At 41.4% G+C, this 57,671-nt stretch carries 46 protein-coding genes and 1 pseudogene (2 of these 47 cut by a window edge); 24 read left to right on the top strand and 23 right to left on the bottom strand.

The features are described from left to right. The 4 genes from ORI98_RS10715 to ORI98_RS10700 all read right to left on the bottom strand — a co-directional run. A protein-coding gene (locus ORI98_RS10715; protein ID WP_261298680.1) for a M13 family metallopeptidase crosses the window boundary here: on the bottom strand, nt 1-950 show its 5' portion. The gene continues 1,120 nt to the left of window position 1, outside the view; the window shows 950 of its 2,070 coding nt (coding positions 1-950); its start codon is at nt 948-950; its stop codon lies beyond the left edge, outside the window. A gap of 232 nt (nt 951-1,182) precedes the next feature. Next, nucleotides 1,183-1,776, bottom strand: a complete 594-nt coding sequence (locus ORI98_RS10710) for a hypothetical protein (RefSeq protein ID WP_306135204.1) — start codon at nt 1,774-1,776, stop codon at nt 1,183-1,185. 527 nt (nt 1,777-2,303) lie between these two features. Further along, on the bottom strand, nt 2,304-3,029 hold the full coding sequence (locus ORI98_RS10705) for a hypothetical protein (RefSeq protein ID WP_306135203.1): 726 nt from the start codon (nt 3,027-3,029) through the stop codon (nt 2,304-2,306). Nucleotides 3,030-3,136: 107 nt separating this feature from the next. Then, entirely contained in the window at nt 3,137-4,168 is a 1,032-nt protein-coding gene (locus ORI98_RS10700; protein ID WP_306135202.1) for a hypothetical protein, read from the bottom strand. A 531-nt stretch (nt 4,169-4,699) separates the two neighbouring features. On the opposite strand from ORI98_RS10700, the pseudogene ORI98_RS10695 reads away from it, so the two are divergent. Continuing rightward, a pseudogene (locus ORI98_RS10695) lies at nt 4,700-4,909 on the top strand (DUF885 family protein); the annotation flags it as partial. Nucleotides 4,910-4,995: 86 nt separating this feature from the next. Continuing rightward, the gene (locus ORI98_RS10690) at nt 4,996-5,946 is read left to right on the top strand and encodes a LysR family transcriptional regulator (protein ID WP_306135201.1); all 951 of its coding nucleotides are present in this window, start codon (nt 4,996-4,998) and stop codon (nt 5,944-5,946) included. 239 nt (nt 5,947-6,185) lie between these two features. On the opposite strand, the gene ORI98_RS10685 is transcribed toward ORI98_RS10690, so the two are convergent. Beyond that, nucleotides 6,186-7,118 carry a dihydroorotate oxidase gene (locus ORI98_RS10685; protein WP_306135200.1) on the bottom strand — a complete coding sequence of 311 codons (933 nt, stop codon included), beginning with the start codon at nt 7,116-7,118 and terminating at the stop codon, nt 6,186-6,188. Between the two features lie 271 nt (nt 7,119-7,389). On the opposite strand from ORI98_RS10685, the gene ORI98_RS10680 reads away from it, so the two are divergent. Further along, nucleotides 7,390-8,601, top strand: coding sequence for a dicarboxylate/amino acid:cation symporter (locus ORI98_RS10680; RefSeq protein WP_261299038.1), 1,212 nt, complete (start codon nt 7,390-7,392; stop codon nt 8,599-8,601). Nucleotides 8,602-8,606: 5 nt separating this feature from the next. After that, nucleotides 8,607-8,933 (top strand): hypothetical protein, encoded by a 327-nt coding sequence (locus ORI98_RS10675; RefSeq protein ID WP_261299039.1) that lies wholly within the window; start codon nt 8,607-8,609, stop codon nt 8,931-8,933. Nucleotides 8,934-9,114: 181 nt separating this feature from the next. Here ORI98_RS10675 and ORI98_RS10670 read toward each other — a convergent pair whose 3' ends face one another. After that, nucleotides 9,115-11,925, bottom strand: a complete 2,811-nt coding sequence (locus tag ORI98_RS10670) for a hypothetical protein (protein WP_306135199.1) — start codon at nt 11,923-11,925, stop codon at nt 9,115-9,117. A gap of 864 nt (nt 11,926-12,789) precedes the next feature. Here ORI98_RS10670 and ORI98_RS10665 point away from each other — a divergent pair. From ORI98_RS10665 to ORI98_RS10650, 4 genes are all read left to right on the top strand, one after another. Further along, nucleotides 12,790-14,889, top strand: a complete 2,100-nt coding sequence (locus ORI98_RS10665) for a winged helix-turn-helix domain-containing protein (RefSeq protein ID WP_306135198.1) — start codon at nt 12,790-12,792, stop codon at nt 14,887-14,889. A 173-nt stretch (nt 14,890-15,062) separates the two neighbouring features. Next, nucleotides 15,063-18,842: a S8 family serine peptidase gene (locus tag ORI98_RS10660; protein ID WP_306135197.1), complete on the top strand. Its 3,780-nt coding sequence runs from the start codon at nt 15,063-15,065 to the stop codon at nt 18,840-18,842. 78 nt (nt 18,843-18,920) lie between these two features. Next, entirely contained in the window at nt 18,921-22,514 is a 3,594-nt protein-coding gene (locus tag ORI98_RS10655) for a S8 family serine peptidase (protein WP_306135196.1), read from the top strand. Between the two features lie 164 nt (nt 22,515-22,678). Continuing rightward, nucleotides 22,679-23,053 carry a hypothetical protein gene (locus tag ORI98_RS10650; protein ID WP_306135195.1) on the top strand — a complete coding sequence of 125 codons (375 nt, stop codon included), beginning with the start codon at nt 22,679-22,681 and terminating at the stop codon, nt 23,051-23,053. Nucleotides 23,054-23,199: 146 nt separating this feature from the next. Here the strand turns inward: ORI98_RS10650 and ORI98_RS10645 are convergent, their stop codons facing one another. Further along, complete coding sequence (locus ORI98_RS10645) at nt 23,200-24,732, bottom strand: DEAD/DEAH box helicase (RefSeq protein WP_306135194.1); 1,533 nt, start codon at nt 24,730-24,732, stop codon at nt 23,200-23,202. A 282-nt stretch (nt 24,733-25,014) separates the two neighbouring features. Between ORI98_RS10645 and ORI98_RS10640 the strand changes: the two genes are divergently transcribed. The 9 genes from ORI98_RS10640 to nqrF all read left to right on the top strand — a co-directional run bounded on the left by ORI98_RS10640 (nt 25,015) and on the right by nqrF (nt 35,843). Then, on the top strand, nt 25,015-26,079 hold the full coding sequence (locus ORI98_RS10640) for a DUF3626 domain-containing protein (protein ID WP_306135193.1): 1,065 nt from the start codon (nt 25,015-25,017) through the stop codon (nt 26,077-26,079). Between the two features lie 183 nt (nt 26,080-26,262). Continuing rightward, on the top strand, nt 26,263-28,029 hold the full coding sequence (gene cydD / locus ORI98_RS10635) for a cysteine/glutathione ABC transporter permease/ATP-binding protein CydD (RefSeq protein WP_306135192.1): 1,767 nt from the start codon (nt 26,263-26,265) through the stop codon (nt 28,027-28,029). Then, entirely contained in the window at nt 28,026-29,726 is a 1,701-nt protein-coding gene (gene cydC, locus ORI98_RS10630; RefSeq protein WP_306135191.1) for a cysteine/glutathione ABC transporter ATP-binding protein/permease CydC, read from the top strand. Before cydD ends, cydC begins: the two co-directional genes overlap by 4 nt. A 251-nt stretch (nt 29,727-29,977) precedes the next feature. Further along, a complete protein-coding gene (locus ORI98_RS10625; protein WP_261299047.1) occupies nt 29,978-31,354 on the top strand; it encodes a Na(+)-translocating NADH-quinone reductase subunit A in 1,377 nt (458 codons plus the stop codon). Then, nucleotides 31,354-32,568 carry an NADH:ubiquinone reductase (Na(+)-transporting) subunit B gene (locus ORI98_RS10620; protein ID WP_261299048.1) on the top strand — a complete coding sequence of 405 codons (1,215 nt, stop codon included), beginning with the start codon at nt 31,354-31,356 and terminating at the stop codon, nt 32,566-32,568. Before ORI98_RS10625 ends, ORI98_RS10620 begins: the two co-directional genes overlap by 1 nt. Beyond that, nucleotides 32,558-33,328 (top strand): Na(+)-translocating NADH-quinone reductase subunit C, encoded by a 771-nt coding sequence (locus ORI98_RS10615; protein WP_306135190.1) that lies wholly within the window; start codon nt 32,558-32,560, stop codon nt 33,326-33,328. Before ORI98_RS10620 ends, ORI98_RS10615 begins: the two co-directional genes overlap by 11 nt. Beyond that, entirely contained in the window at nt 33,329-33,949 is a 621-nt protein-coding gene (locus tag ORI98_RS10610; protein WP_261299050.1) for an NADH:ubiquinone reductase (Na(+)-transporting) subunit D, read from the top strand. It abuts the gene before it with no gap. Between the two features lie 2 nt (nt 33,950-33,951). After that, nucleotides 33,952-34,560 (top strand): NADH:ubiquinone reductase (Na(+)-transporting) subunit E, encoded by a 609-nt coding sequence (nqrE, locus tag ORI98_RS10605; RefSeq protein ID WP_188840797.1) that lies wholly within the window; start codon nt 33,952-33,954, stop codon nt 34,558-34,560. A gap of 65 nt (nt 34,561-34,625) precedes the next feature. Then, nucleotides 34,626-35,843: an NADH:ubiquinone reductase (Na(+)-transporting) subunit F gene (nqrF, locus tag ORI98_RS10600; RefSeq protein WP_306135189.1), complete on the top strand. Its 1,218-nt coding sequence runs from the start codon at nt 34,626-34,628 to the stop codon at nt 35,841-35,843. 102 nt (nt 35,844-35,945) lie between these two features. Here the strand turns inward: nqrF and ORI98_RS10595 are convergent, their stop codons facing one another. Then, nucleotides 35,946-36,122 carry a helix-turn-helix domain-containing protein gene (locus tag ORI98_RS10595; protein ID WP_188840795.1) on the bottom strand — a complete coding sequence of 59 codons (177 nt, stop codon included), beginning with the start codon at nt 36,120-36,122 and terminating at the stop codon, nt 35,946-35,948. Between the two features lie 356 nt (nt 36,123-36,478). Continuing rightward, on the bottom strand, nt 36,479-37,144 hold the full coding sequence (locus tag ORI98_RS10585; RefSeq protein WP_306135188.1) for a nucleoside-diphosphate sugar epimerase: 666 nt from the start codon (nt 37,142-37,144) through the stop codon (nt 36,479-36,481). A 154-nt stretch (nt 37,145-37,298) separates the two neighbouring features. Between ORI98_RS10585 and ORI98_RS10580 the strand changes: the two genes are divergently transcribed. Next, nucleotides 37,299-37,970, top strand: a complete 672-nt coding sequence (locus tag ORI98_RS10580; protein WP_306135187.1) for a nitroreductase family protein — start codon at nt 37,299-37,301, stop codon at nt 37,968-37,970. A gap of 67 nt (nt 37,971-38,037) precedes the next feature. On the opposite strand, the gene ORI98_RS10575 is transcribed toward ORI98_RS10580, so the two are convergent. The 3 genes from ORI98_RS10575 to ORI98_RS10565 all read right to left on the bottom strand — a co-directional run bounded on the left by ORI98_RS10575 (nt 38,038) and on the right by ORI98_RS10565 (nt 40,672). Further along, on the bottom strand, nt 38,038-38,634 hold the full coding sequence (locus ORI98_RS10575; RefSeq protein WP_306135186.1) for an HAD family hydrolase: 597 nt from the start codon (nt 38,632-38,634) through the stop codon (nt 38,038-38,040). Nucleotides 38,635-38,648: 14 nt separating this feature from the next. Continuing rightward, on the bottom strand, nt 38,649-39,215 hold the full coding sequence (locus ORI98_RS10570) for a CIA30 family protein (protein WP_306135185.1): 567 nt from the start codon (nt 39,213-39,215) through the stop codon (nt 38,649-38,651). 83 nt (nt 39,216-39,298) lie between these two features. Beyond that, nucleotides 39,299-40,672, bottom strand: a complete 1,374-nt coding sequence (locus ORI98_RS10565) for a DUF4397 domain-containing protein (protein WP_261299056.1) — start codon at nt 40,670-40,672, stop codon at nt 39,299-39,301. A gap of 217 nt (nt 40,673-40,889) precedes the next feature. Between ORI98_RS10565 and ORI98_RS10560 the strand changes: the two genes are divergently transcribed. Continuing rightward, nucleotides 40,890-42,002, top strand: a complete 1,113-nt coding sequence (locus ORI98_RS10560) for an endonuclease/exonuclease/phosphatase family protein (protein ID WP_306135184.1) — start codon at nt 40,890-40,892, stop codon at nt 42,000-42,002. A gap of 192 nt (nt 42,003-42,194) precedes the next feature. Here the strand turns inward: ORI98_RS10560 and ORI98_RS10555 are convergent, their stop codons facing one another. From ORI98_RS10555 to ORI98_RS10525, 7 genes are all read right to left on the bottom strand, one after another. Further along, nucleotides 42,195-42,755 (bottom strand): type II secretion system protein, encoded by a 561-nt coding sequence (locus ORI98_RS10555; protein ID WP_261299058.1) that lies wholly within the window; start codon nt 42,753-42,755, stop codon nt 42,195-42,197. A gap of 458 nt (nt 42,756-43,213) precedes the next feature. After that, nucleotides 43,214-45,865, bottom strand: a complete 2,652-nt coding sequence (pepN, locus tag ORI98_RS10550; RefSeq protein ID WP_371931151.1) for an aminopeptidase N — start codon at nt 45,863-45,865, stop codon at nt 43,214-43,216. A gap of 87 nt (nt 45,866-45,952) precedes the next feature. Then, nucleotides 45,953-46,546, bottom strand: coding sequence for a penicillin-binding protein activator LpoB (gene lpoB / locus ORI98_RS10545; RefSeq protein ID WP_306135183.1), 594 nt, complete (start codon nt 46,544-46,546; stop codon nt 45,953-45,955). Nucleotides 46,547-46,573: 27 nt separating this feature from the next. Next, a complete protein-coding gene (locus ORI98_RS10540; protein ID WP_306135182.1) occupies nt 46,574-47,965 on the bottom strand; it encodes a COG3014 family protein in 1,392 nt (463 codons plus the stop codon). A 49-nt stretch (nt 47,966-48,014) separates the two neighbouring features. Next, complete coding sequence (gene def, locus ORI98_RS10535) at nt 48,015-48,548, bottom strand: peptide deformylase (RefSeq protein ID WP_371931150.1); 534 nt, start codon at nt 48,546-48,548, stop codon at nt 48,015-48,017. Nucleotides 48,549-48,564: 16 nt separating this feature from the next. Continuing rightward, nucleotides 48,565-48,777 carry a SlyX family protein gene (locus tag ORI98_RS10530; RefSeq protein ID WP_188840786.1) on the bottom strand — a complete coding sequence of 71 codons (213 nt, stop codon included), beginning with the start codon at nt 48,775-48,777 and terminating at the stop codon, nt 48,565-48,567. Nucleotides 48,778-48,797: 20 nt separating this feature from the next. Continuing rightward, nucleotides 48,798-49,751 (bottom strand): WD40 repeat domain-containing protein, encoded by a 954-nt coding sequence (locus ORI98_RS10525; RefSeq protein WP_306135181.1) that lies wholly within the window; start codon nt 49,749-49,751, stop codon nt 48,798-48,800. Between the two features lie 154 nt (nt 49,752-49,905). Here ORI98_RS10525 and fkpA point away from each other — a divergent pair, with 154 nt between their 5' ends. Next, nucleotides 49,906-50,658 (top strand): FKBP-type peptidyl-prolyl cis-trans isomerase, encoded by a 753-nt coding sequence (fkpA, locus tag ORI98_RS10520; protein ID WP_261299063.1) that lies wholly within the window; start codon nt 49,906-49,908, stop codon nt 50,656-50,658. 65 nt (nt 50,659-50,723) lie between these two features. Here the strand turns inward: fkpA and ORI98_RS10515 are convergent, their stop codons facing one another. Then, entirely contained in the window at nt 50,724-51,689 is a 966-nt protein-coding gene (locus ORI98_RS10515; protein ID WP_261299064.1) for a zinc transporter ZntB, read from the bottom strand. 177 nt (nt 51,690-51,866) lie between these two features. Between ORI98_RS10515 and ORI98_RS10510 the strand changes: the two genes are divergently transcribed. Next, the gene (locus ORI98_RS10510; protein WP_261299065.1) at nt 51,867-52,235 is read left to right on the top strand and encodes a YacL family protein; all 369 of its coding nucleotides are present in this window, start codon (nt 51,867-51,869) and stop codon (nt 52,233-52,235) included. Nucleotides 52,236-52,272: 37 nt separating this feature from the next. Here the strand turns inward: ORI98_RS10510 and ORI98_RS10505 are convergent, their stop codons facing one another. From ORI98_RS10505 to narQ, 3 genes are read right to left on the bottom strand one after another with little or no spacing between them, the layout of a single operon-like run. Further along, a complete protein-coding gene (locus ORI98_RS10505; RefSeq protein WP_306135180.1) occupies nt 52,273-52,401 on the bottom strand; it encodes a hypothetical protein in 129 nt (42 codons plus the stop codon). Nucleotides 52,402-52,410: 9 nt separating this feature from the next. Then, the gene (locus ORI98_RS10500; RefSeq protein WP_261299067.1) at nt 52,411-53,040 is read right to left on the bottom strand and encodes a response regulator; all 630 of its coding nucleotides are present in this window, start codon (nt 53,038-53,040) and stop codon (nt 52,411-52,413) included. Then, a complete protein-coding gene (gene narQ / locus ORI98_RS10495) occupies nt 53,033-54,745 on the bottom strand; it encodes a nitrate/nitrite two-component system sensor histidine kinase NarQ (protein ID WP_306135179.1) in 1,713 nt (570 codons plus the stop codon). The genes ORI98_RS10500 and narQ overlap by 8 nt, the downstream gene beginning before the upstream one ends. Nucleotides 54,746-55,032: 287 nt before the next feature. Here narQ and nrfA point away from each other — a divergent pair, with 287 nt between their 5' ends. The 3 genes from nrfA to ORI98_RS10480 all read left to right on the top strand — a co-directional run. Further along, nucleotides 55,033-56,433 (top strand): ammonia-forming nitrite reductase cytochrome c552 subunit, encoded by a 1,401-nt coding sequence (nrfA, locus tag ORI98_RS10490; protein ID WP_371931154.1) that lies wholly within the window; start codon nt 55,033-55,035, stop codon nt 56,431-56,433. 339 nt (nt 56,434-56,772) lie between these two features. After that, on the top strand, nt 56,773-57,111 hold the full coding sequence (glnK, locus tag ORI98_RS10485; RefSeq protein WP_188840778.1) for a P-II family nitrogen regulator: 339 nt from the start codon (nt 56,773-56,775) through the stop codon (nt 57,109-57,111). Between the two features lie 12 nt (nt 57,112-57,123). After that, nucleotides 57,124-57,671, top strand: the 5' portion of a protein-coding gene (locus ORI98_RS10480) for an ammonium transporter (protein ID WP_261299070.1). It continues 703 nt past the right edge of the window; 548 of the gene's 1,251 nt are visible here — the first part of the coding sequence; it begins with the start codon at nt 57,124-57,126; its stop codon lies beyond the right edge, outside the window.

Here is a 57,671-nt window from a genome sequence, read left to right as displayed (position 1 = left end):
TCTTGCCATACATTTAATGGTTGCTCATTCACTAATGCAATCATTGCCTTAATCGGCTCAGGCTGCGACATGTTAAGTTGCGGGACCTTGTAACCGGTTTGTTCAAAGTAAAGATCCCAATTAAAATGAGGATAAGCTTTCGCTAAATCTTCACGCTTGATCTGATTTAACGTTAAGTCGCGATCTCGGCGCTTTTCTCGTGGCCAATGACCTTCAGCAATTTTTGTCTCAAGCGCTAAAATGGCTTCAGCGCGGGCCTTACCCTCAGCGATGCCTGCAAATGTAAGCATTTTGGCAATGTGGTCAACGTAAGCGCTACGGATATTTATAAAGCGTTCATCGTCTTCTAAATAGTAAGAGCGATCAGGTAAGCCTAATCCGCCAGCACCCACAGATAATTCATATTGGTTTGGATCAAGGCGATTGAACCACATGCCACCATAAATGGGTGATTGGGCATTGGTTAACCAAGATTGGCCAAATACCTTGGTTAAATCATCAGTATTTTTTATCGCGTTAATTTGATCTAAGGTAGGTTTTATTGCCGTTACACCAAGTTTATTGATGGTGTCGGTGTCCATGTAAGCATGGTAAAAATCAGCAATTAATTGCTCTTCGGCATTTAAATTTTGACGGCTAGTAATGTCATCTATGATGGCTTTGACTTGAACCTCACTGCGCTCGGCTAACGCGGTAAATGCACCATAACGCGTTTTATCCGCGGGCATTTCAAAGTTGTCATACCAGGTGCCGCTGGCATACATAAAGAAATCATCACCTGGCTTAACGGCTTCATTTCTGGCGGTTAAATCAATACCAAACTCACCTAATTCAGCTTTGTTAACAGCAGTAGTCTTGACTACTGGGCTGTCGGTTTTGGCGATTTCTGAGGTGCCACATGCACTAAGAAAGGTGCTTGCTAATGCGATGGCAATTAAGGATTTTTTCATTGTTATCTGTTTCCTTACTGGCTTTTTAGGGCTAAAAATTCACCCTCATCTTCTAAGAATGAGTTTAAAAGTCAAACAATGAATTGTTAGCAAATTTTAAATTACAGCCTAAAGGGTATAGATTAATCTGAGCTTAATAAGATGGTAAAAGGAAGTATGAGTATAAATAGGCAATGAGAATGTTGATTATGTGGTGTTGTAATAAGGCCGATTATGTTATTAAAACAAAGCGCTAATATTGAATGTTGAAGCGCGCAAAACGGGTAAATGCACGGATTATGGGGGCTTTACTACGTTGCTCAATCAACAACTGTTTTTGAGTCGAGAATTTTTTGAAATGACGAATATCATCGACTATGTGAACAGGACGACATTCAAATTGCGTGGACAGATTAAGTAACGTTTCCGCATCAAACGAAAAAGACTGTAGCATCTTATTTGAAATATCATTCTTTCTTGCTGCGGTTAAGGCTGACTTACGCAAAAGCTGCTGATTAATCTTATCTTTTAAGCGGACTTTATGTTGTTTCCAGGTACTTTTGTTAGTTAGCGTGTGCATGTCTTCGATGATCTGATGTGGATCACAGTCAAACTTGTAAGCAATTTTCGCAATCATTTCTTGGGATGTAATATCAATCCCTTTAATGGTTAGGTAGACAATAAAATCGAGGCGATCGTTGGCTTTTTCGATTGCTTCTTGGGTTTTATTTAACACCTCATCGGCAGGTGATTCTGATTTTTCAACAGAATCAAGCAACTCTGCTAAGGATAGCGTTTCCGCTTCCGCATCAGCATAGGATTGTTGATATACAGGCTGTTTCTTCATTCACAATTACCGGTCAATATTTAAGTGTCAGGCTAAGGTTTTTTGGTTAAGCGTTTTAATCTTACTCAGTCTCTTTGCTGTGTACGTTAGAGCAAACTAAATTCTACGTGAAATGGTTAGCGGGTGGAAATGTAAAGTTGATGATAATCTAAAATGTGTGCGCTGAACACTGGCTTGTAAGCCAGTTGTTTCTTGGTTGTTATCTTACTGTTATGTAATGTTTTTTATTAATACATTGATTATATATTCCAATGTTGAATGCCAGATAAAGAAGGCATGTCTACTTGCTATTATTATACAACTTGTCGGAGGACATTAAAGTTTGTAACTTTTCTACTTCCGAAGCTCGTTTCCATTGGCTACCATAGGCCAAATGTGACAATAAAGATTGAAACTTAGACTCAATCAACGTGGCTATCCAGAGAAAGAGTGACAACAAAGTTTGAAACTCACTTTTGGACAGAAATGATTTAGAAAAGCCAGTGTTTCAATTTACTTTTTATAAAAGTTTACCCTTCCCCACTAAATTAAGAGCCTTTCCACCCTCGATGCCTTAAAACATAGTTTTCTTGGGTCATTTTAACCTCGGTACATTGCGGACAATAATCTTGAGTCCTAACCCGGTTTCCCATGTAAATTCGCCGGTTACCAAGTTCGACTTTTATGCCATCGATTAGTCCTTGATCACCCATGATGCGGATTTTCAAGTCAGGCTTACATAGCGATAATATGTGCAGTAACATATCTACCTTAGATTTTTCAGCTCTACTTCCAAATGTCACCGACTTGATGTGAATAGGCAGAAATGTGTTATTTCCCCCAAGTAGACAGCGGCTCTCTGACTCATACTTCCAAGGCTTCTCTTTATATACGAGGATTTCTTCAGCCTTTACTCTAGTAATATGGCGCTCAGTTAAGATTGGCTTTTTGAGGTATGAGACTTTATGTACTTGCTGGTCATCCATTACTTGAAACTCAATGACGCACCCTCTAGCTCCACCGGCATAGTGAGACCACATCAGAGGATGATCTTTATCCCGACTAAAACAGACTATACGGAAAGTTTTAATCAGATCATCCCACTCTTGTTCTTTATCCTTTGGGATTGTTCCATCAATTTTAACAACTCCCTCCATTGGATCATTTAACTCGTGATGAAGAGCCGCATATAATCTTTCCCTGAGAATCAAGTCGAGTAAAAATTCAAAATTATCAAGAGACTTATACTTATAGAAAACTTGTTGCTTACCCATACGGCAATCCATCCAAAGGCTCTTAACGCCGCTAGCACGCGCAGCTTTGTAATGAAGGGCAGTCGCAACGAAAAAGACGTCGCAGTGTCTGGCCTTGTTAACCATTTTTACCAATCTGTAAACTCTGTAATTCTGTCCAATCTTGTCACTGACACCGCCTGCCCAAGTGTATTTTGCCAGAATCTTTCACGCGCGCCTTGTTCGCCAGCCCCACTCCACTCGACTATTCTCAATGACTTTGATGTCAGATAGGGGCGTAACAGAACATTTAGGTGTGTATCAAGCCCTGAGTAACCAAACAAAATGATTTCCTTTGACTCAAATAGCGTGAACTGCAAATAATCCCAGTATGTTGTGAGAACGTTTGATGCTGCTATAACTGAGGGTTTTCTTTTAATATGGGTTAAAACAATATGTTCGCTTGGTACATCCCTTTCAACGGTCAATTGATGACGAGAGAGCTTTACTACATCTTCATTGGAATTGACAAATAATGGAGACCCATGCAAATGCAGATAGTAACCAAATTTATTACCATATTTTCGTTCGAGAGCATCTGAAGAAAAACCTTGATCTAACATCCCGTCAACCAAATACCCCCTATAACCATTAAATACATCATTATCGATGAACGAGTTATATAGAAGCTTGTCGTAGTTTAAAGTTGCTACATGGGATCGCGTAGTCTTGATAAAGTCAACAAGGCTATCTTCAAATCCTTCCGGCAATTCATTCTCGTAGTTATGCAATTCGGTGGCAACTTTATGAAGGTAAGTTGCAGTAATTTCTGGAAAACTTAGCCCATCTTGAGTTAACCAATGAACATCTCCATCTCCAATATGTGAAAGAGCTTTACAGTATGTAATCGCTTGGTGAAGAGTATCTAGTTCATGTTCACCTACTGGGGCGCCTTGACGGCCCAAGCATCGCTCGACCAGCTGGCGCTGAACGTCTGTTAAAAAGTTTGGACGATTCCAAATTTCAGCTAGGGCACGATCTAAGGAAAAATGAGTATGATCTAAAGCCATGCCGAGACCATTCCCAAATATTAATAGTTTTCTATCCATCACTGATGCCTTTTGTCCAAATAATTTAGGATAGCGCAATTTAAGACGTTCAAGTGAGGATGACATGCCCATGGTAATTCGCTAGCGCTGATCGCTGGTTAACGTTTTAGTATTTATGCTTTACGCGGTTTGCAAGGCATAAATCGCTTGTTGGACTTGGCCGATGCCACATCCAAATTAATCGGTATGATTTATGCTATAGGAATTTGCTTTTTAACGGTAGTGGTATTTTGTACAACCTTTCGGCTAATCGTCTGTTCTGATTAAACCTTTTAAGGTGGGATTGATGATGTTTAATCTTTTTCATTGATCGATTATTGCCTTGCGCCTGATATACCTTACTGACACGTTTTGGGGCAAAAATATGCTAGAGAAGTTTTGCCGTTGTGAGTTTTACCAGCTTAAACTCCTCATAAAATTTCGAACTTTGTTGTCTTAGTTTCAATCTTTATTGTCCAGTTTCAGACTTTAATGTACATCGACACAACTGGCGGCATAAAACTGCGGCCAGAAACATCACAGATAAACCGAATGACAAACAGGGGTGCTTGTTACCGGCCTGAGTTTTCAAATCGCTATTCGCCTAGATTTAACCAATAAGAGTTCATTGTTATGCCTGGGCAAGCGACATCTTACAAAGTGGGTATGATGAAAATTTTGTCCCTACGCCAAAAAGCCAAAGACAGTTTAGGTGATAAGTTTGACTTGCGTGAGTTCCATGATGCGGTATTGAAAAATGGCGCTATGCCGTTAGATTTACTGGAACGTGTTATCGACAGTTATATTGCCGCTAAACAAAAGGCGTCTACTTAGCTTCAAATAACTCACAGACTTAACTTGAAATAAACCGATAAAACCGGTTGAATGACAACTGGTTTTCTTTTTTATGGCTGGGATGTATGTCGACATTAACCAAAGGGCTTGGGTTATTTTTAGATGTGGTTCAACAAGGATCTTTTAGCAAAGCTGCAGCCTTGCATGATATGGATAACTCGTTACTGTCAAAGCAAATAAAGAAGTTAGAAGCCGATTTAGGTGTGCAATTGCTTAATCGTTCAACTCGTACCTTTGCCTTAACCTCAGCCGGTAAAGATATTTTTGAGCAAACCAAAGTGTTGATGGAAACCTTAACTCAAATTCAAAATATTGCCGACGCCCATCAAACTGAACCTAGAGGGAATATCCGTATTACCTCATCGATTAACTTTGGCCAGCAATACTTACAGCCCGTCATCAGCCAGTTTATGAAGCAATATCCGAATGTTAATATAGCCTTGCTATTAGACGATAAGCGGGTTGATATTATTTCTGAGCACTTTGATGTGGCATTCAGATTGGGAAAGTTAACTGAGTCTAATTTGATTGCCAGAAAAATAGCCAAAACCCATTTTGCGATTGTTGCCTCAGAAGACTTTATTGCCCAACATGGTAAACCGACCACCCCAGAAGAGTTAGTACGATTACCAGCGGTGGTGTATAGCAATGGCAATGTTCGTTTAGATCAAATGTCGATCAGCTCGCCACCTGACTTTGATGGGTATAAGACCTATAAAATGCAGAGCAATTTTTGCGTCAGCGATATGCGCACATTAATCAAGGCAGTTACAGATGGATTAGGCTATGCCATGATCGATTTGTTCAATTTAGATAAACCACTTAGTGAGGCTAAGTTAGCGCTTTTACTCACCGGCTATGGCTTATCTACCGTCGATACTGGTATTTATGCCATTTACCCACATCGAAAGCCGACTAAACTTGTGAGTGAGTTTATTAATGCGGTGCAAAACTACATAGGCACACCTCCATTTTGGGTTGATTATGTTCCTGATTATAAAAATAGCTATAAATAACCTCAGGCCTTTTTAGTAATGAAAAGCAGCGTTATCTATTACTGTATTGCGGTTGAATAGCTAACCCAAACAGCACGAATGATAAAAACAAAAATAACAAACAGGGCACGACTTTGGCTTAACATTAAGACCCATGTTGCTCAGTCTTTGAGGCAAAACGCCCAACCACTTGAAATACCGATATGCGTTAATTATATCGGTATCTGTTGGCTAATACCTGTCAGGCCAGCAAACCTTAACTACAGTGGTTTTAGCTTACCTTTCGCATCACTTAATTGCGTGTAGCCTTTTGTGGCCATAAACGCTTTAAGCTCATGTTCAATTCTGGCGAAGCATCCAAGCCCTTCTTTCTTTAAGCAGGTGGCAATCTGCACGGCATCGGCCCCAGCCAGTAAGTATTCAAATGCATCTGTGCCACTTTTAATCCCGCCGACACCAATAATACTGACTTCATTTCCCAATAATTCCTTAAAGGCCCTGACATTGGCCAGTCCAATCGGTTTGACATAATCACCACATAAGCCGCCAAAACCCCCTTTGGGTTTGATGATAGGTTGCTCGGTATAAGGGTCAATCACTAAGGTATTACCGATAGAGTTAATGCAGGTAATAAACTTCACTGGGTACTTTTTAATGATTTTAGCGACAGCAATAAAATGCGCCATATCAAAATAGGGCGCAAGTTTGATGCCGATGGGTTTGTTTCCCAGCGCTGTAATGGCGGCTAACGCTTGATCTGTTTGTTCAAAATCATAAGCAATCTGGGCTTTGCCTGGAATGTTCGGGCAAGAGAAATTGACTTCTATTAAATCAACGGCACTATTTTGAAAGGCGCTAATCATTTCAATATTGTCACTAATGCTAAATCCAGCAATGCTGACAACCACCGGCTTATTCAATGCTTTTAGTGCAGGAACCATATCAAGGTATGCTTGATATCCTAAGTTAGGTAATCCCATTGATTGAATGGCGCCTAATGGCAAGTTTTGATACCTAGGTTCAGGGTTACCCTCACGTGGCATCAGGGTACATGATTTAGTCACAATGGCCGTTGAGCTTGAATCAGCAATACGTTTAAGTTCATCAAATGTCGTGCATTGTGGTCCTGAGGCGTTCATTAGGTAGCTTTGCAGTTTGACCCCTGCAATTTGGGTAGATAGGTCGATAGGCATATGGTTTTTATTGATTTGTAGGGTGGGGTGAATAGTATTTTTGCATTGCGTCCTAGGTATTGATTCAGAGCAATGAATTGATCAATTTTTTAGGACGATATCTGAAACTGTTAACTGGTGCTCTTTTTTGCTAAAGAGCATCTTTCGCTCCACTATTGGTTGAGTTTAATCATCCAATTACCTCAATTTCATCTTGTTCACTAATACAATTGTACTATGGGTAAATTTCACTTAAGTTAGTCTTGATATTCACTTTTATTCTGGACACGTCATGTGGAACACGCTTCGCGCTTATCAATCATCAATTATATTACTGTCGGCTTTGATGTTCGGTGGCGCATTAGGGTTATGGCAGCCTGAATTTGCTCTCGGACTAAAACCCATAGGGCAGATTTTCCTTAATTTACTCTTTATGATCATTGTGCCATTAGTGGCTGTTAGTGTGATGTCTTCTATTGCCAGAATGACAGATTTAAAAAAGTTAGGTGCGATTTTGATTTCGATTATGGCGGTATCAATCATAATGGCGATTATTCCCGCCGTCGGCATTATCTTGCTGGCATCGGCATTTGATCCCGCTCAAGGTGTCACGTTGGAATTGGCTGAAACCCTTGATAACGCTGGTGGTACGATGGATTTTGTCAGTTTACTGACCACTAATGACTTTGTGGGTTTGCTATCAAAATCAAACATTCTGGCGTTAATTATTATGTCGGTGATCAGCGGGATTGCTATAGGACAATCTGGTGATGATGGGCGTAAAGTTGCTGATTTACTCGATAGCTTGAACACGGTCATTATGAAGATTATAGCTATTCTAATGTATGCCGCCCCCATTGGTTTAGGTGCTTATTTTGCCTCGACAATGGCGAGCCAGGATGCAGAGTTAATGGGCACATTTGCACGCGCAGTGGGTTTATTCTTGTTGGCAACGGCATTATATTTAACGATTGGATCAACCTTTTATGCCTGGCTGGGTGGTGGTGTTGATGGTGTAAAACGCTTTTGGCAAAATATGTTAGAACCCGCAGTGACTGCTTTGGGTACCAGTTCATCATTAGCCACGTTACCTATCACCATTCGCAGCGCCAATAAAATGGGTCTTAATGAACAAATCAGTGAAATTAGCTTGCCCTTGTTGGTTAATTTGAATAAAGGCGGTGCGGCGATGATCACCGCATTAAAAATTGTCTTCATTTATTCTTTACTCGGTTTAGATTTCAGTGCCGATATATTTATGATTACTGTGCTTATTTCGGTGTTATCGGCGTTCATTATTGGCGGTGTACCCGGTGGGGCATTTTTGGGCGAGATTTTTATTGTGACAACACTCGGTTTGCCTTTGGAAGTCATCCCTATTTTAGTTGTGCTCGGGGCTATTACCGATGCCGCTTCTACCGTCATTAATGTGGTACATGATTTAACGGCGACACAAATTATTGAGCGACTTAACGGTAAACATTATTTAAACCAAGCAGAATGAGCTTTATGAATACAGATATCCATAAAACCAACAACTTGCCGGCTATTATTTTTGTCGTTGTTTTACTTTTGAGTGCATCAATTGCTGTGTACAACATAAACCAAAGCCATCAACAAACGTCGCCAGAAACCTGGACCGCATTCATTTATAAGAATGGCTATGAATCGGCAAAGTATGAGATGGAAGATGGATTTGAGGATTATTCATCCTGCAAATTATTTGCGACTAGCTTATCGGATAAATTTGATCAGGCACCATGGCAATGTGGCTTGCGCTGCCGTTTTGACTCAATGCGTCAAGGTTATCAATGTGAAAGCATGGAAAATCATTAGTTGATCACGCGCTAAGGTCTGCGGGAGGGGGAATCGTCAATTTAGGTGCGTGTTATTTAGTCTTAAATACTCAGCTAAATTTATTCAAAAATAAAGGCATAAGCGCAAGCTTATGCCTTTGCTATTTTTAGCTTGTTATTTTTAGCTTGGTATTTACAGCTTGGTATTTACAGCTTGGTATTTACAGCTTGGTATTTACTGCAGGTAAAGCTGCACTTTTGCTTAATTGGCAAGGCGACTCTCCAGGACCTGTGAGTAATGTTGGGTCGATATTGGCATTACACTCCCAGTTAATAAATTTACCATCACTGGCTATGCTAGGCGTAAAAGTCAGTTGCGAGCCTTCTCCATAATATTTTGCCAGTTTTACAACCACATCACTTTGTTCTGACAAGAAAATATCACTAATTAAGGGATGCGCTTTAAGATCATTAATCGGTAAATCAATTTTGTCAGCCGGTTTAGGTAACCTTGCTTGGTAAGAATAAAAATCTGCAACCGACATTTTTGCCAATTGTGATAAATCGACAATAGAATTGAGCTGTAACTTAAGATTTAAACCATTATAGCTAGCGCCTTTTGCTGGCGTAGGAGCATTAATTTTAGTCGCAGTTTGAGCCGTTTGAGCCGTTTGGGTTGATGCGGCGGGTTTTGATGCTGCTACAACGAACGCTGAATTAATGTTGTCATCTGCTGTGCTACTGCTTTGTGGCGCTTGTTGGGCGGCGATAATCTTTTCGGTCACTTCATCTATAGCATCATCTGAACCGAGTGTCACACGCAATACTTGTGTGCCACTTTGAGGTTGTTTGCTTCTCGCGGTTTCAGTTATTGTTATAGTTGTTTTTTCTGCGGCAACCATAGGTGTTTTTTCGGCAGCACTTGTGGCTGATGAATCTGCGAATACTTCGGGTTCAGTCGAAATGGGCCTAGCTGCAATCGTTGTTTCTGGAGAATATATGTCAGCCTTTGTGGTTACTTTGCCATTCGATGGTAATTCTTGAGTATTTACCTCTGATAAGGCTGGTGTTTCTGTTATCCATTGTTCCATCGGCGCAGTTGAAATTGGCCGAGAGTTACCCACTGTAGCAATGCTTGCTTCTTCTACTACTTGAGGCTCTACCAATGCCACGGTTTGTGCCGCCGATGGCGACTCTGAAAGCGTGGCAGTGTCGGTAACCTCTAGCAAGCTAATGTTAGCCACTTCTATATTCTCAGCCACGTTAGCTATTTCAGCCTTTTTAACAATCTCTTCATCCACCTGAACCTGAACGTCAACCACTTTAGCTGTAACAATGTCCACAGGCGTCACTGCTTCTGGGTCAATGTTTATCACGTCACTATTTATCACGTCACTAGTTATCACGTCACTAGTTATCACGTCACTATTTATCGCGTTGTGATTCATGACGTCTTCTGAAGACATGTTACTAGCGGCGATAGAGGTCTCGATAATCTCAGCTACTTCAGTTATTTCAGTTTCGTCTGCTGAAGTCTTTTCGATGACAGAGTCGTTAGCCAATACAGTATGTGATGATGGCAAATCTTTTATATTCGCTAATTGCCCAAAAGCGTGTTTTAGCGCTGTTAATAAGCCGGTTTCAGGTATCATTCTCGATGTTAAATATTCTTCAGAGACTTCAGATATATCTGAATCTGATGCTGTCGAAGCGATTTCAGATGCTTGTTTCTCGATGGGGGTACTGGAGTCATTGTCCAGATTTTTAGCTGATTGAATTTGGGCAGCGACCAGGGTGGTTGACTCAATAACAGGTTCAGCGGAAGTGATTTTAATTGGCTCAGTTCCGTTAGTCTGAATAGAAACCGACTCTAAAGTTTCAGGTTGAATCGTTTTCGAATCGTCAGAATGAACTTGAGTTGTTTGAGCTATTTGATTCGAAACATTGTCAGATACAAGGGGTTGTATTTCATCTGGTTTTACCTCCAATTTGCTTTGAACAAAGGTATCAGCATGTTTGGTAGTAATCATCAAGCTTTCTGCTAATTCAACATTTTCTGTTAATTCGATACTGTTTGTTGATCCGAGATTGGCTATAACCTTGGCATATTCTTGAGTATCGATTAAGTCGACTTTTTCCAACTCTTCGGCAATGGTTGTGCCTTTGGTCATTGAATTTTCAATTGCTTTGTTTGCAGCTTCTAATGTGGCAACGTCAATTTCAGCTGGTTGAGTATTCTCAAGTGCAACAACCTGTTGAGCATCAGCAGTTGGCCCAATCTCATCTGAATCTGCGGGGCTATTGCTAAGTGCTAAGGCGTCGGTCGCCGTGATAACGTCTGTTAAAGTGGTTATTGTAGAAACAGACTCTTGTATAGCAGGCCCTTCTAAAGAGGATACTTCTACAGCAATTAGTTGGTTTGCGCTAACCTCTGCCGACTCGCTTGATGCTCTTTCATCATCTAGGAATAAATCTTGGGTCGATTGCACTATTGAGGAAAAGGTCGATGCTGCTGAGTCTTGCATATCATCTAAAGTGAAAGGTAAGTCTGGAATTGCATCTAGGCTAGGGGTTAACGTCTCGACAGCGTGGGCGACATCACTAAATACATCGCTTGCATCCTGTTGTAATGCATTGAAATCGGTCGAGGCTATTCTCGTGGCGAAGGATTTTTCATTAGGGTCTTTAGGGCTGCCGTCATCGAGAAATAACACTTTAACTGCCACACTGACAATCAATAACAGCGAGATATTAATTAGCCATTGGTTCATGTCGCGCTGTTTATTTTTCTGCCTTTTTTGCGGAATAATACGGCTAATATTTTTATGTTTGGCAATCACATCGCGAGCGATATCTTCAATTTCTTCACGTTCAATAGTCGTGATTTCATCTAATGCCGCAATATAATCAAGCGGTAATTCAATTTCTTCAGGGTGCTTAGTGCCATTTCGAAGGGCGTCAACTTCTAATACGCGATGTTTAATTTCTTCGATAATCGTATTTTGTTGGCTAGGTTGACTAGCTTCGTTCATTGTTATTCACCCTTGAAAAATCTGTGGCCGATAAATTTTATTTATTGTTTTTTATCGCTATTAACACCTATGTCAGTGTTACTAACGCTAAGGCCTTGCTAGTTAAATTAGTAATTGCTAATACCTTGTTCTGCAGAAATAAATATTCAGAAATTATGTCCTGATGCCTTTGAAGCTTTATGACGTAAGAGGAAAAACTCAAAAATTCAGAAGGGTATTATTTACAAATTGTTACTCTGCTTTACATCTTCCATGACCACTTTTTCTGATTATTTTTATTAACCAGCGTAAAAAACTGATTACGCACTTCCTTCGCAGGGCACAAGATAACCAATTGTGACAATTTGTTCAAATTTTTTAACAAGTCATTATCATTTTTGTGGTTGTAAAAACCACAAAAATGTCTGTATAAATTTACATCTATTGAATCATTAGGGCGGTTGTGGATTACAAAATGAACAGCCCTAATCAAATAACCGTCATGTCGATGAGCTTGGTTAAATTAACAAGATTCACCGCTTTTAACATAGCCAATGACTTTTTAAGTGTGAGCCGTTAACGAAAAGTAACCAGGTTATTCGTCATTCGGCGCAATTAAAACCCTGTTTAATGTTAAAGAAGTGTAAACGTCAATATTCGGTGTTACTCTAAATGATAGGCTGCTACCACGATACAAACACAACTGAATAAATATGCGCAAATACAGAATACTATTTACTGATACAAAGTGTTACGACATCTAAAGTGTAATTTTTCAGCAGCTTACGGTAATTGTAATTTATGTGGAATTTGTTCGCTTATGCTTTCAAGTATTTTTATTTAAGATGCTTCTAAAACAATAATGAAATTTTCAGGTGAAGGTGGATGGACGTCATTCAGTATCAAATAGGGCCATGTACATTAGATTGCAGTATTATGACCTTAAGTTGTGGTAGTCAGTCGGTAAAATTGTCGGCAAAAGTATATGAATTGCTGAAATTATTTATTGAAAGTCCCGATCATATCGTTTCACGTCAAACGGCAATAGATGTTATTTGGGATGGAAATCAAGGTGTTGGTGAGAAAGGTTTTACTAACTCGGTGTGGCTTATTCGTAAGTCTTTTAAAGACCTTAATATAGAAGATGATCTACTGCTGACTTTGCCTAAATTAGGCTACCAACTTATTTTACCTATAGAGCCCATTGCAGTCGCCAGCAATCAAGCAATTAACTTCGAAGAAGCTAAACCTATTCGTGTCAGACCTAAATGGATAGCTACTACTTTTGGATTCATTTTTTTACTGCTTTTAGGTTATTCGGGTTATCAATTTAACCTATCTTTGCAACATCAGGCGGCTAATTCACCCGTTTCAGTTACCCCCATAAAAAACAAAGTGACTAACTTTGAAGGGGTAGAAGAACATATTGCCGTTTCTAATCGTGGTCACTATTTGGCAATGCAGTGGCGAAGTGGCGATTTACTTGGCAAGATTTATATTAAAGACCTGCATAATACTGACTCACCTTTAAAACTGATTTCATTTGGAGAATATGAGGAGGCATCACCTACCTGGTCTCCATCAGATGAAAAACTGGCCTACGTGCGCTTATCTACATCGGGTGCTTGTGAAGTGCGTGTCAGAGATTTACTGCAAAATACCGATAGTTTAATTGCTGAAGGATGTTTTTATCTGCCGTATAAGCGGGTACTCAGCTGGTCAAATTCTGACGAAAATACGCTGGTGTTCGCAAAACAACTGAACGATAGAGTGGCGCTTTTTTCATACTCGTTTATTACTCAACAATCGACGCCATTAACGCAACCGGGCAAAAATGAAATTGATTTTGCCCCCCATTTACTTGATATAAATGATGGTGTGGCTTTTATACGAGAAAAAAGCTCATCAATGCAAATGAGTTTAATGGTACAAAATAATGAAAAACAACTCATTAATATATTGGCGAGTAAAGTGACCATTGTTGATTTTGACTACAGTATTAAAAAGAAAGTTTTTTATGTAAATCATGTTGATGCTGGAGGGCTAGCAATATCTGAAATTGATTTAGCCGCAAACCTTGTATCAACCATTACCCACGAGGGATTACCCAGTAGTATTAGTTTTTCCGATAGCGCAAATACCTTGTATGTTACTGAACATATTTCAAAAGAATACATCGCTCAGATTGCTTACCAAGATCAAAAAGTCCTACGTACTATTTCTTCATCGTCGCGTGATATGTATGCCCGATATTTGAAAACCTCCGATGATGTATTGTTTTTATCTAACCGTTCTCCATTATGGTCTATCTGGAAAAATAATCAGGTAAACAGTAAAAATTTAACCAAAAACATGGGTAATGCGGGGGTGGTTGCAACATCGCCAACGAGTCAGTCATTTGCTGTTACGATAAATTCGGATGACAAGCAAACACTCTATATCGGTAATACTGATTCTGAGTTGTTTGAAAGTGTCGATATTGGTGATCTAGCTGCTGAAAATATTAGTTGGTCGCAAGATGGTCAGGCACTGTATTTTAAAGGCAGTCAAGATGATCAAAGCGCGATTTATCGATACTCGTTAAATCATCATATTGAGCCAATAAAATTTGGTCAGGGAAATTATGCTGTTGAAGGTGAAACCCCGGATATTCTTTATATGTCACGTTTTAATGTGAATGGTATTTGGCGTTTTGATGCGAGAACAAATCAAAGCATCCAAATTACCGACCGTTTAGCTAAGTATGATTTTGGTTCATTTTATTTTGAGAATGGCTATGTCTATTTTGTTGAACGCAGTAAGCTTGAGGATAAAGTACAACGCATTAATTCAGACAATCAAGTTCACACTGTCATGACATTTCCAGCGAATAGTATTCGTAAATTTTTTGGGATTTCGAGTGCTGATGAAGCGTCTTTATTGTTAACTTTGAAGGTGGCAAATGAAGCGGATATCACTAGCTATGAATTGCCAAGTAAAGAGTAAGCATATGTTTTAATTTGTTTTAGATGTTTTTTAGATATACGAAAGAGATCCGAAGATATAAATTTGAGTATAAAGTGATTTGCAGTTGATTGTGACTTTCTCTCCATCACGTTATTAATTGGTTAAGGCCTTGTAACAGAGGTTAATTAGAAAAATAACATGAAGGAATGGAAATGAAATTTAAAAAATGCACACTCGCATTATGCGTCTCCACTGCCATTTTGTCTGGTGCCCTACAGGCAGATATTCAAACGGATTCAGTATCAGCATTTAGTGGCGCTCAGCAACAAGAACGCACAACTTATGCATTGTATTTAAACTCTGCAGCCGCCATTGAGCTTCAAGGCAACAAGCTAAACTATAAGCAACGTTTAGCCGAAGTTGCTAAATTCCAAGATCAAGTCTTCAATAAAATCAAAGCGATTGACCCGCAGGCTAAACTGGTTGCTCGTTCTAGCTTGGTTGCTAGCATGATCAACGTAGAGCTACAAACTAGCGCTATCGGTCAAGTCAACGCATTAGAAGCTGTGCAGCAAGTATTTAATGCTAATAGTACTTCAAGCGTTAAACTTACTCAGAACGTTAAAGCGGTTGAACAAAACTTTTCGGTAATGGCCGATGAAGAAGTCGCCTTACTGACTCCTTATACTGGCAATGAGTCTGCAGGTACGGGTGTTAGCGTGGCTATCATTTCTACCGGTATTGATTACACCTTGCCATTATTTGGCGGTTCAGGTGTTTATGGTGAAGATAACGATCCTGAAACCCCGCCTCCTGCTGGAAGTTATCTAGACGCACTTGAAAACGGCGCGATTGAATATAGCGGCTTTCCTACCGATGTTGTTGCTGGTGGTTGGGATTTCTCAAGTGAAAATGGGGGTAATGATGCAAACCCAATTGATCAAAATCTTAGCTATGTAAACGATTGGACTGGTTGGGCATACCCAACAGGCATGGGCACCGAGCTTGCCAGTATTGTGCATCAATTAGCCCCAGGGGCAAAGCTGCACGCTTATAAAGTATCAAACGTATCAGGTGCTAGCTGGGATCCAACATATATTATTGCATCAGGCCCTTCACTTTCTAAAATTATCAGTGCCTTTGAACACGCCCTTGATCCAAACCAAGATGGCGATATCAGTGACCGTCTCGATATAGCCTTATTAGAGGCATCAGGTGCTGGCGCATTCTTTGATATTGATGGCAATGCCTCAGTTAATCTTCTGCAATTACTTATCGAGCGCGTTTCTGCTCAAGGAATTACCGTTATCACTCATGCGGGTGATCTTGCCGAGTATTCGCTTTATGGCGAGGCTGAAGCTAAGCACCGTAGCTGGATTTCAGCTGAAGGTAGTGCTACTTCAGCAATTACGGTTGGGGCGGTTAATTTTGCCGACGATGGTGAAACGTTAGTCGTGCCTGAGTGGGCTGCTATGGGGCCTGTGCGTGGTTCACAAACCTTAAAACCTGAAATTGTCACCTTCACTGACAATCAGCCTGTGGCAAAAATCTCTAATGCTGATGAAACCGCGGCTAAATTTGGTATGCGTTCAGATTCTATGGCTGGTGTTGCTAGAATCGCAGCCGCAGCTGCAGTGATTAAGAGTCGGTTCCCTAGTTTTGGTCCTGCAGAAATCAAAGCATTATTGGCTAACACTGCTGATATTAATAGCATTCTAGAAAGTGATGGTATTACACCTGCTGAAATTTATTCTATCGGTCATGGTGTTGAAAACATCGATGCAGCCATTAGTTCACCTGTTGTTGCTTGGGAATCAACAAGTAATCAGCCTTATGTTCAGTTTGGTATGCACGAAGTGGCTGATAGCGTAACTGTGCAAAAAAATATTACTTTACGTAACGTTTCAGATACGGCGCAAACTTACAGTTTATCGTTCAAAATGGTGGGTGATAAAACGGCTCATGCAGCGTTAGCGCTCAGCCTACCTGAGTCTGTCAGCATTCCTGCTAATTCAAGCGTGGTAATCCCTGTCACCATGATGGTTGACGGTAGTAAGTTGCCTCAGTGGCCATTAGTGATGACCACAGACCATGTTGATGGAAAACTTAAAGCAACTGAGCTAAATGGCTATATCAGCCTTGTCTCTGAAGGTAACCCTGAACTTAATTTAGGTTGGATGATCAAAGCGCGTAATAACACCACGATTACTAAGCGCCCAAACGCCATTGAATTTCCAACTTATGTAGGTTGGAACCCTGATACCTTTCAAACTGATTACAATCACCTAGCTTGGGGCCGTGAGCTTTATGCTGATGACCAGTTTGGTAATGGTGGATATCAAGCGTATGTAGCTTCATTTGTGAATGATTCAAAGACAGCAACGACCTTTCAGGCTTACCCGCTAATATTGCAAAATCGTTCGGTTCGTCCTGATCTTGAAAATGTAAAAGGCCACAAAATTAGAGCCGTCGGTGGCGCTATTTTTGATGAGCCTATGTGTGATAGTGGTAAAAAGTTGAACATAGCGGTGAGTTTGTTTGACCGTGCTGATGTCGCACTTGCTAATTATGATGAAGGTAGAGGGCCGCAACTATTTGCTTATGATTTGTTTTATGAATCAGTGGTTTTAGATAATGGTTGGAATGAGAGTTTTTCAGACGGTTATATTTGGGATGAGGCGCAGCAAGTAAACCAGCCGCGTGTGGCCTTGAATGCTAAGGGCCAGCCAGTTACTTATGTGATTGATTTCAATGTTCCATATGACGGTAGCAACGGTCGTTTGAAAGAGTCAAAACTGCCGACTTATTTTGCTAACAATGGCAAAAACGTGATTTCGCAAGTTTGTTTAGATGAAATGTACCATCACGAGCTTGATAGTGTGGAAGATTTTGACCAAAACTTTGGTTTCCACATCCAAACAGATCGCCACACGGGTAAAGAAAAATTTGAACCGATTGCGCAGTTTAACCCAATCCGAGGTGGTGCTTATTCAGTTGAAGAGTCTTGCGATTTTGATGAATGGATTGGTGATTACATATGCAATGTTGCAGTAAATGACCGTACGATCCACGTGGGTTTTGCTGCGAAGTCAGAAGATCAAGCCGTAGGTGATCTGGCATTTTCACAAACCTATACCGCACAACCTGGTGAAGAAGTTTACATTGCTTCGGTTGGCGCCGTTAATCAAGGTGGCCTAGGTGAAACCCCTGCACCAATCGAGTTCATGGTGATGAGCGTCAATGATGACTTCATGCAAGTGGGTAATAACTCGCTACTTGATGAAGATGGTAATGTGGTTGCCAAAGCTCAAGCTGGCCAAGTTTTCCATGTTGAAGAAAATGCGGAAGTGGGCACCATTGTCGGTAAAGTAGAGCTTGATACTCAAGGCTTCTTTAGCTACGGCTCAACTGAATGGGAAGCGTTCTTACTGCATATTACCAATACCCTTGTGGGAACACCGTTTGCTATTAATCAACAGACTCATGAGTTGTATGTGGTTAATCCTGCTGCGATTGATTATGAGAATAATCATGAGTTTTCGATTAAGTTGACAGCTCAGCTAGGTAATAGTGTTGGTGAAACAGAAACCATTAAAGTGATGGTTAAAGATGTCAATGACATTGCCCCTGTGGTTAATGAAGAAGTAGCAGCATCACTACCGACTCCGCAATTAACCTTCAAGCAAGGTGAAACTGCAGGCTTTACTATCAATATCGGTGGTTTATTCACGGATGCTGAAAACAATTCTCTTAGCTACACAGTGACGGGTTCTGGTTTCTCTGCGTTATCGATTACGGGTACTGAAGTATCAGGTCAACTAGACACAGAGGGAAGTCATCAATTGACTGTGACAGCTTCGGATGGTGAGCATGAGGTTAGCCATAGCCTAATGGTTGAGTCTTCATTTGAACCAGAAAGTGACAGTGGCGGTAGCTTAGGTATGTTCTCACTGCTGTTTGCTGGGTTAGTTGCATTCCGTCGTCGTTTCTAATCGGATTAATTCGTTAATCCCTTCTAAGGGAAAGCCTGATTGGGCTTTCCCTTTGTATAGCAATAGATAGGTAATCAAATGAAAAATAGTCGTAAATATTTGGTTCTTAGTGCAGTGAGTACAGTGTTAGCATTTTCAAGTTATGCTGATTCGGGTAAGCCACTTAACACCATTAATCCTGGCCAAGAAAAACTAAAACTAGAAAGAGCCAATAAAGTTCGTAATGACGGCATGTATTTTGTCCGTTTTAAAGACAGCGCATTAGCAAGCTACGATGGTTCGATTACAGGCTATTCAGCAACCAGTATTAATGCTAATCAAGCCAATAAAACCACCACAGGTGTGTTAAATATCAATTCCCAAGCTAGCGTTACTTATAAACGTTATCTTGAACGTAAACAAAGTCAAATTACTCAAAGATTAAGCCGTAAAATTAATCGTACACTTAAGCCTACCCAGCAATACCAAATCGTTGCTAACGCCTTAGCGGTAAAGCTAAGTGAAACGGAAGCCAACAGCATTTTAAAAGATGCGGATGTATTAAGTGTTGAACCCGTAGGATTACATTATATTCATACGTCTACAGGCCCTGAGTTTATTGGAGCCAAAAAAGTGTGGGCTGGTGTAAATGACATTCCTGGCACTAAAGGTGAAAACGTGGTTGTGGGTATTATGGATACCGGCATCAACGCCCTTCACCCATCATTTAAAGCGATTGGTGACGATGGTTACGAGCATACTAACCCATTAGGCGAAAACCAATATTATGGTGACTGTGTTCAATACCCTAAATTCTGTAATAACAAGTTGATTGGTATTATAAGTTATCCAGAACTTGTTGATTATCGTGCAAGTGTTGCAGATAACCTAGATGACCCAAGTTATGATGACCTAGCGGATAAAGCAAAAGTGGGTTATGACTTCCACGGGCATGGTTCTCACGTAGCTTCTACTACAGCGGGTAATGTTGTTAAAAACGCCAATTATTATCTAGAAGTTGAAGAAGAAGACGGCACGATTATTTCTGAAGAAAGTGCTTTTGAGTTTGATGCTATTAGTGGTGTAGCGCCTCACGCAAACATAGTTTCGTATCAGGTTTGTGATGATAGTGGTTCATGTTACCCCGAGTTTACTATTCAAGCTCTGGAGCATGCTATTGCTAATAATGTTCAAGTGCTTAACTACTCTGTAGGTGGTGCGGCAGCAGATCCTTGGACGTCTGTTAGCGCTGAGGCATTTCTTAATGCTCGTGCAGCAGGTATTCATGTCGCCACTGCGGCAGGTAATGCTGGCCCAACAGCAAGTACAATTGGTGCGCCAGGCAATACGCCATGGGTGACAACTGTTGCTGCTTATAGCCATAATCTTAGCTTCGATGAAAAGAGCATTAGTTTTACAGGTGGTGAAACCACTTTAGCTGCGCTTACGGGGCGCAGCATAACCAAAGGCTTTACAGGTAACCTGGTTCAGGCTAAAGATTATGACGAAGCCAACGCTATGTGTACTGAGCCTTTTGCTGAAAACACCTTCACAGCAGATCAAATTGTTGTGTGTGAGCGTGGCCTGAACGCACGTGTTCGTAAGGGTATTATTGTCAGAGATGCTGGTGCGGGTGGCATGATTTTGATTAACTTGGAAGGGGAGGCTGATACAGTAAATAATGATAACCACGTCATTCCAGCTATTCATTTGAATGATATTGACGGCAAAGCACTGACTGACTGGCTAGCCAGTGGTAGCGGGCATCAAGCGACAATAGAAGCAAGTGTCGCTGGTACCGATGATGAACTTGGCGATATTGCTGGGTCATTTACCTCGCGCGGGCCTAATCTACCGTATCCGAATGTATTCTCGCCAGATATCGCCGCACCAGGTGTAAATATTTACGCAGCCAATGCAGAAGATCGCGTGTTTACCGGTCAGGTTGGCCATATTAAATATGTGAACTTTTCTGGTACTTCTATGGCTAGCCCACATGTGGCTGGTGCCTTAGCTTTGATTGCAGCATCACACCCTGAGTGGTCGCCAGCACAGGCCCAGTCAGCGATGATGTCTACCGCACAAAGAATGACTTATCAGGATGATGATTTTGATGGCGTAAAAGAACGTTCAGACTTCTTCATTCAAGGTGCGGGTAGCTTACGTATTAATGATGCGCTAAAAGCTGGCTTGTTACTGGATATCACTAAAGAAGAATACCTTGCCGCTGACCCTTCTATGGGGGGCAATCCTGGCGACTTAAATACCTCTTCGATGGTCAATAATGAGTGTATTTCAAATTGTAGTTGGACAAGAACTGTCACAGCAACCAAAGGCAGTAGTTGGACTGCGGATTATGAGTATTTAAATGAGGGCTTCAGTTTTCAAGTCACCCCATCTCAATTTTCATTAAATGCTGGCGAATCTATCGAGTTAACCATTAAAGCGACTGCAAACGTTAACCTAGTTGACGAATGGGTGCATGGTTATATTAACTTGAAAAATGCTGACAGCAGCATGAGTGATAGCCACTTACAGGCGACCATTGGCTTCAAAGCGGGACAAATTGTTGATAGCGTGTCAGCGAAATTAAATAACCTTGATAATACCATTGTAATTAATGACGTTGTTACTTCAGGCAGTAACCAACTTCAAGCAAGAGGCTTTGGTTTATTCAAGTCACAAAGCTATAGCGGTACGGCGATTGGTGCTTCTAATGATGCAGAACGTAACAGTCCTGCTACTAATCAAGATGTGTTATTTACCACCACAACGGTTGTTAAGCCTTATACCAAACGATTAGTGGTTGAAATTACCGACTCAACGTCACCAGATATGGATTTGTATGTGGGGATTGATGAAGATAACGACGGTAAAGCAAACGCTTATGAAATGTTTTACTCATTAGTTTGTGCTAGTGGCGAAGAAGATTCGGCAGAAAAATGTATTATTGAAACACCTGTTTCTGGTAACTATTGGATATTAGCGCATAACTATCGTGGCACGGTGGAAAATGAGGCCGATGATGTCACAGTACGTTTGACTCATGTGAATTATAGCAGCCAAGCTAGCTTTGATATCGAAGCGCCAACCAGTGTTGCACAAGATGAAGCTTTTGATGTGACTCTGAAGGTTAATGGCTATTTTGATGCAAGCCAAACATTGTTGCCTTTAGAAGAAGGTGAGGTGTATTACGGGCTATTTGAGCTTGGGACAACCACAAATCTTGTGCGAAATGTCGGTGGCACATTGATTAAAGTTGAGGGCTTAGCACCAGTTGAAGTACCTGTTAATACCGCTCCAACAGTCGCTAATCCACTTATCGATGTTGAAACTCAGCTAACTGAAGCAGGCAGCGTTGCTTTCAGTGCTGATTTAACGGGTGTATTTGCTGATGCCGAAAATGACGCTTTGACTTATAGCGTGTCTGGCTTAGATACATTAAGCATTGATGGCATGACGTTAGCAGGCACCTTAACCCAAGCGGGTACGTTTGAAGTGGTTGTTACAGCTAGCGATGCTGAATACTCGGTATCAAGTACATTTACATTAACGGTCGCAGCTGCGCCAGTAGTGCTACCTCCCGTTGTTGCCCCAGATAATAGCAGTGGTGGCGGAGCTATGGGGATAGGATGGTTACTCATCATGCTTGCTGCAGCGGTACGTCAGCGTGGTGCAGTACGTTTTAAATAAGCAATTACCTAATATAATTATAAGTTCCATCAACGATTAAGTGTTTAGCGAGGCTTGGTTGTTTTAGGCTGACAGGATTGTCGGCCTTTTTTTATGTCTGTAGCGGTCACAGTATTGTGATGATTTTTATGTACAATAGGACTTCTTATAAGAAGGAGTTGTTTGTGCTAACCAAAATTTTAGTAACACTATTGGTGATTATTGGGGCGTTATTTTATTTACGTCGCGGCAGGAAACCTCCCAGTAAAACACAGCAAGTTATTGCCAGTGAGGCACGACATCCTCTATTTAACAAAGTGGTTATATATGGGGTAATTGCGTTCTCTATGTTGGCTACGGCAGCATTGTGGGGATGGAATTGGTACGACGACAATCGTATTGTGACGGTGCAAATTAGCTCGCCGATTGAGGCCATGTCGACCCAATATCAAGTGCGTAAAAAAGATATTCAACTGAGAAAAATAACCACAGTTGATGGCGTTGAAATACGTTTATCTAATCAAGAACGAGTGACCATCTCAGCTCATAGCGATAAATAGGTTTGAGGTTTATCCGTCAGTTCACGCATAAAGGTCATTTTAGGCGGTTAAGCGAGTAAAAATAATAATGCTTGATCACAAAATGGAGGCCTAGAGCCTCCATTTTTAATTCATTTTTTGCGATTCAATGCATCAACTAACTTAGCTTACTCTTTCGACTTTAGCTTTAATCTTGCATTAGCATAAGGATCAACTTTTTGCTTTGAAGTCACAGCTTCACCAGTTTGCGCTTTTTGTGGCTTCGGGCTTCTTGTTTTACTCGCTTTATTATCAGTTGCTGGCTCACTTGATTTGGGTGTTTGCGCTCTGTTAGCAAACTTAGGTCCTAAATCTACCAATGGTTTTTGGCGTCTTGGAGGACGATTGTTTGTTGCAGCACTTTCAGAGGTTGAATGACTCCCCTGGCTTTTTTGCTCACCATTATTGCTTCTTCTTTGGTGGATTTTATTATCCTGTCCAGAGGCAGAGCTTTTTGTGCGTGAATTCGTTGAACGACCAGTCGACTTTTTAGCTGCGCCACTAGTTAGTTGGGTGTCAGCAAGATTAAAGTTGACTTCAAAACCTGGTAAAACATTACGGGAAATTTGACGTTTAATCAGTTTTTCAATTTCACGTAATAATTTGCCTTCTTCTTCGCTGACTAACGAAACCGCCTGACCTGATGCTCCAGCACGACCAGTACGGCCAATACGGTGTACATAGTCTTCAGGCACTTGAGGCAGATCGAAGTTAACTACAAACGGTAGTTGGTCAATATCAATACCGCGCGCTGCGATATCGGTGGCAACCATCACTTGTGCCGCGCCACGTTTAAAATCAGCTAACGCTTTAGTACGTGCTGTTTGACTTTTATTACCGTGGATCGCAACGGCTGAAATGCCTGCAGTTTCTAAACTTTTGGCTAAACGATTAGCGCCATGTTTGGTGCGAGAAAACACCAATACCTGATGCCAATCATTGATCTTAATCAGTTCGATTAATGCCGCTGATTTACGGGTTTTATCTATAGCATAAATGCTTTGCTCAACACTGTTGGCTGTGCTGTTTCTTGGCGTGACCGATATTTCAACTGGGTTGTTTACCAGACCTTTGGCTAATTCGCGGATGTCATCCGAAAATGTCGCTGAAAACATCAAGTTTTGTCTCTTCGCCGGTAAAAAAGACAAAATTTTACGAATGTCACGAATAAAGCCCATATCTAACATGCGATCGGCTTCATCAAGTACTAAGATCTCAAGGTGATCAAAGTTAATTGCACGCTGTTGGTATAAATCCAATAAGCGGCCAGGCGTGGCAACCAGAATATCCACACCGTTTTTTAATGCAGCAAGCTGAGGCTGAATAGAAACGCCGCCGAATACCACGGCCGACTTAAGCGGTAAATGTTTACCGTAAGTTGCTACACTTTCTTGTACTTGCGCCGCAAGTTCACGGGTGGGTGTTAATACTAAAGTACGCACATACCCGCGTTTAGCTGGAGTACCTTGAGATAATAATTCGAGGATTGGTAGTGTAAATCCCGCGGTTTTACCTGTGCCAGTTTGAGCTGCAGCCATAACGTCTTGACGCTTTAACACTGCTGGAATGGCTTGGGCTTGAATAGGGGATGGGGTGTCGTAACCTTGTTTGGCAACTGCTTTTAAAATTGCAGCACTTAGTCCTAGGTTTTCAAAACTCATAGATTACATCTCAATTAACAACCTAAGCTGTTAAATATATTAAAGGTGGCCAATATCGGCGGGCGTGCATCTTACCTGAAAAGCCCTACTAGTGCTATCAAAACACATTGAAGTAGAGGGTGAAAAAGTGTTAATCATCAGTGCGAAATGGCGCAATATTGCATACAATGAATTACTTGGTGCATTTTAAAACCTATTTGCTGTGATGTGATTTTTGATTATTGTGCATTCACTGTGGTTTATTTCACGTTTATTTTAATCTTATTTTTTATTAAGGCATCAATGACTTCAAAATTAGCGGCACTCACACATATTGAAAAGATCGCCTTAGGACTTCGCGATCCTGCCCATGCGCTAATTAAAAATGTGCTGTTAATGTCTAATATTTCTACCCAAACCTTACAAGTGGCCATGCGGCAATTAACGCAGTATGGGCGCGTGGCATTGCATTTTCACCCTGATAGATTAGACAGTCGCGGCTTAAAAGTGGTTGATGGCTTGATTAAAGATGGCCACTACAAAAGTCAGTTTGAGACACATATTTCCAACGGCCAACTTTCACCAGAGTTAGGCGGCCCACGAGACCATTGGGAAAACCAGCTTTTTGGCCAATGTTATTCAGGAATTAAACATCGCCCTAAATATGGCGCTTTAGATTTAGGGTTATGTGCATTGGGCCCAGCGCCTCGCTTTGGCAGTTGCTATTTTGTCACCCGCCCACAAATATTGTCTCGTTGTACTTTTAGCTATATGGATTCTTATCGTCTACCTAAAGAGAAAGGTACTATTAATTGTTTTGACGCCGTGCTGGCGGCGTTATTAAGTGAAAGCTTTGAGCGCCATTATGCTTTGGGGATCACAGGGTTGAAACCAAGCTTATTGATCGATCATTTAGTGACTGAATTAGCTGACTCTTTAGAAGGTCGCTTCAAGCGACAGCCTAGCTGTAACCTTGACCATTATATTGAAGCTCAAATTCATGGTGAAGTATCGTTAGATGATGATATTGATATGCTAGTGGCAGATCCCAGTTTTAAACAAACTCAAGTTGGTGAATCGTTACAAGCTTTATGCGATGAGTATGATATCCAATTAGCTTGGCATGGGGGGTATGAATTATCGCTTGATGCCGTGCCGAGTGATTTTCGTGGCGCAAACATGCCGAATGTGGCACATGCTGTGGCGCAAGAACAGCTTATCAATGCTGCGATAATTGGTGAGGCGGCTTATGCCTTATGCAAACAGCCTACCAGTTGGAGCGAGCGCTCCAGTCATGCTAAAAAAATCCAAGATTTAAAATTGCTATGGCATGTATTGGTAAAATACGGTGCAATCCCCTTAGATTGATTAAGGGTACTTATCATAAACTGTGCGGCAGTTAACATTATTAATTGCTCAACTGTATTAGATAGGCTACTACTGCGATACTGCTTGCTAACACGCTACTTTCTCTTGTTAATAATCTGTTTTCATTGATGTCATCTATTGCCCCTTTTATGGTTTGGCATCAAGAAATGTTGTTGGAGTTTCATGGATAAGTCGTTAGAAAAGTCATTAGCTAAATGGCTTAAGTCTCAGCAATTTGCATGTGGTATTTATCTTAAGCTCGCCATCCTATGTGGTTTACTTAACGGTGCAGCCATCATTGCTCAAGCCTATTGCATAGCCCAAATTTTACAGGGCGTGATTATGGCCGAGCTACCCGTTAATCAATTAATGCCTTATTTTATCGGCTTAGCTACCTTGCTAATTATTCGAGCCGGTTTAGCTTATGGGCGAGAACGATTTAGCTTTGAGGCGGGTAAGCGATTACGACAAGATATAAGACAAGCCGTGCTAAATAAGTTAGTTGCATTAGGCCCCGCTTTTATTAAAGGTAAACCTGCAGGTGCCTGGGCCAGCATTGTGCTTGAACAAGTTGAAGATTTACATGATTTTTACAGTAAGTATGTGCCGCAAATGATGTTAGCTGCATTCATCCCTCTGTGTATTTTAGTGGTGGTATTTCCGTTAAATTGGGCTGCGGGTTTAGTGTTATTAGGCACGGCGCCGTTAATCCCAATGTTTATGATTTTAGTGGGAATGGGCGCTGCGGATGCCAACCGTAAAAACTTTACCGCATTAAGCCGTTTAAGTGGTCACTTTATGGATCGCTTACAAGGGATAAGTACCATCAAGTTATTTCATCGTGGCGAAGCGGAAGTAACCCAAATTCATCAAGCATCAGAAGATTTTAGAAGTCGCACTATGTCGGTTTTACGTTTAGCTTTTTTAAGCTCAGCCGTATTAGAGTTTTTTGCCGCGTTATCCATTGCCGTACTAGCAGTTTATTTTGGTTTCAGTTATCTAGACCATTTAGATTTTGGCCATTATGGCTTAGGAATTAGTTTATTTACCGGTATGTTCGTGTTGATTTTAGCTCCCGAATTTTACCAGCCGCTGAGAGATTTAGGCACCCACTACCATGCTAAAGCACAAGCTATTGGTGCGGCAGAGTCATTAGTGGAATTACTTGATTACCCGCTAACCCATACCGCGGCTCAATCCGGCAATGAGATGATTGATCTTAATAACGTCGACATAGTGGCCAATAATTTACATGTAATGAGTTTAGATGGTCAGTGTTTGCTAGGACCCTTGTCATTTAGTATTAAGGCTGGGCAGCATGTTGCAGTTGTTGGGGCTAGCGGTGCAGGTAAAACCAGTCTGTTACAGGCACTGTTGGGTTTTTTACCCTACAAGGGCGAATTGCTGATTAATGGTCAACCATTTAACGCTATCAGCATGGCGCATTGGCGTAAGCATCTTGCTTGGCTTGGTCAGGATCCACAGCTATTTCATGGCACTATTGCCGAAAATGTCGCTTTAGGACGGCCTGATATGTGTGAGTCCTCGATCATGAACTTACTTGAAAAAGCGCAAGTTGCCGATTTTGTAAAGCAACATCCTCAAGGCTTGCACTCGATGATTAGCGATCAATCATCCGGGGTGTCAGTCGGTCAAGCTCAACGTATTGCGCTGGCCAGAGCGTTAAGCCAACAAGCTAGTGTCTTTATATTAGATGAACCGACAGCCAGTTTAGATGAACAAAGTGCCGAGGCCGTGATGGTTTCGCTATCGCAAGCCATTACCGATAACACTGCCATTATGGTGACCCATAAACTCGAAGAATTAACGGGGTTTGATAACATTATCGTGCTTGATAAAGGGGTGTTGATTGAGCAGGGGAATTACACCTCATTAATGGCTACACAGGGTAAGTTCTATCAGTTGCAGCAACAGGAGGCCAACGTATGAAGGTCTTGCTTCCTTTTCTAAAACTGTTCCGTCGCCAGTGGTTAATGATGGTAACGGGCTTGTTGCTTAGCTTTATCACCCTATTGGCTGGGGTCGGATTGTTATCCTTATCTGGGTGGTTTTTATCTGCGACAGCGGTTGCTGGTTTAACGGTACTGACGGCACAATCGTTTAATTTTTTCACCCCAGCAGGTGGCGTGCGTTTTCTATCAATAGCGCGCACAGCAAGTCGATATGGTGAGCGTTTAGCCACCCATGAGGCAACATTTAAGTTATTAACTGAATTACGCGTATGGGCGTGGCAAAAGTTATTACCTCTTAGTGCCGCCAACTTACAGGGGCTCAGAAAAGGTGATTTATTGAATCGATTAGTCGCCGATATCGATACCTTAGACCATCTGTATCTACGCTTGCTGATCCCAATGAGTGCATCATTATTAATGATAGCGGCGTTATACGTATTTATTGCCTGGTTTGACCCAAGTTTAGCGTTAACCCTGTGTGGTTTTTTACTGCTGGTTTTGCTGGTATTGCCGACGATTTTTTATCGATTAGGTAAAGCGCCAGGTCAGGCGTTAATTGAAACAAAGCAAAAGCTTAGAGTGCAGCTGCTTGATGTGATCCAAGGGCAGGCAGAGTTAAGTTTATTTGCAGCAAATCAAAGCTACTTAGGCCGAATTTATCAACAGCAACATCGCTTTTTTAGCAGTCAATTGACCATGGCGAAAATTACCGGATTAAGCCAGACCATCTTAATTCTCACCAATGGTTTTGCGGTTTTGTTGATGTTATATGTTGCCGCCAAAGGTGTTGGTAGTGCCGTACCTCCAGGGCCCCTGTTTGCTATGGTGGTGTTTGCCACTATGGCTTGCTTAGAAATGATGATGCCAGTCGCTGGAGCGTTCCAACATTTATCAAGTACCGTATTAGCAGCCCAGCGCGTTAGTGCATTGACTGAGCAGGCTCCTGCGGTGCAGTTTGTGACAGGGCAGCATCTTATTGCCCAAACAGGGTCATTAGATATCAGCAATTTGCATTTTGGTTACCAACAAAATCAGCCAATATTACAAGGGGTCAATCTTACTTTAGCCGCTGGAGAGAAAGTGGCTATTTTAGGTAAAACAGGCTGCGGTAAATCCAGTTTGTTGAATATGATCACTCGTGAATGGCAATCAAATTCAGGCGCCATACTTTTAGATGGTCAGCCAATTGCCGATTACAGTGAAGCGAATCTTCGTGCGGCAATGTCGGTAGTCAGCCAAAGAGTGCACCTCTTTAGTGGTACTTTGCGGGACAATTTAGTTTTGGCATTACCTTATATCGCTAATGAAAAACGTTCTGCACACGATGACCAATTGAAACAGGTGCTGTCACAAGTTGGCTTAGGTCATTTGTTAATTGGAGATAAGCCATTAAACATGTGGATGGGTGAGGGGGGCAGGCAGTTATCCGGCGGTGAACAACGCCGTATTGGCGTGGCAAGAGCACTGCTTCGTGATGCGCCATTATTACTGCTTGATGAGCCTACCGAAGGTTTAGATAAGCGCACTGAACGGGAAATTCTATCCACTTTATTTGCGTTTGCCGAACATAAAACCGTATTGATGATAAGCCACCGAACCACAGCACTCAATCAAATGGATGCCTGTTATCAGCTTATTGATGGGAAGTTACAGCGCTTTCATTTACCGTGTTAAGAATGAATCGCCTAAGCCTTTAATCTTGGGGTTTAGGCGATAGTATTTTACCTGTCGAGGTGAATATTGTTTTTGTAGTAAAAATGACATTTTTTTGTATTCTTTAGCCCCACAAGTGATCTGCTTCACAATAGTCTCCAATTATCATGTTTTAAAATTACACAATACCTCGTTAGTGTGATCTGGGTTCGTACATTAGCATTAACAAAGATTTAAAATTACTCATCGAATTTTTCTTGATGGTGATACTAATGGCAGGTGTTTCAAACCAAATAATAACCATTAAACGCGGCTTGGATGTGCCTATTGCTGGCGAACCTATTCAGCAAGTGTTTGACGGTGAAAAAGCCACGACCGTAGCTTTATTAGGTGAAGAATATGTAGGCCTCAAACCTACCATGTTGGTTGAGGAAGGTGATCATGTCATCAAAGGGCAAGCGCTTTTTGAAGATAAGAAAACCCCTGGGATCAAATTTACAGCGCCAGCTAGCGGCAAAGTTAGCGCGATACAACGCGGTGAAAAGCGTGTGTTGCAAGCTGTAGTGATTGAATGCGACCCAGTGCAGCAAGCTAAAAGCTTTACTCGCTATGATGACTTAAGCCAACTGTCTCGTCAGCAAGTGGTTGATAATTTAGTCGACAGTGGCTTATGGACAGCATTACGTACTCGTCCATTTTCACGAGTGCCTCAGTTAGACAGCCAGCCAGCGGGCATATTTGTCACCGCAATCGACACAAATCCACTCGCGGCAAATCCTCGCGTTATTATTGCTGAGCAAACTCAGGCGTTTGAAGCAGGGTTGCAAGTGCTGAGTTATTTAACTGAAGGTCAGGTTTTTCTGTGCCAGGACGACCAGACCTCCTTGCTCAGTACTGAAGCTGCAGCCAAGTTAAAGCAGGTATCTGTTCATCAGTTTAATGGCGTCCACCCAGCGGGATTAGTCGGTACGCATATCCATTTCTTATTACCAGCTAGCGTTGAACGTCCTGTTTGGCATTTGGGTTACCAAGATGTCATTGCCTACGGCAAATTATTTTTAACCGGTGAGTTATATACCGATCGCGTGGTGGCTTTTTCTGGCCCTAACGTGCTTGAACCGCGTTTAATTCGTACTCAATTAGGCGCGCAACTAACGCCTATCGTGACAGCTAAAATCAAAGATATCCACTCTAGAGTCGTGTCTGGTAGTGTGCTAAACGGCCACACCGCATCTGGTGTTTATGATTATTTAGGACGTTTCCATAATCAAATTTGTGTGCTGTCTGAAGATGACAAACACGAGTTGTTACCTTGGGTGCGCAAAGATAAAAATAAGTTCAGCCTAACTGGCATTATGATGTCGGGCTTTAGCCGCACTAAAAAATTATTTGATTTCACCACCCATGCTGGTGGTTCTGCCCGGGCTATGATGGCGTTTGGTCAGTTAGCACGGGTGATGCCGTTAGATATTTTACCAACCTTACTTATTCGTGACCTTGTGGTTCGTGATACCGATGAAGCTCAGCTGTTAGGTGCACTGGAATTAGATGAGGAAGATCTCGCGTTATGTACTTTTGTTTGCCCTGGAAAGTATGATTTTGGTAAAGAATTACGTGCTTGCCTAGATATTATCGAGAGGGAAGGTTAATGAGTAAGCCAATTAAAAAACCGTCAGCCCAAGACAAGTATTATGAACACGGCGATTCGATGCGTAAATATTTGCGTTCGTTATGGATTGCCCATGGTCGTAGCACCAAAGGACAGGTTCATGTAAGAGATGCGATTGATGTAAAACGTACTATGCATATTGTGGGTATGTGTTTATTACCTGCTGTTTTCTTTGGTATGTACAACATTGGTTTGCAGGCTCAACTTGCGATTATCGAAGGCGCAACCGCTCCGGCATCATGGCATTTAGCGATTTTTAATATGCTGTTTTCAGGCTTAACGTCTGAATCGGGGGTATTAAGCTTATTCGCATACGGTGCTAGTTTTTACGTACCATTTTACCTTACCGCCTTACTGGTTAACTTATTTTGGGAAGTGATATTTTCCAGAATGCGTGGTCAGGAGTTACATGAAGGCTTCTTTATTACCGCGTTATTATTTTCGCTGATTTTACCTGTGTCGACTCCTTTGTGGATCATGGCATTAGGCATTACTTTTGGCGTTATTGTCGCCAAAGAAATGTTTGGCGGTATGGGATATAACTTCTTAAACCCTGCTTTAGCCGGATATGCATTTATCTATTTTGCATACCCAACAGAAGTGGCAGCGATAAGTCAGTTTGTTGCGGTAGACGGTTATTCTGGAGCAACCACCTTAGGCTTGGCTGCGGCGAATAAAATCAGTTTTGCCGATGTAAGCTGGATAGGAGCATTGAGTGACCCATTATGGTGGGATAACTTTTTTGGTTTTACCGTCGGTTCAATTGGTGAAACCAGCACGTTAGCTATTTTAATCGGTGGCGGTATTTTACTGATGACCCGCGTGGCGGATTGGCGCGTGGTAGCGGGTGTGTTGTTAGGCATGATAGCCACGGCGATTTTGTTCAATTTATTTGGCCCAGCTAAAAATGCGATGGCAACCATGCCTTGGACCTGGCATTTGGTCACAGGTGGTTTTGCGATGGGTATGATGTTCATGGCAACCGATCCTGTAACCGCTTCCTACACTCGTAACGCTAAATACGCCTATGGTGCATTAATTGGCTTTATGACGGTATTGATTCGAGTGCTTAACGTGAAGCTGCCTGAAGGTATTATGTTAGCCATTTTATTTGCCAACTTATGGGCACCGTTATTCGATTATCTGGTGGCGAGAGCCAATATCAAGCGGAGACTAAAACGCCATGGCCTTTAAAAAAGATTCGGTAATGGGAACCATGGTTTTCATTATCAGCCTGAGTTTAGTGTGTTCTTTCATGATTACTGGCACGGCCGAAATTTTGAAAGAAAGAAAACTGGTTAAAAAGCGCGATGAAGTACAACAGTTTGTGTTAAAAGCGGCGGGTGTTGAAAGTAATTCAAGTGATTTTCGTGAATTATTTACTAGCCGAGTACAACCTAAACTTGTGGATTTAGAAAGCGGGCAGTTTATCGAACATGAGAACATTTTAGACTTTGATGGTCGCATGGCGGCAATTAATCCTGAAACTTCACGCAAACCGAAAAAAGACACTGCCAAAATTAAAAGCCGTGCTGATCAGGTACGTATTTTTGAAGTGTTTGATGACCAGGGTGAGCTAACCAGTATTGTTATGCCTATCTACGGTAAAGGTTTGTGGTCAATGATTTATGGCTACTTAGCGGTAGAGCCTGATTTAAACACCATTAAGAATATTGTGTTTTATGAACATGGTGAAACCCCAGGTATCGCTGATTTTGTGACTGACCCAGAATGGAATGCATTGTGGCAAGGAAAGAAACTTTTTGATGAAAAAGGCAAGATAGCCATCAAAGTGGTTAAAGGCGGCGCTAAAGCGGGTGATGTACACGGTGTAGATGGCGTTTCAGGTGCCACTAGAACAGGTGTCGGTATTCAAAAAGCGGTTGAGTTCTGGTTTGGTGTTGAAGGTTATCAAAACTTTTTACACACATTTGCCAAAACGGAGGTGAAGTAAATGAGTCGGTCAACTTCTACAAAAGACATACTAACTTCGCCAATTTTTGCGAATAACCCTGTTGCTATGCAGGTGTTGGGTGTGTGTTCAGCTCTTGCGGTCAGTAACTCAATGCAAACCGCATTAGTGATGACCCTTGCGGTAACATTTGTGTTGGTATTTTCTAATCTGATTATTTCAACCATTCGCAATTTCATTCCAAACAGTGTGCGTATTATCGCGCAAATGACGGTGATCGCCTCCTTGGTTATTATCGTGGATATGGTGCTACAAGATGTGGCGTATGAGCTATCTAAACAGTTATCTGTTTTTGTTAGTCTGATCATTACTAACTGCATCATCATGGGGCGTGCTGAAGCGTTTGCAATGAAATACCCACCGCATCTTGCATTAGTTGATGCCGTAGGAAATGCGATGGGCTATGGCGTGATTTTACTAGGCGTTGCCTTTGTACGTGAGCTGTTAGGCCGAGGCTCGTTATTTGGTCACGAAATATTTACCACAGTCGCAAATGATGGTTGGTATTTACCTAACGAAATGTTCACTTTACCACCGAGCGCTTTCTTCTTGATTGGTGTGATGATTTGGGCCATTAACGTTGTTCAGCGTAAGCGAGGATAAGCATGGAACACTATATTAATCTCTTTATCCAAGCCGCTTTTATAGACAACATGGCGCTGTCATTTTTCTTGGGTATGTGTACGTTTTTAGCGGTATCAAAAAAGGTGTCTACCTCTTTTGGTCTCGGTATCGCAGTGATCGTGGTAATGATGTTAGCTGTGCCTATCAACCAGCTAATTTATGTCAATGTGCTGGCACCAGGCGCACTGGCATGGGCTGGCATGGCAGATCTTGATATCAGCTACTTGCAGTTAATTACCTTCATTGGCGTAATTGCCGCATTGGTGCAAATTTTAGAGATGTTCTTAGAAAGATACATCCCGACTTTGTACCAGAGCCTAGGTATTTTCTTACCTCTATTGACGGTTAACTGTGCGATTTTTGCTGGGGTTATCTTTATGGCTAACCGTGATTACAACTTAGCAGAATCAACCGTATTTGCGGCGGGCAGTGCTGTGGGTTGGGCTGTGGCAATTGTATTATTGGCGGGACTACGTGAACGTATGAAGTTCAACGCAATTCCAGAAGGCCTGCAAGGTATTGGTATTACCTTTATTACCACAGGTTTGATGGCATTAGGTTTTATGTCTTTCGCTGGCATTACGCTGTAAAGCATTGGGAAACAGCATATGAATTCCTTACAGCAAAATGACAGATTTATGAGAAGGTGCATTTAATGGAAATGGCAATTGGTATTGGCATGTTTACCATAGTAGTAAGCCTGCTAGTGATGGTGATTTTAATCGCCAAAAGTAAATTAGTGAACACGGGTGCGGTGACCATCGGTATTAATGATGATGCGTCAAAGGCTGTACGCACCCCCGCGGGTGATAAATTGCTGGGCGCATTAGCCGGTAATAATATCTTTATTCCTTCTGCCTGTGGCGGCGGTGGTACTTGTGGACAGTGCCGTGTCACAGTGAAATCGGGTGGCGGTGATATTCTTGCCACAGAGCTTGAACATATTACCAAAAAAGAAGCGAAAGAAGGTTGTCGCCTTGCTTGTCAGGTTGCTGTGCGTAGCGACATGGAGCTGGAAATCGACGAAGAAGTCTTTGGGGTGAAAAAGTGGGAGTGTGAGGTTATCTCGAATAATAACCAAGCGACTTTCATTAAAGAATTATTGCTAAAAGTACCTGAGGGTGAAGAGGTGCTCTTTAAAGCGGGTGGCTATATTCAAATTGAAGCGCCAGCGCATGAAGTTCGCTATGCTGATTTTGATATTCCAGCTGAGTACCGTGATGACTGGGAAAAATACGATTTATTTAAGCTTGTTTCAAAGGTAGATGAAGACGTATTACGTGCTTATTCAATGGCGAATTATCCGGATGAAAAAGGCCGGATTATGTTGAATGTGCGTATTGCTACGCCGCCATCTGATGATTTACCACCAGGCAAAATGTCATCATATATCTTTAATTTAAAAGCCGGCGATAAGGTGATTATTTCAGGTCCATTTGGTGAGTTTTTTGTCAAAGAAACCGATGCTGAAATGGTATTTGTTGGTGGCGGTGCGGGGATGGCCCCCATGCGTTCACACATTTTTAATCAGCTAAAACGGGTTAAAACCAAGCGTAAAATGACTTTCTGGTACGGTGCACGTTCAAAACGTGAAATTTTCTATCAAGAAGATTTTGATATGCTAGCGGCTGAAAATGATAATTTTGAATGGCACGTTGCGCTGTCAGATCCCTTACCAGAAGATAATTGGACTGGTTACACGGGTTTTATTCATAATGTGTTATTTGAAAACTACCTTAAAAACCATAAGTCACCAGAGGACTGTGAGTTTTATATGTGTGGCCCTCCAATCATGAACTCATCGGTTATTGGGTTATTGGAAAGCCTAGGTGTCGAGTCAGAAAATATTCTACTAGATGACTTTGGTGACTAGGGCCTGTTAAGCGGTATAAAAAAGGGAAAGCAGAGCTTTCCCTTTTTATCTTTGAATCAAGTGGCTACATACGTGTTCAGGGGGGGGGATTTCCCACTAGTATTACCCCAAGCGTTTAGAAAAATCTAAGTAACGCATGACTTCACCTTCGGGGAAGGTCAATTCATCACCATCTTGGTGGCTGGACAATAAGTTTTCTCTGGCATAACGCTTAATTGTAGCTGGGCTTTTATCTAAAATTTTACACACTTCTTCAAGGGTTAATAATTTATCGCTCATTGTTTTCTCCAGCAGTAAATGTTACTCGGGTCTATTGATCTTTCAAGGTCGTTTTTACAGCGAATTGCTGGCCATTCATACAAGGCAGAGGCTTTGCTGTGTATTCGACATAATAAGCCAATAACGCCGTAAAAATAGCCAACAAACGCTGTCCGAAGGATTCGGCTAAAACGAATTGCGCTTTGTTGAGTGAACTTTTTACCAACAAAGAGTGCTTAGATTGCTAGGCTGCACTCCACTCGCCGCGATTAATTCGTTTTTATCTCGAACAACATTCCACCAGCAAAGATCTACAGCCCCAGGGATTGGTGGTTTATGTAGTATAGACAATCTGCGATAGAAGGTTGAAAAATGCATTATTGATGTAAGCTTTTATTATCAATAATGGTTAGGGGAGGCAATTCTTTTTGTGCACAATCAAACATGGCCTTAGCTACGTCAGAGCCATGAATAGGTTTGTATTTTAGTAAAGGTCCAATAAAAAATAATGCGGTAAATGCGAATAGCCATTGGCCAATTTGCTCTGCCGGGCGGCTATCTTCTCGTTGACCTATCAATAAACTTGGTTGAAAAATCTGTACATGGGGTAATTGTAATTGTGCAAGTTGTTGCTCCATTTCACCTTTAACTCGATTATAAAATACACTGGATCTAGGGTTGGCGTCTAAGGCACTGATCACTTGAAAAACCAATTTGGCGTGTTGCTGTTTATGCACCAGCTTTGCAAAGGCCAGTACGCCTAACTTATCAACTTCAATAAAAGCTTGTTGGCTTCCTGCTTGTTTAATCGTGGTACCTAAGCAGCAAAAAGCGTGGTCTATGGTTTCGGGTAGTTCAATTTCATGCAGCTCATCTAACTGGCACGCAATATAATGCAGTTTTTCTTCCCCCCAATGATGCGCTGCTAGCTTAGGTTTAGAACGCCCTAGCACGTAAACTTTTTGATAAAGCTCGCTATCCAGTAACAACTCTAATAAAGACTTTCCCACTAACCCTGTTGCGCCTATGATCGCAGCTATCATTTTGTTAAATCCTTATAAAACACGCTTACTTTACTGTATCTAGCTAATGAATTAGTTGCAATCAATGGATTGATACAAGTCGGTTTTCTTTTTATGACTTATCTGTGGCATAGTATTTCTTTGGCTAAACTTTCGCATTTTTCAAGGACCGACAATGTCAAATGAACATATTCCGCTAAACGATTTTATTGAATATTCCCAAGATGAAATGTTAGCTAGGGCGCAGGAAAATTATCAACAAGTAAAGCGTCGACATTCGATTCGAAAGTTTTCAGAAAGGCCCGTTCCGCAAGCTATTATTGAACAGTGCATTTTGGCAGCAGGTACCGCGCCGAATGGTGCTAACCATCAGCCATGGCATTTTGTTGCGATTAAAAGTCCTGAGGTGAAAGCGCAAATTCGTCAACAAGCAGAAGCCTTAGAGCAGGCTTTTTATGCTGGGCGAGCGGGTGAAGAATGGCTTAACGCATTAAAACCTTTAGGAACCAATGCCAATAAGCCCTACTTAGAACATGCACCTTGGTTAATTGCTATTTTTAGCCAAAAACGTAAAGAAGACGAGGGGGAGCAAAAAACAAATTATTATGTGCATGAGTCTGTGGGGATTGCTACTGGTTTTTTAATACAAGCGCTGCATCATGCAGGCCTTGCCACCTTAACTCATACTCCGAAACCGATGAGTTTTTTATCAAAAATCTGTGGCCGAGATAATGACAATGAGCGTCCTTATATGTTGATTATTGCTGGCTACCCCGCTGATGATGCGACAGTACCTGTGCATGCATTAGATAAAAAAGCACTGCATGATATTTGTGAGTTTATTTAACCAGGGCTGAGATTATTTTAACGTTAGTCTTGATTATTAATGTTAACAATGATTGATGAAGGCGCTGTTACAGCGCCTTTTTTATGCCGTGTTTTTTCAGTATTGTTAATAATTCAGCAAGGCTTTTTACAATGACATCCGCTAAGTGTTGATAGTGGGTATCAATACCATGATTAATAAAGCAGGCAATCATCCCTGCATTATTTGCCGCTTGAATATCATATAAATAATCACCGACATAGATCAGGTTTTTGGGATGTATTTGCCACTGATCTGCTATCGCGTTTAACGCATCAGGCGCAGGTTTTGCGGGGTAGCACTCGCGGGTGAGTACAATATCAATGTTGATATTGTTTTGTTTTAACTTCACTTCACTGGCGGTTTTACTGTTACGCGTGACAATTGCGCAGGGTAAGTTTTGACGATTGATGTAGTTTAATAACTCCACCATACCAGTCAGAGCTTTTGCTGTGTTGGCATCTCTATTTTCATGCTCAAGCACAATGTCATTGGCTCGTTGCTGAGTAATGGGGCAATTGAGTTGGTCTATAAAGGTTAATAAATCTTGATCGGTAGGGCAGCCTATTTGTTGCTTTATAAGGGCAAAGTCTAAACTGGACTCTACTAATGTTCCGTCTAGATCAAAAATAATACCGTGGATCATAGAGTCAATTAACCTTATTTTTCAAATGCGATAGTATGTAAATCAATACTAAAACTGCCTTGTTGTTTGTCTGCGATTAAAATGCCCACTTTTTCCACTTTGGCAAAGTCTAACCCAGGACCATTTTGAATGGTGCGTCCACGAAAGCCAATACGAAAATCTTCAACAGTAAAAATGTGTTCGCTGAACTCACCTTCCAGTGTAGTAAATTCTGCAATAAATGCTTCGCCAAATTGTAATGCTGCTGTTTTTAATCGGAGCTGATAGCGCTTTCCATCGCCTTTAACAAGCAATTTGCAGCGAGTGGCGGTATGGATTTTATTGATTACATTAAACTGAGTTGAAGCGAAACCACCGTTATTATCGAGTGACACTAAGCCGGTAAAGTTAACTGCATCATTATTGATACTGACTCGACTTGAAGATAGGCCGCCCATCACTGTATCGTTATTAATTTGGGTATGACGTAAATCGAAGTCACTGGCAAAATTCAATTTCATGGTTTCCTCATTCGATAAGTTAGCCGCTAATGCTGTGTGGCTGAAGATACAGAAAAAGCTCGCACTGATAAATTTTATCATGGTTATTCCCATTAAAAAAAAGGCTTATCTGGGTTAAAGATAAGCCTAAAGGGTTTCACAGAGAAAAATAGTGGATGAACAAACTACATTACGGTGAAGTCATCTAAAAGGATCACACTAAATGGTGCACCGCCACCGACATTGTCTACAGCGGCTACACCATATATGCCTGCAGCATCTAAAGTGACTTCTAATGGACCAATAGCGACATCTTTTGTGTTTGCAACAGTGACACTAATTGTATACGTGCCTGGTGCTACACTAATGCTGCCTGATGATGCTTTAAATGGTACGTCTTCAAGAGCTGGGCTTGCTTCGCTGATGTCTGCTGTTGCGGTGAGGTAAATATCCACTTCAGGTGCAGAGTAAGCTGCATGAGTCACTGTCAGTTTTGCTTCAGTCGCAACACGTCTAGTGTTATCCATTAATACCAACGGCTCAATCATGTTGTCTGATAATGAACCTACCGCTAATGCACTGTAGCTCATGCCTAGGGTTAAATCGACTGCGGCCTCATCAATAACAACCACAGTGTTATCGGCATCTGCCGCCACTGTGACTGTGTGCGCACCTTCAGGCACATTGACATATCCAGCAATTTCGCCAAATGCCAACATGTTTACTGCTGGTGTTGTGCTGCCATCAAGGAACACATCTACTGCAGGAGCATCTGCAACCGCATGAACAACACGTAAATCAGCGCCGCTACTAACGTCATTTAAGATCACCTGACCTTCAGGTAATGCGACATGAAGTGCTACAGGTGACATACCAGACCAAGTATTTGGAATAGCACTAATAAAGTAGTCTTGCATATCAGCTAACGAAACAGTTCCTGAGTCATATACAACATCTTTCAAGCCCGCTGCTGTAATGCGGATTTGATAATCTCCTGCAGCCACTTCAAGTTGTGGGCTAGCATCCATGTAATCGGCTGACAGTGTAGCTGACATGCTGGTAATATCAGTACCTGGAGCGGTTACATAAACATCAACTAAACCAACAGCTGGCGAGGCATGAAGTACCTGCACCCTTGCATAGCCACTGGCGATGTCTGCCATTGGATTCTCTACAAGTTTTAGCATTAAGCTTTCATCAGCAACATTGCCTAATGCGACAGCGGTATATTCCATTTTATCTTCAGCAATTAACTGTGCTTCCAAAACGGTAGCGGTTGAACCATCAGCTAAAATTGCATCGACATCGATATCAAAGGTAGCAGAATTGACTTCAAGAAGCCCACTGGACATTGCGTAGTCAACATCAGCAAGTAGCTCTGCACCATTGGCCATAACATTAACCATTGGAGCATCGCTACCAGCGTGAATGACACGCACATGGGAAAGTTCAACTGGCGCAGGTGTCGGCGTGACTTGTTGAACAACATCATCATCGTCAGAACACGCGGTTAAACCAATCATTGATACGCATAACGCAAAGGGATAAATCCGTTTCATTTGAGTAATTCCTCGTAGAGTAATGTGACGAATTTTTATACGGGAAGATATTTTTAGTGGTTCACAAAAAACTAACAAATAAATGAATTTTATTTGCTTTTTATTATAAGCTACTGATTTTAATTTATTTAATTGTTTTTGGTTTTTAAGGTTATTGAGACATTTAAGGTTTGCGCCTATGATGTTTGTCATAATCGAACAACAGAACTAAATTAATTTGTCATCTTCTCCTGCTGTCGCAATTCAATATCGTGTTGCCTCAATAAATTTATTTAATTTTATTGCGCCACCGAATGCCTATTACGATTTTGAAAACATTTATAGTGCGCAACAATGGCAAAAAAAGTGCGCCTGGCTCAGTGATTTTTTGATGGAAAATCAACCTGACATCATTGGATTTCAAGAAGTGTTTAGTCCCGAGGAGTTGCAGGCGTTATTGCGACCATTAGGCTACGTGCATTTTGCAGTATTGGATGAACCACAGGTAGAAAGTGATTATGTTTATCGTCATCCTGTGGTGGCATTAGCGTCACGTTATCCTATCATTGAAATGGCCAATGTGGCTGTGGATGACGCAGCTTGTGAAGCGTTAGGGCTAGCTCAGTTTCAATTTAGCCGCCAACCTTTGCGCGCGACTATTGACCTACCCCTATTTGGTCCCTGTGATTGCTATGTGATTCATTTAAAATCAAAACGCAGTGGTTTTGATAAAGAGGATTTAGCCCATTCAGGCTCTTCAGGTGCGGCTGATTTTATCGCAAGGCAAGTACTAGGGCGTTGGGCATCCAGTTTACAACGAGGAAACGAAGCAACATTGTTGTGCCATCAAATGCTAGTTAGACGTCATTTGAAAGGTCATCCATTCATTTTAATGGGCGATTTTAATGATAAATTACACAGTGATTTACTGGCAGCATTTCATCAAAATTTACGGGTTTATCGAAGTGATATTGAAGACAAACAGTTGGCGGGTTTAAGTGAGCAGCAATTATTTGCCGAATTAAATCAATGTCGTCTTTATGATAGTTATGAGTTACATAAAGCGACAACCAAATGTAATGTCAGTTTGGCTTCCGATGAAGATGAGTCGACAAGCTTTACTGATAACCCCATCGTTAGCTCAAGACAAGCAACCCATTATTATGGAAGTGAAGGGTCGGTGTTAGATTATATTTTGGTTTCAAGTGAGTTTGACCCTAAACAATTGAAAAACTTAGCTCACATCGAACATTATCAAACCTTTGACCGACATCTAGTTCGACCTGATTTTGAGCGTGACAGTGACAGTACAGATCATGCCCCTATTATGATGACATTTAGTTTACGTTAGTCGTTTTGGCCGATATCTTTATTTAACCTCGCATCATTATCATGATTGTTTTTTGGATGGCCTAAAGCAGATATTTTTGTTACTTGGTCATAAAGGTGTTTTCACTGGCGTCAGAATGTTATTTCTGAAGCGATAAAAATAGCTTTTTGCGACTTGTTAATGAAAGTAAATGAGGCTATTAAATGAAGAAGACTAACCTAATGTCGCTTTACGTATTTCAGTTTTTCCCGTACCAGGGTAATAACGTAGTTGCCAGTTTTCTTGACCTTTTGCTGTATCATCAGCGATATAATTGTAATAACAATAAGTACCAGGGTTGGCAACTTCTCCACCCATGTACCAATAGATGATGTCATTACCTGCAGTAAATGAAGCGTCGTTATGCATAGCTAGTGTAAAGTCATTATCCAGTAAACCATTCCAAATATTAGCACAATCATCACCATTGAGTTGTGTCCCTTCATTGCTAGACGCTTCAGTATCTTCACCCAAAGGGAAACCTGTCACGGTTGAATCAATATTTCCCGCGCCAAAACAAGCTAAGTTTTTTACATAACCCTGTGCACCATTGGCTGACCAACAATTGTGATACAAACCCACGGCACTGGAAAAAGAAGCGAAAGTAGATTGAGCAACACTATCATGCGCATCTTGAGATAAATTAATAAAGCGAGGTAATGCTAATACCGACATAATACCGAGAATGATAATAATGGTAACCAATTCGATTAATGTAAAACCTTTTGCATTCATAATTTTAACCTAAAAAATGTGACGTCAAATTGTATACTGTATACGCACCAATTTCTAGTAAGCTCAAGTTTTAAATCTCTGAAATGAGAGTTATATCAAATGAATATGTTATGGGCAGTGTCATTGGTTGTGTTACATTTTTGTGCAGACGTTGTCGTTTATAGGTTCCGCGCAGACCTAGACACCGTCTAAAAAATAACTAGGTAGCAAGAGGTGGTTCGTTCGAGTGATATTGTCAACTTTGTGCTGTTATTCACTTACGAATTTACCCTTTAACGACATCGTTAATCTACTAAAGGCGTTATTTCGAGTGGCATTCACAGAATCTATTAAGCCAGAATGAAAATTAAATAAGGCTCAAGAACATCATTTAGTTACGATGAGCGAAGGTTTTTTATTAGTGTTAATGCAAGATAGCCAGCCATTGTGCTGGCTATCTTGCATTACGATAGATAAGCCTAACGGCTTATCTGCTGTTTAATGTTAATGCAGCGATATTCGTTTTGTCGGGTTTCTAGTAACGCGCGGCGAGTTAATTTAGACAATCCTGTTTGGGTATTGAGCACCTGATCTATCATGGAAATATTATCAGTTGAACAAGCCTGTGGGATCAAAGCCTGAGTATAGCTGCGCATAAATACCGGCCCTTTTTTATCAAGCTCTATTAGCTCTGCTAAACGTTGCTCGGCAGTTGCTGCGCTAAGTAAGTTTTGCTCTGAAGGGTATAAATTAAACATGGCTACCCTTAACTTAGAAAATGGTACAGCTTCGTTGTGGGCGATTGTATTCAACCATTGGCGCTTTAATTGTGTTTGTGGCCGAATAACCTCAGCAGCCAATGCCGCTTTTTCACCTGAATCTGATTTGTCCTTGGCTTTTTCTTGCATCAATAGGATATGGGCGTTGCCGTAATCAAAACGGTTAAGTTGTTTGATAATATCCCAACGTAGGTCTTGATCTAAGCTTAAGCCTCGTATTGTCGATTTTCCTGTCAATAATTGTTCAAGGTGAGACAAGGATGCTGATTGTGATGAAAAGTGTATGTATGCGGCAAACCATCGACGTTGAAAATCGCTGTTTTGATGATGTTCCATTGCCATGCGTAAGCTCATTTGGCTTAATGCTCGGCTGACTTTATCATTGTATTGCTTGTGGGCTGGCTGCATTAAATCCAGCATTGTTTTTGCTCGATATAGGTTTGAAATCACCTGACCTAAAATGGTGTAATCTTGCTCAAGCGGTGCGTTAATCAACGCCACATTGATAAAGTCGTTCAGCGGTGCCTGTCCTTCAACTACGCTGTCCCACATACTTTGCCATAGCATTGAACGCAGTAATGGATCATGCACTTTGTTCAGTGATTGCTTAGCGGTATTCATTGAGCGCTTATCAAGGTTTACTTTCACAAAGCCCCAATCATCTAGGTTTGGATACACTAAATCTGGGCAAGCTTCACCTACCAATTCTGGTACTTCAGTATACTCGCCTTTGTAGGTCACAATGGCTGTTTGGTGGTTATCTAAGCCATGACGGCGTTGATAAAGTAAGCCAATTTTTACTTTTTGCTGACGCAATGTTGGAAACTCATCACTAACAGGACGTTGCACGAGTTGAAATTCACTTATTACCCCATTAGTACACATATACTCGGCTTGAATACTATTAACCCCAGCTTTGTATAACCATTCTTGGGTCCATTGTCTGAGGTCTACATTACTGGCTTTAGCTAAGCTGCCAATAAAGTCGTCTAACTCAGCATTTTGATAACTAAATTGGGTCAAATACTGCCTTACACCTTGTCGGAATGTTTCTTCACCGAGCAAGTGGCGTAACTGCTTTAAGGTCGATGCCCCTTTTTGGTAGGTGATGGCATCTATGTTATCAAACGCATTTTGCGTGGTCGCAACTGGTACTTCTATCGGGTGAGTGGTCACCAGTGAGTCTAGTTCGTAAGCGCGTTGTTTACCTGAGGCATAAAAAGTGCGCCAGGCGTGGCTGAATTCAGTCGCTTCAGCAGTAGCAAGTGTGCCCATGAAGGCTGCAAAGCTTTCATTCAGCCACAAGCCATTCCACCATTTCATGGTGACTAAGTCCCCAAACCACTGATGTGCCATTTCATGCATGATCACGCCCGCTAAGCGCTCTTTTTGCGAGGCTGTCATTTTGGCATTGAACAGAAATTTATCTTCAGCGAAAGTAATGGCTGCGGCATTTTCCATTGCGCCATATAAAAAGTCAGGTACTAAGACTTGATCGTACTTTTTGAATGGATAAGGAATACCAAAATAGCGGTCGAAGAAATAAAGGCCTTGTTTGGTATAGTTAAACCAGTCTTCTGGCGTCACTTGCTCGGTCACGGATTGGCGAGCAAAAAGGCGCATTGGATAGGGGCCGCTATCATCTTGCCAGACATGGTAAGGGCCTGCATGCAGTGAGAAATTATATGGGCTTAGTTTTGGTGATGCAGGAAAAGTCCAAATATTATTATTGCCGTTAGGGCTAATGCTAGATTCACGCATTGCGCTAATGACTTGCCAGTCTTTAGGCGCTTGAACTGTTAATTCAAAAGTGGCTTTTAAATCAGGTTGATCAAATACCGCAAACATTTGCTGGGCAGCAGCGGGTTCAAAATGTGAGTAAAGGTAGACTTTGCCATCAACAGGATCGACAAATCTGTGCAAACCTTCTCCATTAGTGCTGTGTTCCCGGGTAAATTCAATCTCAATACTGTTTGTGCCCGACTGCAACAAAGATGGGCTTAAGGTAATATAACTGCCGTTGTAGTTAGGGTAAATTTTAGTCCCATTTACTAGCATGGATAAAATATTTGCTTTGTTTAAATCTAAAGTGAGGTTTTTAGCCGTGCCTGTTAGGTCAAAGTTGACGGTTGATTTGGCTCTAAATTGACTTTGTTCACTGAGAAAAAACGTCAGTTGATAATCGACATTACTGATCACTCTAGCCCGTTCACTTGCTTGAAATTGGCTGATATAAGGTGAATTATCTCTTTGGCTAGCCGTGGTGGAAGAGGTACTGTTACAGCCTGATAGGGTGGAGGCCAATAAGCCGATACCGGCCAGTGTTAATATCGAAGAGTGTAGCGATTTCACGTAAGTGTTCCCTTACTGCGGTATTGAAAGTCGTTAAAACATAAAAAGCCGACACGAATGTCGGCTTAAAAAATGATAGTGGGTATTTTACATACCTAAAAACGATTTAGACTTAGATTTACGGATTTCTTTTTCATCAGACCACTCAATTAAGCCTGTTTCTAAATCCATTAAGCGCATGGTCATTTTGTAGTATACATCTGTGGTACTGCCATCTTGCTTGACGATGCTAGATAAATTGCCGTAAAGCATGTATTGCGCACCAATTTGGCGGCCAAATTTAATGGCGGTGGTGGGGTCAACCATGCCGGCATTGTTTTGGTAATCTAATTGTTTACGCACAGAATCCACTTTAGTCATATCAATAAAGCGGAATTTACCTGAGCGTAATAGTTTGTTGCTGATTGAATCGGTTACAGATTCAGTATCGATATGTTCAGAGGTTTTATTCTTAATTTTATCGACAAAAATGATTGGGCGATCATTTTGCGTCATGGCAACCACGGGTGGGAAGGTCAACATGCTATCAACCATTTTGGCGGTAATGGCTTGTAAATCGGTAGAACCAAAGTTCTCATTAACGGTTTCGACTTCAGTGGCATCGCCGTATTCTACTTTCGATTGACATGCAGCAAGACCTAGCACGGCAGCAAGAACAAATATTAGTTTCATTGGTTTCATAATCAATTCCATTAGTTGATAGTGCAATTACAGGATTATTGAATAAAAACGGGTACGATTACCAGTGTCTATAATCCAAATTAATGTGGTTTTGTCAGCTTTTACTTCAATTTTGGTATTTTGTGCGTTGCCTAAGCTGATGTCATATTGGCCCTGGTCAACGTATTGTCTGGCAATTTGAGCCTGTTGAGGCAAGGTTAACCAGCTTCTGCGATCCGCTTGTTCAGTTATCACGTTAAAAATTTGCATCGCGATAGCGCCGGCATCAATTTGATCATTTCGACGCTTACTGTCACTTCTTACACTTTGGGCCATTTCTGCTTTAGCATATACCCGCAGCGCTTGTCTTACCAAGGCGGCTGGTAAATCTTCTTTTAAGGCATTGATTGCAAGCGCATCAATATTGGCAATGGGCTGTGCTTTTAACACAGTACCTAGCCCTTGTACTGTTGCAGGAGCCGCTTGCCGCCCAGATGATTGATATGTTGCTAGCGAAATAGTTTGCCAGTTGCCATCAATGGTAAAAGGTACGGTTAGGCTTTGTTTTTCAGGTACAAAACCACGCTCTATTAACATGACTACTTGTCCTTGACCCGCTTTGGCTAATTGGGCGTCCCCCCAGCGACGTTTGAATTCATCATATTGTGGCATGGATAATTGTTTTGCAAGTCGCACTAAATCTTGCTGCAAGTAATGATTATTCGGGGATATTTGGGCCGCTTTTCGATAATCAATGAAGGCATCATTGGGTTGGCCGAGTAATTCATAAAGCAACCCCGTGGTGTAATAACTGTAAGCATTTAAAAATGAACTGGTGACAGTACCGGCAGATTTCCCCAGTTTATTCACTTCGGCATCAATGGTGCCATTTGCCATTGCTTGTACAGACTTTTGCGATTTTTGATAGCGAGCTTGCTCACTAGCTTGTAACTCATTACTGCGCCTGACTTCAACCATTGCGCCTTGCGCATCTGCGGCAAATAAATAATTAAGCGCTTGATATTGATGCAGCATGATCCGCTCATAGCCCGGGCCGCGATAGGGAATAGCATTATCATTAAGCAGTAAGCTGCTGGCTTTTGCTCCCATATCTGAAACGCTAACCTTCGCCTGATCATCGAAGGCTTTATACGCTGCAATGGCTTGTTCGTAGTAGGTTTTACTTTTATCAAACTGGCCATTAATTTGCGCCATTCGCCCCGATTCCTGAGCATACAGCAGGCCGTCATTTGAGGTGATTTCTTTAGCTATCGCATCAAGGTTAACGTTAGCCGTTGGGCTATTTAATTGCTGTTTATAGGGGGCGATTTGTGAAGGGTAACTGATAAAGATACTGTTAAATGCGCAGCCTGATAAGGTCAAACACATCAATAAACTGATAATGGTTGAGCGAGGGAGCAAGTTAATTCGCAGTTTCATTCATTATCACCTTTGGACCCTTGCCGATGGAGTGCTATAAATACCGAAATTAGTTAACCGTATCAGGTCGTTGTTGTTCAGGCATGTTGCTGCGCTCAAGTAAGGTTATACCTTGAATATGGTCAAATTCATGCTGAAAAATACGCGCAACAAACCCAACGAGTATGTCAGAGATTAAATTACCATTTAGATCATGGTATTGCACCTTTATCTGCGCATGCCGCCATATTTTTACCCTTTGATCAGGAATCGATAAACAGCCTTCTTCAGCAAGTTCCATTTGTGTTGAGGTTTCTAGAATACGTGGATTGATCACCACAACCGGACGCATATTGGGGGCGTCGGGGTAGCGTGGGTTCGGTCTTGATGCCATGATAAACATGGCGGCAGAACTAAACACCTGTGGTGCGGCAATACCCACTCCATTAGCTGCCAACATAGTGGTAAGCATATCATCAGCAAGTGATTGAATGGAAACATCAAACACAGTAACAGCTTGTGCATGTTGGGCTAATATTTTTTCGCCAACAGTGGCAATAGGCAAAACCGCTGAGTTTGACATGATCATTCCCTTTTGAAACACCTAAAAATGGCAGGTTTTAATAATGTGGCGGCGGCGTTTCATCGGCTTGGCTGGCCATATTGCTAGGTTCAATAGCTTGCAATCTACTCACCATTAGCATGATTTGATGCTGCTGACGTGCGACCAGATCGTTAAGTTTGATCACTTCTTGGTTTAATTCTTCTAAGGTGATTTCTTGAAATGACATTTTTGTTTCTAAGTCATCAATTTTGGCTAACAGCTGTTCCATCAAAACCTCGTAAATAACATTTATAATTGCCAAGTTTCTAATAAACCTTGGCTGCTCACACTACTGACCGTTTGGGGTGTGGGCTGGGTAACAGAGTATACTACAGCACCTCTATTTTGGCTGTTTTTAGTCACTTGAACTTGCCATCTTTTTATTCGCTCGCCTGAGCTAACTTGCCACAAAAATACTTCCTTAGATGGTGTTCCCGTGAGTATTTGCGTATTTTTATTCACAAACCGGGCAGTAGAGAAGTTCATTTGGCGACGATATATGGCTAGCTTACTAACTGATTCACTTGTCGATGACAGCCAAATAGCCGCATTCCCAGTAATGTCTCCGGCAAAACTCAGTTTACCATCGCCACTAAGGGCAACTTTGGTTATGCGTGAACTGAGCTGCCATTGTTGTAATGGTTGTCCTGTCTGGGTTTGCCATAATCTAATTTGACCATCATTGCCGCCACTTAATGCGACCAAGCCATCATCAGAAATTGCCACACTATTAACTTTTTCTTGATGGCCTAAGAATTGAATCAAGCCTTGGTTATTAGGTTTTAGTGACATGACTGAACCATCAGCTAAGCCTACTAATGCATGGCCATTATTAGCCACGGCAACACTTTGAGCATATGACGGCAGGGTCCACCAACCGACAGACTGGCCTGTTGCTAAATCCCACAGTGCCAGTGAGTCACTCGAAAGCGTCGCGGCATAAGCACTATTATTAGCAATCGCGGTATCAAATACATTACTGCTATTTGTTGCGCCATGTATCCAATGGTATTTGATGCTGTTTTCTGTCAATGACCATAGCTGCACGCCATTGTTAGCAGTGCTAATAAGCGCATATTGACCATCTTGAGATAATGTGGCGCTATACGTTGCGTCAGCGGTTAATACCACTGAGTGGTCGGCATTAGGATGGCAGGCCAATAAAAAAAGTGAGCAAAAAACCATCAGTAAAACGCGATACATGAACTTGCTCCTTAAAAAGTTGTCCATAAGGACTCAACCCAATGGTATATCACAAATAGTTAGTATAAAGTGGCCTACTAACATTAGCCTAATTGTCTTATAACCGACAGTCATGCGCTTATTGTAACCACTTAAGGATGCTGAGGAAGCTTTAATGAAATCAATTTACAAATTATCGTTAGTTGCATTGGCCGTTGTTGGTCTTTCTGCATGTAACCAAGAAGAAGCTGTAGCGAAAAAAGTTGAGCTAACAACTGAAGCTCAAAAAGAAGCTTACAGTGTTGGTGCGTCTATCGGTAAGTACATGTCTGGTCATATCAAAGAACAAGAAGAATTAGGATTTGCTGTTGACCGTTCATTGATTATTCAAGGATTCAGTGATGGTTTAGCCGACACAACTGACCTAACTGAAGAAGAAATGCAAACCGTACTACAAGGTTTAGACAAAAAATTAAACGACAAACGTTTAGAGCAAGCTGAAACATTAGCGGCTAAAGCGGTTGAAGAAGGTCAAAAATTCTTAAGTGACAATAAAGCAAAAGAAGGCGTTGTTACCACTGAGTCTGGCTTACAGTATGAAGTATTAACTGCTGGCGAAGGTGATAAGCCTGCTGCAGAAGATACTGTAGAAGTGCATTACCGTGGTACGTTAACCGATGGTACTGAGTTTGATAGCTCTTATGCTCGTGGCGAACCAGCTAAGTTTCCACTGAATCGCGTTATTCCAGGCTGGACCGAAGGCGTACAGTTAATGAATGTTGGGGCTAAGTATAAGTTTGTTATCCCAGCTGAATTAGCTTACGGCGATCGTGATACTGGTACTATTCCTGCTAACTCAACGTTAGTGTTTGAAGTCGAATTACTGTCAATTGAAAAAGCGGTTGCTGTTGAAGCGCCTGCAAAATAATTAACTTTGATACTAATGAAAAAGGGCGCAGATAGCGCCCTTTTTTATGTTCTAAAACGGTATGGTTAAATCCACTTTAACCGATAGAATACATACATTTGTATACCGATTAATGTGATCAACCCTGCACAAAAAGCGGCGAATGCCCAATTGGTTTCAGCTCCTGGTATCCCGCCAATATTGACCCCAAGTAACCCTGTAAAAAAGCCTAATGGTAAAAATACCGCAGAAATCAGTGATAAAAAATACAATCGCTGATTAAGTTGTTCAGATTGTTTTGACAATAGCTCCTCATGAGTAACACTTGCACGATCACGTACCACATCCAAATCTTCAATCACGCGGATAAGATTTTCTTGAATTTCTCTAAAGCGAATTTTGTCATTGTCATCTAACAGTAAACTATTTTCGTGGAGTATTTTTGTTAATGCTTCACGTTGTGGTGCAAGGTAACGTCGAATAACCACCGTTTGTCTTCTTAGCTCTGCGATATCGGTTCTCAGTGTTTTATTTGCCGTGGTTACCACAAGCTCTTCTAGTTCATCAAGTACGTCTTCAATTTTATGAATGAAATCTACTTGGCGGAGGGTTAATTGCTCTGTTACCGACAAGATAAAGCCTGCACTATCGACCGGGCCTTTTCCCGCCTTAATTTTTTCAGCAACATCAATCACAGAATGCAGTTGGCGTTCACAGGTGGAGATGATCCTATGCTCTTCAGTATAAATACGGATTGATACCATATCTTCCGGATCTGAGTTAGGGTTGAGGTTAACGCCGCGTAAGGTTAGCAGCATGCCATTGTTTGAATGAACAACCCTAGGGCGTGTATCAGCGGCAAGCAGAGTATCTAATTCAGCTTTTCCCAGCCCCTGTTTGGATAGCCAATGGCGAGAATCGGTCGACTTATATTTTAAATGCACCCACAGTAAACCATCTTCGGGTTTCCAATCGGCTAATTGCTCTTTTGATAAAGATTGGCCTGCATTGGGACCTGTCATGAGTAAGCAATAAATAAATCCATTGTGCATGGCGATTCCTTAAATAGCGGATTTTATCAATTAATCCTTATGGATAGCCTTACTTTACGATATTTTAAGGTAATCCCCCAGTAGTTATCGGGTTTTCATCTGCGGCAAAATATCATTTATGGTTTAAAATAGGATAAAACGGTTTAAGCGCGTTTCTCAATTGAATAAGAGTAAAAAATGGAATACGAATTTCGACGTAATCGTCTTGATGGCACTGTGTTTGCCAATTTCACAATGGACCATGAGGTTTTTGGACGCTGGTTTGCTGAAGAGTTAGGAGCAGATGTTATCCGCACTCAGCAGATTGTGGAGAGCATATCGCAATTGATATCAGGAACAACTAACCTTTGGCGCGACATTGGTACTGATTTGACGATAGATGCAGATTCAGAGCAGGTGCGAATTTTCGTAAATGCGATAGATTTTGATGAAGAACATGATTTCGAAGAGGGCATGGGCTTATATGATGCCGAATCAGAAGGATATTGTGGGCTTGAGGATTTTGATAAAGCGTTGAAAAGTTGGTTGGTTTTTATTCAAGAATAATACAATGACGCGAACATTTTTGCATTATGCCCGCGCGTTAAATAAATGAGCTAGCATTCCCTAACATCTTACTCATCAAAATAGTCACTAGCACTAAAGAATAAATCACGATGTCCTTACGAACATCGTGATCATTTAAGTCATCTGTACCTATAGCAGCTGTCACTTATTTACTTTATTGATTTAAATACCTAACCGCCATTTCTGTTCGTGACTTAGCGTTGGCTTTACGCAGTAAGTTTTTAACATGAACTTTTACTGTGCCCTCGCTAATATGCAAATCTTCCGATATCACTCGATTACTTTTGCCTTCGGCAAGCTCTTGCAGAATTTGTAGTTCACGTGGCGTGAGGCTTTCAATCCATTGATTATCGTCAGTGGCATTTTTTAACTCATACATGTAGGCTTCGACTTCTTCGCTGATCACGCGATGGCCTAACATGGCTTTTTTAAGCTGCTCAAGTAATAACTCAGGCTCAGTATCTTTGAGTAAGTAGCCATCAGCGCCAGCGCGCAGTAAACGGATAACATCTTGTTTTGCATCAGATACTGTTAAAATAACAATTCTGGCAGTCACGCCTTCTTGGCGCATAGCATTAAGCGTATCTAAGCCTGACATGCCCTTCATATTTAAATCTAATAAGATAATATCGGGTTCGTTATCACTTAACGCAGTAAGGGCATCTAAACCTGTACCAGCTTCTCCAAATAAAGTGAAATCTCCATCAGATGTAATAAGTTGGCAAATACCACGACGAAGTAAGGGATGATCGTCGACAACGAGTACTGAATATGGTTTACCCATTTAAAGGCTCCTGCTGTGGTGGAAAACTAAGAGTAACGGTTGTGCCGCCTTGTGTATTGGCACTAAAGGACAATTGCCCATTTAATTTACTGGCTCGCTCATGCATGATCCCGATCCCAAAATGTTGATCTCGTTCTTTTAAGTGCGATACCCCAACACCGTCATCTGAAATCGTGATGTTGATTATTCCTGAAGCGGATAGCTGACAATCTATCACGATATGTTTGGCATTTGCGTGTTTTATTGCATTTAAAGTAGCTTCGCGGGTTAATTGTAAAATATGAATATGTTGTTTGGCTTCAAGCAAATGTGCTGACAGTTTGTAATTCAAACTTAGTTGGATATCGGTTTGGGAACGTAATTGGTCCAGCATGACTTCTAAAGCGTGATTTAAGTTGGGCTCTTTAATGGTTAAGCGGAATGTAGATAATAATTCACGCAGTTGAGCGTAGGCAAAACTTACCCCATCGTTAATTTCAACAATCTGGTTTTCGACTTCTTCGTTACGACAATTATCCGGTAGCTTTTTGCGTAATAAACTGACCTGAATTTTTAAAAATGACAGTAATTGCCCTAATGAGTCATGAAGTTCTCTGGCAATCACCGCACGCTCTTCCATCAAGGCTAATTGCTGTCTTTGTTCGGTGGCATTATGGATGGTAATCGACCGTGCTAGCATTACGGCGAAATTTTTAAATAATGGGTTATTGAGTTGTGCTGAGGAAATAACCTCTAGATATCCTTGACGAACTTTATCTAACTGTAAAGGGAAGCACACACTGTTTTTAATGTGTTCAGGCCAGCCATTACTGGCTTGAATAATGTCTTGCGATTGATCTTCGTGCTCAATCACTAATCTGAGAAAATTTAAATTTTCATAATTTTGCAGCTGATTCAACGCCGATTTAAGTGCTTTGTAATCTAACCGATCTGAATGCAGCATAATAAGGTTATCGTACAAAAAATTTAACTCATTATTGGTGCGGGTGAGCGCTAAGGTTTTTTCGGCGACCTGATTTTCAAGATCTTCATACAAATTGGATAATTCTGAGGCCGTTTTTTTCAAGGCATTACTCAATGCGGTCAACTCGATATAATCTGTTTTAGGCATATCGACTTTGAAATTACCCTGTGAAATAGTGAGTGCACTATCCATCAAAAGTTGTAGGGGCTTTACAACGCGTCTACGGGTAAAAATCACCGCCACTGCAGCTACAGCAAGCATTAAGGTTAAGCCTATGACTTGGCTTAATACTAATAGTTTCAGTTTATAGGCCGCAAATAGCTCTATTTCCATCACTAAAATATCAATAGTATCGACAAAATCCTTCAATGAATCACGGTATGACCGAGTATCACCCGCCTCAGCATACGCTTTCATAACCTGCCACTTATCGATCACTAATAGATACTGATTTGATAAGGGGTTTGGGGAGTACCACTTCAGTGAATTTTGTAAAACATCTGATTTTAGCGTGTTTTCAAACTCTTTAATTTTCTCTGAAACGATGTTGCTGCCTGAATTACTCATAAGCAGTAATCGATAGCTTTGCATGCGCAGTGAACCCGAGGCATTAATGGCGCGCGAATCACCTAAGCTAAATGATAAGTTAACAATGGCATACAGCGCTAAACTGGAAGAAAGTAAAATAAGGACTAACATTAGTCCAAAAATCGTAGAGGTAAGGCTACCGCGCTTTAACATTTTTGTTCCATTTTGTTGATATATGTTGCGTTATAAGTGTGTCATATTTTGTTGTTTAAAACAGGCTACAAGTATTGCAAACAGAGAGTTCTACATTAGCGGTCACTTTATTACATTAACAAATTTGAAAAAATGTGAGATACAACACGTTCACATATTGATCTGGCGCATACTTCTATAACTATACTCCTAAAGGGGTATTTTTTGTTGGTGATAAACTAGCTAATTTTGACCTTGGAGATATCGTGGTTATTAATTAAATATAAAGTAACACGGAGTTAAAGGTGATGAAGATGAACGTAAAAACAACTGCACTAAGTGCTGTTATTGCGGCCAGCTTTATGGTTGCTGGAGCAATGGCAAGCGATAAAACTGAACCCCGCAATGAAGTATACAAAGATAAATATGCAGCGCAATATGAATCATGGCATGACACAGCAGAAAGCAAAGAAATTGTTGATATGCTTGAAGAAGTGCCTAGCCTAGTTGTGCTATGGGCAGGTTACGGTTTTGCTAAGGATTATAATGCGCCACGTGGCCATATGTATGCAGTAACTGATGTTACTAATACATTGCGTACGGGTGCCCCAAAAAATGCTGAAGACGGCCCAATGCCAATGGCATGTTGGAGCTGTAAAAGTCCTGATGTTCCTCGTGTAATTGAAGAACAAGGCGAAAATGGTTATTTTGCTGGCAAGTGGGCTAAAGGCGGCCCAGAGATAGTCAATACTATCGGTTGTGCTGACTGTCATGAAAAAGGCTCTGCTAAATTACGTTTATCTCGTCCATTCGCAGAGCGCGCAATGGAGACAATTGGTACGCCATTTGATAAAGCTTCTCGTAAAGACAAGCAATCAATGGTGTGTGGCCAATGTCACGTAGAGTACTACTTTGAGAAAACTGCAGACCGTCCAGGTTTTGTGAAATTCCCATGGGATATGGGTACCACGGTTGAGCAGATGGAAGTTTACTATGACAGCATGGAGTTCTCTGACTGGACTCATGCAGTATCTAAAACACCAATGCTAAAAGCACAGCACCCTGGTTATGAAACTTGGAAGCTAGGCGTTCATGGTAAAAACAACGTAACTTGTACCGATTGTCATATGCCTAAAGTGGCTAAAGCAAACGGCAAAGGTAAATTCACCGATCATAAAGTGGGTAACCCATTTGATCGTTTCGAAGAAACCTGTGCGACTTGTCATAACCAAAGCAAAGAGTTCATGGTTGATTTAACTAATGAACGTAAGAAGAAAGTGAATGAGCTAAAAACTAGCGCTGAAACTCAACTTGTTAAAGCTCACTTTGAAGCAAAAGCGGCTTGGGATGCGGGTGCAACTGAAGCTGAAATGAAGCCTATCCTTATGGATATCCGTCATTCACAATGGCGTTGGGACTATGCAACAGCATCACATGGTGTTGCAGCTCACGCAGCTGATGAAGCGTTACGTATTTTAGGTACTTCTGTAGATAAAGCGGCTAATGCCCGTATCAAGCTTGCTCAATTATTAGCGGCTAAAGGTGTTAAGCAACCAATAGCTTACCCAGATACATCTACTAAAGCTAAAGCACAAGCTGCATTAGGTATGGACATGAAAACGATGAATGCAGAAAAAGACGCATTCAAGAAGAATGTTGTGCCTAAATGGCAAGAAGAAGCTAAAAAACGCGAAGCAACTTACAAGTAACAAGCTAAGTGTTATTCAGGTTAATGAATAAATTTCTCTGAATTAAAACTTCAACATCAAAAGCCCTCATTCTGAGGGCTTTTTTTTCGCATAAATAATCTGATTTCAACCTCAAGATGGGTTGCTGTTATGTGTCTTTTCGCGCTTTAAACTTCGCACCAAGATCAAGCAAGCGGATTTTTATGCGCACCATCATGGTGCTTATTTGTCATGCAATTTACTGCTAAAAATCATCTTTTCATTTAAATACAGTTAGTTAAATAGTTGGCCTGATGATTGAATCTGTTATTGCAACAAATGCATAACAAGATGTCTTTTTATTAATTTTTGGAGGTCGAGATGAAACTCGTCAGCGCAATCATCAAACCATTTAAGCTAGATGATGTCCGTGAAGCCATTGCAGGTATGGGCATCGAAGGTATGACAGTTACTGAGGTGAAAGGTTTTGGTCGTCAAAAAGGGCATACAGAGCTGTATCGTGGTGCCGAATATCAAGTGGATTTTTTACCAAAAGTAAAATTAGAGATTGCCACTAAAGAAGAAAACTTAGACATGTTAATTGAAGCTATCACTACGGCAGCTCATACCGGAAAAATTGGTGACGGCAAAATTTTTGTCACTGAGTTAGAACAAGCCATTCGTATTCGTACGGGTGAAGTTGATAACGAAGCATTATAAGGGGCGATCATAATGGAAGAATTAGCAAAATTAGGACTGACAGTTAGCGAGTTGCGCTTTGCGTTAGATACCTTCTACTTTTTAATCTCTGGTGCATTAGTCATGTGGATGGCAGCTGGCTTTGCAATGTTAGAAGCGGGTTTGGTTCGCTCAAAAAACACCACAGAGATTTTAACTAAAAACGTGTGTTTATATTCCATCGCTTGTGTAATGTATCTGCTAGTGGGTTATAACATCATGTACGTTGATAATGCAGAAGGTGGCATTATTCCATCCTTTGCGGCGTTAATCGGTACACAAGCCGCCGACGCAGATCATGCACTTGAATCTGATTTCTTCTTCCAAGTGGTGTTTGTTGCAACAGCAATGTCGATTGTATCTGGAGCCGTTGCCGAGCGTATGAAGCTATGGGCTTTCCTTGCTTTCTCAGTGGTAATGACCGCAGTGATATATCCTGTTGAAGGTTACTGGACATGGGGTGGCGGATTTATCTCTGAAGCAGGTTTTGTTGACTTTGCAGGCAGTGGCATTGTGCACATGGCTGGTGCAGCCGCTGCAAT

This window comes from Shewanella sp. ULN5 (genome assembly GCF_030731885.1).
Lineage (GTDB): Bacteria > Pseudomonadota > Gammaproteobacteria > Enterobacterales > Shewanellaceae > Shewanella > Shewanella holmiensis.
Note: the sequence above shows the minus strand (reverse complement) of the source record. Positions and strands in the feature narration are given on the sequence as shown.

Excerpts from the sequence above, each read along its gene's own strand:
- ORI98_RS10645 (WP_306135194.1), bottom strand. The coding sequence starts at position 24,732 with ATGAGTTTTGAAAACCTAGGACTAAGTGCTGCAATTTTAAAAGCAGTT.
- ORI98_RS10610 (WP_261299050.1), top strand. The coding sequence starts at position 33,329 with ATGAGTCGGTCAACTTCTACAAAAGACATACTAACTTCGCCAATTTTT.
- ORI98_RS10615 (WP_306135190.1), top strand. The coding sequence starts at position 32,558 with ATGGCCTTTAAAAAAGATTCGGTAATGGGAACCATGGTTTTCATTATC.
- ORI98_RS10555 (WP_261299058.1), bottom strand. The coding sequence starts at position 42,755 with ATGAATGCAAAAGGTTTTACATTAATCGAATTGGTTACCATTATTATC.
- ORI98_RS10510 (WP_261299065.1), top strand. The coding sequence starts at position 51,867 with ATGGAATACGAATTTCGACGTAATCGTCTTGATGGCACTGTGTTTGCC.
- ORI98_RS10540 (WP_306135182.1), bottom strand. The coding sequence starts at position 47,965 with ATGAAACTGCGAATTAACTTGCTCCCTCGCTCAACCATTATCAGTTTA.
- ORI98_RS10575 (WP_306135186.1), bottom strand. The coding sequence starts at position 38,634 with ATGATCCACGGTATTATTTTTGATCTAGACGGAACATTAGTAGAGTCC.
- nqrE (WP_188840797.1), top strand. The coding sequence starts at position 33,952 with ATGGAACACTATATTAATCTCTTTATCCAAGCCGCTTTTATAGACAAC.
- ORI98_RS10585 (WP_306135188.1), bottom strand. The coding sequence starts at position 37,144 with ATGATAGCTGCGATCATAGGCGCAACAGGGTTAGTGGGAAAGTCTTTA.
- ORI98_RS10710 (WP_306135204.1), bottom strand. The coding sequence starts at position 1,776 with ATGAAGAAACAGCCTGTATATCAACAATCCTATGCTGATGCGGAAGCG.
- ORI98_RS10705 (WP_306135203.1), bottom strand. The coding sequence starts at position 3,029 with ATGGGTAAGCAACAAGTTTTCTATAAGTATAAGTCTCTTGATAATTTT.
- ORI98_RS10580 (WP_306135187.1), top strand. The coding sequence starts at position 37,299 with ATGTCAAATGAACATATTCCGCTAAACGATTTTATTGAATATTCCCAA.
- ORI98_RS10515 (WP_261299064.1), bottom strand. The coding sequence starts at position 51,689 with ATGCACAATGGATTTATTTATTGCTTACTCATGACAGGTCCCAATGCA.
- ORI98_RS10670 (WP_306135199.1), bottom strand. The coding sequence starts at position 11,925 with ATGAACGAAGCTAGTCAACCTAGCCAACAAAATACGATTATCGAAGAA.
- ORI98_RS10565 (WP_261299056.1), bottom strand. The coding sequence starts at position 40,672 with ATGAAACGGATTTATCCCTTTGCGTTATGCGTATCAATGATTGGTTTA.
- ORI98_RS10625 (WP_261299047.1), top strand. The coding sequence starts at position 29,978 with ATGGCAGGTGTTTCAAACCAAATAATAACCATTAAACGCGGCTTGGAT.
- ORI98_RS10675 (WP_261299039.1), top strand. The coding sequence starts at position 8,607 with ATGAATACAGATATCCATAAAACCAACAACTTGCCGGCTATTATTTTT.
- ORI98_RS10640 (WP_306135193.1), top strand. The coding sequence starts at position 25,015 with ATGACTTCAAAATTAGCGGCACTCACACATATTGAAAAGATCGCCTTA.
- ORI98_RS10665 (WP_306135198.1), top strand. The coding sequence starts at position 12,790 with ATGGACGTCATTCAGTATCAAATAGGGCCATGTACATTAGATTGCAGT.
- nqrF (WP_306135189.1), top strand. The coding sequence starts at position 34,626 with ATGGAAATGGCAATTGGTATTGGCATGTTTACCATAGTAGTAAGCCTG.
- ORI98_RS10620 (WP_261299048.1), top strand. The coding sequence starts at position 31,354 with ATGAGTAAGCCAATTAAAAAACCGTCAGCCCAAGACAAGTATTATGAA.
- ORI98_RS10500 (WP_261299067.1), bottom strand. The coding sequence starts at position 53,040 with ATGGGTAAACCATATTCAGTACTCGTTGTCGACGATCATCCCTTACTT.
- narQ (WP_306135179.1), bottom strand. The coding sequence starts at position 54,745 with ATGTTAAAGCGCGGTAGCCTTACCTCTACGATTTTTGGACTAATGTTA.
- cydD (WP_306135192.1), top strand. The coding sequence starts at position 26,263 with ATGGATAAGTCGTTAGAAAAGTCATTAGCTAAATGGCTTAAGTCTCAG.
- ORI98_RS10525 (WP_306135181.1), bottom strand. The coding sequence starts at position 49,751 with ATGTATCGCGTTTTACTGATGGTTTTTTGCTCACTTTTTTTATTGGCC.
- fkpA (WP_261299063.1), top strand. The coding sequence starts at position 49,906 with ATGAAATCAATTTACAAATTATCGTTAGTTGCATTGGCCGTTGTTGGT.
- glnK (WP_188840778.1), top strand. The coding sequence starts at position 56,773 with ATGAAACTCGTCAGCGCAATCATCAAACCATTTAAGCTAGATGATGTC.
- ORI98_RS10690 (WP_306135201.1), top strand. The coding sequence starts at position 4,996 with ATGTCGACATTAACCAAAGGGCTTGGGTTATTTTTAGATGTGGTTCAA.
- ORI98_RS10570 (WP_306135185.1), bottom strand. The coding sequence starts at position 39,215 with ATGATAAAATTTATCAGTGCGAGCTTTTTCTGTATCTTCAGCCACACA.
- lpoB (WP_306135183.1), bottom strand. The coding sequence starts at position 46,546 with ATGAAACCAATGAAACTAATATTTGTTCTTGCTGCCGTGCTAGGTCTT.
- ORI98_RS10655 (WP_306135196.1), top strand. The coding sequence starts at position 18,921 with ATGAAAAATAGTCGTAAATATTTGGTTCTTAGTGCAGTGAGTACAGTG.
- ORI98_RS10660 (WP_306135197.1), top strand. The coding sequence starts at position 15,063 with ATGAAATTTAAAAAATGCACACTCGCATTATGCGTCTCCACTGCCATT.
- ORI98_RS10700 (WP_306135202.1), bottom strand. The coding sequence starts at position 4,168 with ATGGGCATGTCATCCTCACTTGAACGTCTTAAATTGCGCTATCCTAAA.
- ORI98_RS10595 (WP_188840795.1), bottom strand. The coding sequence starts at position 36,122 with ATGAGCGATAAATTATTAACCCTTGAAGAAGTGTGTAAAATTTTAGAT.
- ORI98_RS10530 (WP_188840786.1), bottom strand. The coding sequence starts at position 48,777 with ATGGAACAGCTGTTAGCCAAAATTGATGACTTAGAAACAAAAATGTCA.
- ORI98_RS10680 (WP_261299038.1), top strand. The coding sequence starts at position 7,390 with ATGTGGAACACGCTTCGCGCTTATCAATCATCAATTATATTACTGTCG.
- ORI98_RS10685 (WP_306135200.1), bottom strand. The coding sequence starts at position 7,118 with ATGCCTATCGACCTATCTACCCAAATTGCAGGGGTCAAACTGCAAAGC.
- cydC (WP_306135191.1), top strand. The coding sequence starts at position 28,026 with ATGAAGGTCTTGCTTCCTTTTCTAAAACTGTTCCGTCGCCAGTGGTTA.
- nrfA (WP_371931154.1), top strand. The coding sequence starts at position 55,033 with ATGAAGATGAACGTAAAAACAACTGCACTAAGTGCTGTTATTGCGGCC.